Origin of the sequence: Streptomyces solicavernae (assembly GCF_029968095.1) — a bacterium.
Lineage (GTDB): Bacteria > Actinomycetota > Actinomycetes > Streptomycetales > Streptomycetaceae > Streptomyces > Streptomyces solicavernae.
The window spans coordinates 1-56,180 of the sequence record NZ_JASCIR010000015.1; the positions used below are offsets into that span (position 1 = coordinate 1).

At 71.1% G+C, this 56,180-nt stretch carries 52 protein-coding genes and 2 pseudogenes; 32 read left to right on the top strand and 22 right to left on the bottom strand.

Annotation, left to right across the window (positions count from 1 at the left end; translation table 11 throughout):
• Positions 1 to 145: 145 nt before the first annotated feature.
• A complete protein-coding gene (locus tag QIS99_RS18310) occupies positions 146 to 1,135 on the bottom strand; it encodes a TolB-like translocation protein (RefSeq protein WP_282514603.1) in 990 nt (329 codons plus the stop codon).
• Between the two features lie 116 nt (positions 1,136 to 1,251).
• Here QIS99_RS18310 and QIS99_RS18315 point away from each other — a divergent pair, with 116 nt between their 5' ends.
• The 4 genes from QIS99_RS18315 (at position 1,252) to QIS99_RS18330 (ending at position 4,217) form a co-directional block, all read left to right on the top strand.
• On the top strand, positions 1,252 to 1,935 hold the full coding sequence (locus QIS99_RS18315) for an SGNH/GDSL hydrolase family protein (protein ID WP_282514604.1): 684 nt from the start codon (positions 1,252 to 1,254) through the stop codon (positions 1,933 to 1,935).
• Between the two features lie 91 nt (positions 1,936 to 2,026).
• Positions 2,027 to 2,617 (top strand): Uma2 family endonuclease, encoded by a 591-nt coding sequence (locus tag QIS99_RS18320; protein WP_282514605.1) that lies wholly within the window; start codon positions 2,027 to 2,029, stop codon positions 2,615 to 2,617.
• Between the two features lie 5 nt (positions 2,618 to 2,622).
• The gene (locus tag QIS99_RS18325) at positions 2,623 to 3,186 is read left to right on the top strand and encodes a Uma2 family endonuclease (RefSeq protein WP_282514606.1); all 564 of its coding nucleotides are present in this window, start codon (positions 2,623 to 2,625) and stop codon (positions 3,184 to 3,186) included.
• 41 nt (positions 3,187 to 3,227) lie between these two features.
• Entirely contained in the window at positions 3,228 to 4,217 is a 990-nt protein-coding gene (locus QIS99_RS18330) for an aldo/keto reductase (RefSeq protein ID WP_282514607.1), read from the top strand.
• A 147-nt stretch (positions 4,218 to 4,364) separates the two neighbouring features.
• On the opposite strand, the gene thpR is transcribed toward QIS99_RS18330, so the two are convergent.
• The 3 genes from thpR to QIS99_RS18345 form a co-directional block, all read right to left on the bottom strand.
• The gene (gene thpR / locus QIS99_RS18335) at positions 4,365 to 4,937 is read right to left on the bottom strand and encodes an RNA 2',3'-cyclic phosphodiesterase (RefSeq protein ID WP_282514608.1); all 573 of its coding nucleotides are present in this window, start codon (positions 4,935 to 4,937) and stop codon (positions 4,365 to 4,367) included.
• 101 nt (positions 4,938 to 5,038) lie between these two features.
• Positions 5,039 to 6,388, bottom strand: a complete 1,350-nt coding sequence (locus QIS99_RS18340) for an MFS transporter (RefSeq protein WP_282514609.1) — start codon at positions 6,386 to 6,388, stop codon at positions 5,039 to 5,041.
• Between the two features lie 44 nt (positions 6,389 to 6,432).
• Complete coding sequence (locus QIS99_RS18345; RefSeq protein WP_282514610.1) at positions 6,433 to 6,873, bottom strand: MarR family winged helix-turn-helix transcriptional regulator; 441 nt, start codon at positions 6,871 to 6,873, stop codon at positions 6,433 to 6,435.
• Between the two features lie 146 nt (positions 6,874 to 7,019).
• On the opposite strand from QIS99_RS18345, the gene QIS99_RS18350 reads away from it, so the two are divergent.
• Positions 7,020 to 7,202 carry a ribbon-helix-helix protein, CopG family gene (locus QIS99_RS18350; protein WP_282514611.1) on the top strand — a complete coding sequence of 61 codons (183 nt, stop codon included), beginning with the start codon at positions 7,020 to 7,022 and terminating at the stop codon, positions 7,200 to 7,202.
• Positions 7,203 to 7,248: 46 nt separating this feature from the next.
• Positions 7,249 to 7,449, top strand: a complete 201-nt coding sequence (locus QIS99_RS18355) for a hypothetical protein (protein WP_282514612.1) — start codon at positions 7,249 to 7,251, stop codon at positions 7,447 to 7,449.
• A 30-nt stretch (positions 7,450 to 7,479) separates the two neighbouring features.
• Here the strand turns inward: QIS99_RS18355 and QIS99_RS18360 are convergent, their stop codons facing one another.
• Entirely contained in the window at positions 7,480 to 8,931 is a 1,452-nt protein-coding gene (locus QIS99_RS18360; RefSeq protein ID WP_282514613.1) for an NCS2 family permease, read from the bottom strand.
• A 227-nt stretch (positions 8,932 to 9,158) separates the two neighbouring features.
• Between QIS99_RS18360 and QIS99_RS32345 the strand changes: the two genes are divergently transcribed.
• Both QIS99_RS32345 and QIS99_RS18370 read left to right on the top strand, forming a co-directional pair.
• Complete coding sequence (locus tag QIS99_RS32345) at positions 9,159 to 9,611, top strand: DUF2530 domain-containing protein (RefSeq protein WP_282514614.1); 453 nt, start codon at positions 9,159 to 9,161, stop codon at positions 9,609 to 9,611.
• Between the two features lie 144 nt (positions 9,612 to 9,755).
• A complete protein-coding gene (locus QIS99_RS18370; RefSeq protein WP_282514615.1) occupies positions 9,756 to 12,203 on the top strand; it encodes an HAD-IC family P-type ATPase in 2,448 nt (815 codons plus the stop codon).
• 52 nt (positions 12,204 to 12,255) lie between these two features.
• Here the strand turns inward: QIS99_RS18370 and QIS99_RS18375 are convergent, their stop codons facing one another.
• Positions 12,256 to 15,366, bottom strand: a complete 3,111-nt coding sequence (locus tag QIS99_RS18375) for a sacsin N-terminal ATP-binding-like domain-containing protein (protein WP_282514616.1) — start codon at positions 15,364 to 15,366, stop codon at positions 12,256 to 12,258.
• A gap of 290 nt (positions 15,367 to 15,656) precedes the next feature.
• Between QIS99_RS18375 and QIS99_RS18380 the strand changes: the two genes are divergently transcribed.
• Positions 15,657 to 15,971 (top strand): helix-turn-helix domain-containing protein, encoded by a 315-nt coding sequence (locus QIS99_RS18380; RefSeq protein ID WP_282514617.1) that lies wholly within the window; start codon positions 15,657 to 15,659, stop codon positions 15,969 to 15,971.
• Positions 15,972 to 15,977: 6 nt separating this feature from the next.
• On the opposite strand, the gene QIS99_RS18385 is transcribed toward QIS99_RS18380, so the two are convergent.
• Together QIS99_RS18385 and QIS99_RS18390 are read right to left on the bottom strand one after the other, a co-directional pair.
• On the bottom strand, positions 15,978 to 16,190 hold the full coding sequence (locus QIS99_RS18385) for a DUF397 domain-containing protein (RefSeq protein ID WP_282514618.1): 213 nt from the start codon (positions 16,188 to 16,190) through the stop codon (positions 15,978 to 15,980).
• A complete protein-coding gene (locus QIS99_RS18390; protein ID WP_282514619.1) occupies positions 16,183 to 16,977 on the bottom strand; it encodes a helix-turn-helix domain-containing protein in 795 nt (264 codons plus the stop codon). Before QIS99_RS18390 ends, QIS99_RS18385 begins: the two co-directional genes overlap by 8 nt.
• Before the next feature lie 119 nt (positions 16,978 to 17,096).
• On the opposite strand from QIS99_RS18390, the gene QIS99_RS18395 reads away from it, so the two are divergent.
• Genes QIS99_RS18395 through QIS99_RS18405 form a run of 3 tightly spaced genes read left to right on the top strand, consistent with a single transcriptional unit; the run spans position 17,097 to position 17,886 of the window.
• Positions 17,097 to 17,306 carry a hypothetical protein gene (locus QIS99_RS18395; RefSeq protein WP_282514620.1) on the top strand — a complete coding sequence of 70 codons (210 nt, stop codon included), beginning with the start codon at positions 17,097 to 17,099 and terminating at the stop codon, positions 17,304 to 17,306.
• The gene (locus QIS99_RS18400) at positions 17,303 to 17,530 is read left to right on the top strand and encodes a hypothetical protein (protein ID WP_282514760.1); all 228 of its coding nucleotides are present in this window, start codon (positions 17,303 to 17,305) and stop codon (positions 17,528 to 17,530) included. The genes QIS99_RS18395 and QIS99_RS18400 overlap by 4 nt, the downstream gene beginning before the upstream one ends.
• Positions 17,527 to 17,886 carry a hypothetical protein gene (locus QIS99_RS18405; RefSeq protein WP_282514621.1) on the top strand — a complete coding sequence of 120 codons (360 nt, stop codon included), beginning with the start codon at positions 17,527 to 17,529 and terminating at the stop codon, positions 17,884 to 17,886. Before QIS99_RS18400 ends, QIS99_RS18405 begins: the two co-directional genes overlap by 4 nt.
• 140 nt (positions 17,887 to 18,026) lie before the next feature.
• Here QIS99_RS18405 and QIS99_RS18410 read toward each other — a convergent pair whose 3' ends face one another.
• Positions 18,027 to 18,953 (bottom strand): DUF3027 domain-containing protein, encoded by a 927-nt coding sequence (locus tag QIS99_RS18410; RefSeq protein ID WP_282514622.1) that lies wholly within the window; start codon positions 18,951 to 18,953, stop codon positions 18,027 to 18,029.
• Between the two features lie 496 nt (positions 18,954 to 19,449).
• Between QIS99_RS18410 and QIS99_RS18415 the strand changes: the two genes are divergently transcribed.
• The 4 genes from QIS99_RS18415 to QIS99_RS18430 all read left to right on the top strand — a co-directional run bounded on the left by QIS99_RS18415 (position 19,450) and on the right by QIS99_RS18430 (position 22,979).
• Positions 19,450 to 20,781 (top strand): MFS transporter, encoded by a 1,332-nt coding sequence (locus QIS99_RS18415; protein WP_282514750.1) that lies wholly within the window; start codon positions 19,450 to 19,452, stop codon positions 20,779 to 20,781.
• Between the two features lie 120 nt (positions 20,782 to 20,901).
• Positions 20,902 to 21,381, top strand: coding sequence for a DUF2771 domain-containing protein (locus QIS99_RS18420; RefSeq protein WP_282514623.1), 480 nt, complete (start codon positions 20,902 to 20,904; stop codon positions 21,379 to 21,381).
• 57 nt (positions 21,382 to 21,438) lie between these two features.
• Positions 21,439 to 22,143 carry a futalosine hydrolase gene (locus QIS99_RS18425; protein WP_282514624.1) on the top strand — a complete coding sequence of 235 codons (705 nt, stop codon included), beginning with the start codon at positions 21,439 to 21,441 and terminating at the stop codon, positions 22,141 to 22,143.
• Positions 22,140 to 22,979, top strand: coding sequence for a 1,4-dihydroxy-6-naphthoate synthase (locus QIS99_RS18430; protein ID WP_282514625.1), 840 nt, complete (start codon positions 22,140 to 22,142; stop codon positions 22,977 to 22,979). Before QIS99_RS18425 ends, QIS99_RS18430 begins: the two co-directional genes overlap by 4 nt.
• Before the next feature lie 25 nt (positions 22,980 to 23,004).
• Here QIS99_RS18430 and QIS99_RS18435 read toward each other — a convergent pair whose 3' ends face one another.
• Positions 23,005 to 23,388, bottom strand: a complete 384-nt coding sequence (locus QIS99_RS18435; protein ID WP_282514626.1) for a cold-shock protein — start codon at positions 23,386 to 23,388, stop codon at positions 23,005 to 23,007.
• A gap of 158 nt (positions 23,389 to 23,546) precedes the next feature.
• Here QIS99_RS18435 and QIS99_RS18440 point away from each other — a divergent pair, with 158 nt between their 5' ends.
• Positions 23,547 to 23,861: a hypothetical protein gene (locus QIS99_RS18440; protein ID WP_282514627.1), complete on the top strand. Its 315-nt coding sequence runs from the start codon at positions 23,547 to 23,549 to the stop codon at positions 23,859 to 23,861.
• On the opposite strand, the gene QIS99_RS18445 is transcribed toward QIS99_RS18440, so the two are convergent.
• Entirely contained in the window at positions 23,840 to 24,523 is a 684-nt protein-coding gene (locus QIS99_RS18445; protein ID WP_282514628.1) for an HAD family hydrolase, read from the bottom strand. The two genes, QIS99_RS18440 and QIS99_RS18445, sit on opposite strands and share 22 nt — an antisense overlap.
• A gap of 98 nt (positions 24,524 to 24,621) precedes the next feature.
• Between QIS99_RS18445 and QIS99_RS18450 the strand changes: the two genes are divergently transcribed.
• The 4 genes and pseudogenes from QIS99_RS18450 (at position 24,622) to QIS99_RS18465 (ending at position 28,577) form a co-directional block, all read left to right on the top strand.
• Entirely contained in the window at positions 24,622 to 25,650 is a 1,029-nt protein-coding gene (locus QIS99_RS18450; RefSeq protein ID WP_282514629.1) for a FecCD family ABC transporter permease, read from the top strand.
• 14 nt (positions 25,651 to 25,664) lie between these two features.
• Entirely contained in the window at positions 25,665 to 26,765 is a 1,101-nt protein-coding gene (locus QIS99_RS18455; protein ID WP_408909588.1) for a FecCD family ABC transporter permease, read from the top strand.
• A 2-nt stretch (positions 26,766 to 26,767) separates the two neighbouring features.
• Positions 26,768 to 27,553 (top strand): annotated as a pseudogene (locus QIS99_RS18460) (ABC transporter ATP-binding protein); the annotation flags it as partial.
• Positions 27,554 to 27,620: 67 nt separating this feature from the next.
• Positions 27,621 to 28,577 (top strand): ABC transporter substrate-binding protein, encoded by a 957-nt coding sequence (locus tag QIS99_RS18465; protein ID WP_282514632.1) that lies wholly within the window; start codon positions 27,621 to 27,623, stop codon positions 28,575 to 28,577.
• Between the two features lie 9 nt (positions 28,578 to 28,586).
• Here QIS99_RS18465 and QIS99_RS18470 read toward each other — a convergent pair whose 3' ends face one another.
• On the bottom strand, positions 28,587 to 29,867 hold the full coding sequence (locus QIS99_RS18470) for a hypothetical protein (RefSeq protein ID WP_282514633.1): 1,281 nt from the start codon (positions 29,865 to 29,867) through the stop codon (positions 28,587 to 28,589).
• Between the two features lie 112 nt (positions 29,868 to 29,979).
• Here QIS99_RS18470 and QIS99_RS18475 point away from each other — a divergent pair, with 112 nt between their 5' ends.
• Together QIS99_RS18475 and QIS99_RS18480 are read left to right on the top strand one after the other, a co-directional pair.
• Complete coding sequence (locus QIS99_RS18475) at positions 29,980 to 32,589, top strand: helicase-associated domain-containing protein (RefSeq protein ID WP_282514634.1); 2,610 nt, start codon at positions 29,980 to 29,982, stop codon at positions 32,587 to 32,589.
• 180 nt (positions 32,590 to 32,769) lie between these two features.
• The gene (locus tag QIS99_RS18480) at positions 32,770 to 34,410 is read left to right on the top strand and encodes a DNA repair helicase XPB (protein ID WP_282514635.1); all 1,641 of its coding nucleotides are present in this window, start codon (positions 32,770 to 32,772) and stop codon (positions 34,408 to 34,410) included.
• Positions 34,411 to 34,413: 3 nt separating this feature from the next.
• Here the strand turns inward: QIS99_RS18480 and QIS99_RS18485 are convergent, their stop codons facing one another.
• A complete protein-coding gene (locus tag QIS99_RS18485) occupies positions 34,414 to 35,736 on the bottom strand; it encodes a glycosyltransferase 87 family protein (RefSeq protein ID WP_282514636.1) in 1,323 nt (440 codons plus the stop codon).
• A 130-nt stretch (positions 35,737 to 35,866) separates the two neighbouring features.
• Complete coding sequence (locus tag QIS99_RS18490) at positions 35,867 to 36,058, bottom strand: hypothetical protein (protein ID WP_282514637.1); 192 nt, start codon at positions 36,056 to 36,058, stop codon at positions 35,867 to 35,869.
• 219 nt (positions 36,059 to 36,277) lie between these two features.
• On the opposite strand from QIS99_RS18490, the gene QIS99_RS18495 reads away from it, so the two are divergent.
• Entirely contained in the window at positions 36,278 to 38,362 is a 2,085-nt protein-coding gene (locus tag QIS99_RS18495) for a HelD family protein (protein ID WP_282514638.1), read from the top strand.
• A 129-nt stretch (positions 38,363 to 38,491) separates the two neighbouring features.
• On the opposite strand, the gene QIS99_RS18500 is transcribed toward QIS99_RS18495, so the two are convergent.
• The 3 genes from QIS99_RS18500 to QIS99_RS18510 all read right to left on the bottom strand — a co-directional run bounded on the left by QIS99_RS18500 (position 38,492) and on the right by QIS99_RS18510 (position 40,934).
• On the bottom strand, positions 38,492 to 39,136 hold the full coding sequence (locus QIS99_RS18500) for a dihydrofolate reductase family protein (protein WP_282514639.1): 645 nt from the start codon (positions 39,134 to 39,136) through the stop codon (positions 38,492 to 38,494).
• A gap of 110 nt (positions 39,137 to 39,246) precedes the next feature.
• Entirely contained in the window at positions 39,247 to 39,945 is a 699-nt protein-coding gene (locus QIS99_RS18505; protein WP_282514640.1) for a copper homeostasis protein CutC, read from the bottom strand.
• Positions 39,946 to 40,007: 62 nt separating this feature from the next.
• Positions 40,008 to 40,934 carry a hypothetical protein gene (locus tag QIS99_RS18510; RefSeq protein WP_282514641.1) on the bottom strand — a complete coding sequence of 309 codons (927 nt, stop codon included), beginning with the start codon at positions 40,932 to 40,934 and terminating at the stop codon, positions 40,008 to 40,010.
• Between the two features lie 182 nt (positions 40,935 to 41,116).
• On the opposite strand from QIS99_RS18510, the gene QIS99_RS18515 reads away from it, so the two are divergent.
• The 4 genes from QIS99_RS18515 (at position 41,117) to QIS99_RS18530 (ending at position 44,989) form a co-directional block, all read left to right on the top strand.
• Complete coding sequence (locus QIS99_RS18515; protein WP_282514642.1) at positions 41,117 to 43,351, top strand: heavy metal translocating P-type ATPase; 2,235 nt, start codon at positions 41,117 to 41,119, stop codon at positions 43,349 to 43,351.
• An 80-nt stretch (positions 43,352 to 43,431) separates the two neighbouring features.
• Entirely contained in the window at positions 43,432 to 44,256 is an 825-nt protein-coding gene (locus QIS99_RS18520; protein WP_349017306.1) for a helix-turn-helix domain-containing protein, read from the top strand.
• Positions 44,253 to 44,504 carry a DUF397 domain-containing protein gene (locus QIS99_RS18525; protein ID WP_282514643.1) on the top strand — a complete coding sequence of 84 codons (252 nt, stop codon included), beginning with the start codon at positions 44,253 to 44,255 and terminating at the stop codon, positions 44,502 to 44,504. Before QIS99_RS18520 ends, QIS99_RS18525 begins: the two co-directional genes overlap by 4 nt.
• Positions 44,501 to 44,989: a hypothetical protein gene (locus QIS99_RS18530; RefSeq protein WP_282514644.1), complete on the top strand. Its 489-nt coding sequence runs from the start codon at positions 44,501 to 44,503 to the stop codon at positions 44,987 to 44,989. Before QIS99_RS18525 ends, QIS99_RS18530 begins: the two co-directional genes overlap by 4 nt.
• Positions 44,990 to 45,081: 92 nt before the next feature.
• Here QIS99_RS18530 and QIS99_RS18535 read toward each other — a convergent pair whose 3' ends face one another.
• Both QIS99_RS18535 and QIS99_RS18545 read right to left on the bottom strand, forming a co-directional pair.
• Positions 45,082 to 45,435 (bottom strand): VOC family protein, encoded by a 354-nt coding sequence (locus tag QIS99_RS18535; protein WP_282514645.1) that lies wholly within the window; start codon positions 45,433 to 45,435, stop codon positions 45,082 to 45,084.
• A gap of 1,070 nt (positions 45,436 to 46,505) precedes the next feature.
• Positions 46,506 to 50,742, bottom strand: a pseudogene (locus tag QIS99_RS18545) (DUF6531 domain-containing protein); the annotation flags it as partial.
• Between the two features lie 526 nt (positions 50,743 to 51,268).
• Between QIS99_RS18545 and QIS99_RS18550 the strand changes: the two are divergent.
• From QIS99_RS18550 to QIS99_RS18560, 3 genes are all read left to right on the top strand, one after another.
• Positions 51,269 to 51,919 carry an HD domain-containing protein gene (locus tag QIS99_RS18550; RefSeq protein ID WP_282514648.1) on the top strand — a complete coding sequence of 217 codons (651 nt, stop codon included), beginning with the start codon at positions 51,269 to 51,271 and terminating at the stop codon, positions 51,917 to 51,919.
• Between the two features lie 7 nt (positions 51,920 to 51,926).
• Complete coding sequence (locus QIS99_RS18555; protein WP_282514649.1) at positions 51,927 to 52,439, top strand: GNAT family N-acetyltransferase; 513 nt, start codon at positions 51,927 to 51,929, stop codon at positions 52,437 to 52,439.
• Positions 52,440 to 52,658: 219 nt separating this feature from the next.
• On the top strand, positions 52,659 to 53,993 hold the full coding sequence (locus tag QIS99_RS18560) for a Cmx/CmrA family chloramphenicol efflux MFS transporter (protein ID WP_282514650.1): 1,335 nt from the start codon (positions 52,659 to 52,661) through the stop codon (positions 53,991 to 53,993).
• Here QIS99_RS18560 and QIS99_RS18565 read toward each other — a convergent pair.
• The 3 genes from QIS99_RS18565 to QIS99_RS18575 form a co-directional block, all read right to left on the bottom strand.
• Positions 53,950 to 54,216, bottom strand: coding sequence for a DUF4031 domain-containing protein (locus QIS99_RS18565; RefSeq protein ID WP_282514651.1), 267 nt, complete (start codon positions 54,214 to 54,216; stop codon positions 53,950 to 53,952). The genes QIS99_RS18560 and QIS99_RS18565 overlap by 44 nt on opposite strands.
• Complete coding sequence (locus QIS99_RS18570) at positions 54,213 to 54,590, bottom strand: hypothetical protein (RefSeq protein ID WP_282514652.1); 378 nt, start codon at positions 54,588 to 54,590, stop codon at positions 54,213 to 54,215. Before QIS99_RS18570 ends, QIS99_RS18565 begins: the two co-directional genes overlap by 4 nt.
• A gap of 121 nt (positions 54,591 to 54,711) precedes the next feature.
• On the bottom strand, positions 54,712 to 54,981 hold the full coding sequence (locus tag QIS99_RS18575) for a DUF1905 domain-containing protein (protein ID WP_282514752.1): 270 nt from the start codon (positions 54,979 to 54,981) through the stop codon (positions 54,712 to 54,714).
• Between the two features lie 225 nt (positions 54,982 to 55,206).
• Between QIS99_RS18575 and QIS99_RS18580 the strand changes: the two genes are divergently transcribed.
• Positions 55,207 to 56,178, top strand: a complete 972-nt coding sequence (locus QIS99_RS18580; RefSeq protein WP_282514653.1) for a hypothetical protein — start codon at positions 55,207 to 55,209, stop codon at positions 56,176 to 56,178.
• Positions 56,179 to 56,180: the final 2 nt, after the last annotated feature.

A 56,180-nucleotide genomic window follows, 5' to 3' on the forward strand; every position in this document is an offset into this window, starting at 1 on the left:
GACGGCCTGCGTGGACTACGTGATCGAGAAGCTGTAACCCGTTTTCGTACGGATACGGGCCCGGCACCTGCGCAGGTGCCGGGCCCTCGTCGCGTACGTACGGTGCCGGGGCCCCTCGTCGCGTACGTGATGACACAGGGTGACATCACCCCTTGCGGAAGAGCCGCCGCACCCCGAACACGGCGGCGATGATCACCGCGATCACGACCGCGCCGGTCCCGAGTTTCCCGTCCTCGCCGCCACCACCCTCGCCACCGTCACCCGAACTCGCGCCCTCCGAGGGCGACTTGGCCCGCCGATCGCCCTCCGCCCCCGGCACCTCGACCGGCTCCACCGCGCTGCCCCGCCCCTCCGAGCCGTACATCAGGGCCGTCCCGTCCGGGCTGTACGTCACCGACTCGCCCTGTCGCTGCAACGGCACGTCCGCCCGCTCGGGGCCGACCGGCCTGCCGTCCTTCCAGGTGTACGAGGTCGCCTCGAAGTAGCCGCGAAGGAGCAGCCGTCGGCCGTCCGGCGAGAAGGCCCCGTCGGTCGTCCACAGGTCGACGTCCGCGACCCGCCGGAACGTGTTCGTGCCCGACGCGGACAGCTCGGCCGGGCCTTCGTAGAGCCCGCCCCCGCCGTCCCGCTGCTTGTCGGCGATGTAGACCCGGCCCGTCTTCGGGTGGACCATCAGCGCCTCGGCGTCCCGCGCCCCGTCGGCGTACTTCACCACGTACTGCGTCGCCTTCACCGTCATGTCCCGCAGCCGCTTCGGCTCGGGGAAGCGGTAGATCCACACGTGGTCCCAGGTGCCGCCCAGGTTGTCCCCGATGTCGCCCACGTACACGTCGCCGTCAGGGCCGATCGACACGGCCTCCACGTCGCGCGGCGCGCCCACGCCGCTGAGGGTGACCGTGGCTACGGTCTTCCCGGTGCCGGAGTCGACCGCGTAGAGGTGGGCGCCGTCGTCGCTGTCGTTGTGCGTCCAGTAGATCCCCGGGTGCGCACGGCTCGCGGCGAGGCCGCTGGACTCGGTGATCCTGGGGTCCTCGATGGTGAAGCCCTCATGTCCCCCGTCGGCGGCAGCCGCCGGACCCGCCGCGCAGAGCAGCAGGAGCGCCGCCGCCCCGGTCACACCCACAAGTGAACGCATGTGCCCAGACTGCCAGGTGAGGCGGAGGACCCACGCGTGCATCACCTGTGCATCACGTGTGCAGCCTCACACCACGGGCCGGTGCCGCGGCCCCCCGCATCCGGAATGATGAGCGGATGCTCAGGCTCCTCTTCGTCGGTGACTCGATGACCATCGGCAGCACCGGCGAACACACCTGGCGCCACCGCATGTGGCAGCACCTGCGCGCCTCGTACGGCGGCCCGTTCCAGATCGTCGGCCCGCGCGAGACGCTCCACGACAAGACGGCCGACGCGCCCGTCTCGTACGCCTACGCGCCCGACGTCGAGCCCGCCTTCCCACGCCGCCACCTCGCCGGCTGGGGCGAGGGCTGGCTGCACATGGCCCCGCTGATCGGCGAGACGGTACGCGAGCAGCGCGCCGATCTGCTCCTCGTCTCCCTCGGCCTGATCGACCTCGGCTTCTACACCGACGCCGAGCAGACCGCGGCCAACGTCCGCGAGTTCGTCGACGAGGCCCGCGCCGCCAACCCGAAGGTGGCGCTCGCGATCCTCCCGGTCATCCCCAACGTCCGCGCCCGCACGGACCCTTCGTTCGCCGCGGAGGTCGACCACTTCAACGAACTCCTCGCGAAGACGGTCGCCGACCTCGACACCGACCGCTCCCCCCTCCTGATCGCCTCGGTCCCCGAGTCGTACGACATCGACCTCGACACGTACGACGGAACGCACCCGAACGCGAGCGGCGAGCACAAGCTGGCGGGGGCGTTCGCGGACGCGATGCATCAGGCGTGGGACCTCGGAGAGCCGTACTCCGGATAAGGGTTCGAACTCCCCGTGACTCGGTCACCGTGCGTATCGTTGTACTGCGCGGGTGCCCGTAAACGACGGGCGGCCGGGGAGGAGCGCCACGATGACCGTCGTAGAGACCGACAGGATCGAGATGGCCGAAAGCAACGACGAGCGCACTCTGGACGAGATGTTCGAGTGGCTTGAGAGGATGCCCGCCCCCGAGGGATTCAAGACCGAGATCGTCGGGGGGCACATCTTCATGTCGCCGCAGCGGGACACCCACTGGGAAATCATCTTCGACATCCTCGATCAGCTGCGGGCCAAGTACCCCCGCAAGCGCCTGAAGTCCGACGTACGCATCGACTACCCGGGGCACCTCAACGGCTTCGCCACCGACATCACCCTCCTCAAAGATGGCGCCGTCAAGAACGCCAAGGGCCAATGGCAGTGCACGGACGTCGAATTCGTGGCCGAAGTGATCAGCCGGAGCACCGGCATGAACGACTACGGTCCGAAGAAGATCGCGTACGCGGAAGCCGGAGTCCCCGTCTACTTGATCGTCGATCCCTACCAGGGCAGGTGCCTGCTCTGCACCGAACCCAAGGACGGCGAATACGCGAGCGAGCGGAAGTACACGTTCGGCGAGAGCATCCACCTGACCCATACCGTCGTCGCTCTGGCACTCGACACAAGCGACTTCCCACGAGACTGACCCCGATGACCCGGACCGGCGCCGAGCGCCTGGACGAGCTGTTCGACGTGATCGAGCAGGGCATACCAGAGGGCTACAAGGCGGAGGTCGTCGAAGGCGCCATCCACGCTGTACCGCAGCGAGACTCGCACTGGCAGATCACCCTCCTGATCTTGCGGGCGGTGGACGCCGGGTTCGGCCGGGCCACACTCGTCATGTCGGACGTACGCATCGACTTCCCCGGATTCCTGAACGGGTTCTGCCCGGACGTGGCCAAACTCCGCGACGACGCCGAGCCCGACCGAGACGGTCGCTGGCGCCACCAGGACGTCGAGTTCATCGCCGAAGTGGTCTCCCCCGGCACCGGGCTGAACGACCACGGTCCGAAGAAGGGCGCGTACGCCGCGGCCGAGGTCCCCGTCTACCTCATCGCCGACCCGTACGCAGGCCGTTGCCACATCTGCACACGCCCGAAGAACGGCGAGTACCGCACCGAGTCCAAGGCCGACTTCGGCGACAAGGTCGACCTGACGCACACCCCCCTCGGACTCACCATCGACACCGCCAAATTCCCCCGCGACCGCAAGTGACCCTTGCCTAGAGCCCACTCCACCCAGTTCGCTGTACACCCATGAAGTACACGCAGCTAGGACGCACCGGACTCAAAGTCAGCCGACTCGTCCTCGGCACCATGAACTTCGGCCCGCAGACCGACGAGCCGGAGTCGCACGCGATCATGGACGCCGCGCTCGGCGCGGGCGTCAACTTCTTCGACACCGCCAATGTGTACGGCTGGGGCGAGAACAAGGGCCGTACCGAAGAGATCATCGGCAACTGGTTCGCCAAGGGCGGCGACCGCCGCGACAAGGTCGTGCTCGCCACCAAGGTGTACGGCAACATGGCCGGCGACGGCGACCCCTGGCCCAACCACGACCGGCTCTCCGCGGTCAACATCCGCCGCGCGGTGGACGCCTCCCTCAAGCGGCTCCGGACGGACCACATCGACCTCTACCAGTTCCACCACATCGACCGCCGCACCCCGGTCGAGGAGATCTGGCAGGCCGTCGACGTACTCATCAAGCAGGGCAAGATCCTCTACGCGGGCTCCTCCAACTTCCCCGGCTGGAAGATCGCCCAGACCAACGAGGCCGCCCAGCGCCTCGCCAGTTTCGGCCTGGTCAGCGAGCAGTGCCTCTACAACCTCGCCGAACGCCGCGCCGAGATGGAGGTCATCCCGGCCGCGCAGGAGTACGGACTCGGCGTCATCCCGTGGTCTCCGCTGCACGGCGGACTCCTCGGCGGCGTCCTCAAGAAGGAGGCCACCGCAGGCCGCAGGGCGAGCGGCCGCTCCGCCGATGCGCTCGCCGACACACAGATGCGGGAGAAGGTGCAGGCCTACGAGAACCTGCTCGACAAGCACGGCCTCGAACCCGGCGAAGCCGCCCTGGCCTGGCTGCTCACCCGGCCCGGCGTGACCGGCCCGATCGTCGGCCCGCGCACCGCCGACCAGCTGGCCTCGGCGCTGCGCGCGGTCGAGCTGGAGCTGGGTGACGAGGTGCTGGCGTCCCTGGACGAGATCTTCCCGGGGCCGGGCCCGTCGCCGGAGGCCTTCGCCTGGTAGGCGCGGACGCGTGCGGCGTCGGCCGGGGGTTCCAGGGGCGCCAGGGGTGCCTCACCCCACGGCCGACGCCACCGCGACGACGACGAACATCAGCACAAGCACACCGGCCATGATCCGGTTACGGGTCTTCGGGTCCACGCTTCGAGGTTAACCGGCGCCCCCGAGCGGCCAGCGCTCGACCTCCTCGTACCGGGGCCGCTCCCCCGCGACCCCGCTGCGCGGCAGCCTGCTGTGCACGAGTACGAGGTCGGCGACCGTCCACGGCTCGGAGGCGAATGCGCCGAGCGCCGCGACGTACGGGCGCAGGTCGATCGCGGCGGCGCGGCTGCGGGCCAGGGTGAGGTGCGGGGTGTAGCGGCGGTGCCCGTCCATCGCGAGGCCGGCCTTGCGCGCGGCCGCCTCCGCCCGCTCGGCGAGCCGCCGCATCACGTCCAGCTCGCCGTCCGCCCCGGCCCACAGCGCCCGGTCGCCGAACCGGCCGCCACCGCGCAGTGCGAGCCGGAACGGGGCGGTGCGGTGGGCGGCCCGCGCGAGCCGCTCCCGCAGGTCGGGCCGGGTCTCGTCCGGTACGTCGCCGAGGAACGCCAGCGTGAAGTGCCATCCGGCCCGCTCGGTCCAGCGCAGCCCGTCGGCGCCGGGCAGCTGCCTCAACTCCCGTACTTCGGCGGCCAGTTCATCGAGGACTTCGGTCGGGGGCAGGACGGCGGCGAAGAGTCTCATCGCCACAGTCTGCACTTTGCCCCCGCCGAGGGCTCCGCCCCCAGGCCCCCTCCCCTAAGTTCTCGGCTTCGCTCGACCAGGAGGCCCCTGGCCGTGGCGCCTCAGGCGGCCGTTGCCAGCCGCTCCCGCGGGACGAAGCGGACCTGCGGGTGTCCGTGGTGCATGCCGACCTTCAGGCGGAGGCCGCCGACGCGGGCCAGGATCAGGCCGACCGTGGCCGCGGCGAGCGCGGCGATCAGGCCGCCCGCGGCGAAGCCGATGCGGGCGCCGTACGTGTCGGTGATCCAGCCGACGAGGGGCGCACCGATCGGCGTACCGCCGGTGAAGACCATCATGAACAGGGCCATGACGCGGCCCCGCATGACCGGGTCGGTGGCCATCTGGACGCTGGAGTTGGCCGTCACGTTGACCGTCAGGCCCAGCATGCCGATCGGCACGAGCAGCGCCGCGAACAGCCAGAACGCGGGCGCGAAGGACGCCACGATCTCCAGGACGCCGAAGGCGAGCGCGGCCCCGACGAGCAGCCGCAGGCGCGAGGTGGCGCGGCGGGCGGCGAGCAGCGCACCGGTGAGTGAACCGGCCGCCATCAGGGTGTTGAGCAGGCCGTACGTCCCCGCGTCGCCGCCGAAGACATCGTCGACGAAGGCGCTGAGCCAGATCGGGAAGTTGAACCCGAAGGTGCCGATGAACCCGACGAGGACGATCGGCCAGATCAGCTCCGGCCGTCCGGCCACGTACTTCAGGCCCTCCTTCAGCTGACCCTTGCCGCGCGGCGCCCGGTCGACCCTGTGCAGCTCGGTCGTACGCATCAGGGCGAGGCCCGCGAGCGGTGCGAGGAAGGAGACGCCGTTGAGCAGGAACGCCCAGCCGCTGCCGACCGCGGTGATCAGCACACCGGCGACGGCGGGCCCGACCAGGCGCGCGGACTGGAAGTTGGCGGAGTTCAGGCTGACGGCGTTGGCCAGCTGGTCCTTGCCGACCATCTCGGAGACGAAGGTCTGCCGCGCCGGGTTGTCGACGACGGTGACGAGGCCGAGCAGGAACGCGGTGAGGTAGACGTGCCAGACCTGGACGTGCCCGGTGAGGGTGAGCACACCGAGCGCGGCGCCGGTCAGGCCCATCGCGGCCTGGGTGAAGAAGAGCAGCTTCCGCTTGGGCAGCCGGTCCACGAGCACGCCGCCGTACAGGCCGAAGAGCAGCATGGGCAGGAACTGCAGCGCGGTGGTGATACCGACGGCGGTGGCGGAGCCGGTGAGGCTGAGCACCAGCCAGTCCTGGGCGATGCGCTGCATCCAGGTGCCGGTGTTGGAGACGACTTGGCCCGTGAAGAAGAGCCGGTAGTTCCGGATCTTCAGCGAGCTGAACATGCTCGGCTTACGGGAGTCGGTGCGGGCTTCGGTGTCGTGGGTGGCTGGTGCGGGGGCGGAGTCTGCTCCGGATCCCGTACTCAAAGGGGTTCGCCTCCTTGGTCCTGACGGTCATGCGGTCGGTGCGGTTATTGCAGGTGGGCGAGCTTTTCCAGTACGGGTGCGGCTGCGCGCAGCTTCTCCCACTCGTCCGCGTCGAGGCCCTCGGCCAGCTGGGCCAGCCAGGCGTTCCGCTTGCGGCGGCTCTCTTCGAGCATCGCCTCGGCGGTCTCGGTCTGGCTGACCACCTTCTGGCGGCGGTCCTCGGGGTGCGGTTCGAGCCGGACCAGACCCTTGGCTTCGAGCAGGGCCACGATGCGGGTCATCGACGGCGGCTGTACGTGCTCCTTGCGGGCGAGCTCGCCCGGGGTGGCCGAGCCGCAGCGGGCGAGGGTGCCGAGCACCGACATCTCGGTCGGGCTCAGCGACTCGTCGACCCGCTGGTGCTTCAGGCGGCGCCCGATGCGCATGATCGCGGAGCGGAGTGCGTTCACGGCGGCTACGTCGTCGCCATGGGAGAGGTCCGGCATGTTCGTTAGCATAACTCATTACCCTGACTAAAGAACAGCCGGATATCCGGACTGTCCGGGGCGGAATCGCGCGGGATCACCCGTATGAGTGAGCCCGCTGCGGAAAGTGACACACGGCGCGGCCCGGTCCGGCGACCCTGAAGGGCATGGAGACCAACGTGCTCAGCCTGCGCGTAGACGGAGAGCTGCTCGACCGGCTCCGGGGTCACGCGGCGAAAAGAGGAATGAGCGTCCAGGACTATGTGGTCCGGACGCTCATTCGGGACGACTTCGACGAGCGGTTCAAGACGGCCGTCGAGGAGACGGAGAAGTTCTACGGCGTGACGTGAGCGCCGCCGCCCGCATCCCGTGATCACCGGACTCGTTGATCACGGCATGAAAAAGATGATGACCGTCCTGCCCCTGTTGATGACCTTCAGCGCCGCGGCCGCGGGCACCGCGGCCGCGGACGAGACCCACACGGACTCGCACAACGCCCCCGTCGTCACGCTCATCCACACCGGCCAGATCGACGACCCGATGGAGGACGTCCTTGAGCACACGCTCCTCATCGGCGGCGAACACAGCTGGCAGTAGGCCGCGCCCGGACCGCGGACCAGGGCCTGGCTACGTCAGCTGCAACGCCGGCATCAGGTAGTAGAAGGCGAACACCGCGGAGACCGCGTACATCGCCACCGGCACCTCGCGGCCGCGCCCGGCGGCGACCCGCAGCACCGTGAAGGTGATGAAGCCGATGCCGATGCCGTTCGTGATCGAGTACGTGAACGGCATCATCACCATCGTCAGGAACGCCGGGATCGCGATCGTGTAGTCCTTCCAGTCGATCGCGCCGATCGAGCCGGACAGGATCAGGAAGCCCACCGCGACCAGTGCCGGGGTGGCCGCCCCGGAGGGCACCATCGTGGCGAGCGGCGTGAGGAACAGCGCGACGGCGAAGAGTCCGCCGGAGACGATGTTCGCGAATCCGGTACGGGCGCCCTCGCCGACGCCGGCCGTGGACTCCACGAAGCAGGTGGTGGCCGAGGAGGAGCTGGCGCCACCGCAGGCGACCGCGACGCCGTCGACGAACAGGACCTTGCTCATGCCCGGCATGTTGTCGTTCTCGTCCATCAGCTCGGCCTCCTCGCCGACGGCCATGATCGTGCCCATGGCGTCGAAGAAGCAGGAGAGCAGCACGGTGAAGACGAACAGCACACCGGTGAGCAGTCCGACCTTCTCGAACCCGCCGAACAGGCTGACCTGACCGACGAGCCCGAAGTCCGGCGAGGCCACCGGGTTGCCCGGCCACTTCGGCGTGGTCAGCCCCCAGTTTCCGGCGGGCACGGTGGCCACGGCGTTGATGACCATGGCGACGATCGTCATCACGACGATCGAGATCAGGATCGCGCCCGGCACCTTGCGGACGATCAGCGCGAGCGTGAGCAGCACACCGAGGACGAAGACCAGGACCGGCCAGCCGTTGAGGTGGCCGTCGGCGCCCAGCTGGAGCGGGACGGTGGTGTGCGCGGCGTCGGGCATGCGCGAGACGAAGCCCGCGTCAACGAGGCCGATCAGCATGATGAACAGGCCGATGCCGATGGCGATGCCCTTGCGCAGGCCGAGCGGCACGGCGTTCATGACCCGCTCGCGCAGTCCGGTGGCGACGAGCAGCATCACGACGAAGCCCGCGAGGACCACCATGCCCATCGCGTCCGGCCAGCTCATCCGGGGGGCGAGCTGCAGGGCGACGACGGTGTTCACGCCGAGCCCGGCGGCGAGCGCGATCGGGACGTTGCCGATGACGCCCATCAGGAGGGTGGTGAACGCGGCCGTCAGCGCGGTCGCGGTGACCAGCTGGGCGTTGTCCAGCTGGTTGCCGTACATGTCCTTCGCGCTGCCGAGGATGATCGGGTTCAGCACGATGATGTAGGCCATCGCGAAGAAGGTGGCGAAGCCGCCGCGGACCTCGCGGCCCAGGGACGACCCCCGCTCGGTGATCTTGAAGTACCGGTCGAGTGCGCTGGTGGGCGCCCCCGACTGGGACGGCTTGGGGTCGTCGACCGGGGCCGAGGGGGTCATGCGTGAACCTCAGACGTTCATGGCGGGGCTCGCCGAAGGAGTGCTGTGGGGGTGGCCGAGTCCCGTGCGTCTTTGTAGGTTCTTACGAAGAAAAGCAGTCAGACTCAGGCCGTTTCAGTATGAATACACCAGCCAGAAATCGCTATCTCCGCGCGTAGACCCATGGGGTGCCCGGGTCCCAGGAGTCCGCGCACCCCCCGCCCGTACGGGCTCGTAAGCTTGTGCACATGGCGAAGTGGACTGCGAAGCACGAGGCGCCGGAGCCCCTGGAAGGCCCCGTCGTCGCCACCATCACGGGCGGCACGATCCTCTGGTTCGTCCTCTTCCTCGTGCAGCTCCCCTTCTACGGCTGGTTCGACGACCGCGGCCAGACCTGGTGGGTGTGGACCTGCCTGGCCGGCGCGGGCCTCGGCTGCATCGGCATCTGGTACGTCCGGGGACGCGACGCGGCACTGAAGCGGCACGCGGCCGAGCGGGCGGCGGAGGCGGAGGCGCAGGCGCAGGCGCAGGCAGACGCGCAGGCGCAGGCAGACGCGCAGGCGCAGGCAGACGCGCAGGCGCAGGCAGACGCGCAGGCGCAGGCAGAAACACAGGCGCAGGCACAGCCAGCGCAGGCACAGACAGAGGCCGAGCCGAAGTCGGCCCAGCAGGGGTCCGCCTCGCCCGAGTCGGCCGCGTAGCCCCCAGGTCCCCCACCCCGCCGTACCCCCGCGGTACCCCCGTAGTACCCAGGTCGGACAGCCCCCAGGGGTCCTCCCTGACCCGTCCCTGATTCCCCCGTACTCGACGGGTGAAGGCCGCCCGTGGCCCGTACCGTCGGAACCATGACGCAGCGGGCACACATCGACACCGAGGGGCCGGACCCCGCCCGGCAGGGGGCCGCCATAGGCGCGGTGGAAGCGGAGTCCGGGCAGCCGGTGACCGCGGCCGTGGCGGCGCTCGGGCTCAGCACCGCCGAGGTCGCCGAGCGTGTCGCCCGCGGCGAGGTCAACGACGTGCCGGTGCGCTCCAGCCGCTCCGTCACCGACATCGTCCGCGCCAATGTCCTCACCCGGTTCAACCTGCTCATCGGCGTCCTCTGGGTGATCATGATGTTCGTCGCGCCCTGGCAGGACACCTTCTTCGGGTACGTGATCCTCGCCAACACCGGCATCGGCATCATCCAGGAGCTGCGCGCCAAGAAGACCCTCGACAACCTGGCCGTGATCGGCGAGACCCGGCCCACGGTCCGGCGGGACGGGCGGGCCGCCGAGATCTCCACCTCCGAGATCGTGCTCGGCGACCTCATCGAGATCGGGCCCGGCGACAAGATCGTGGTCGACGGTGCGTGCCGGGAGACCGACAGCCTGGAGGTCGACGAGTCCCTGCTCACCGGCGAGGCCGACCCGGTCGTGAAGAAGCCCGGGGACGCGATGATGTCCGGCTCGTTCGTGGTCGCGGGCGGCGGCGCGTTCACCGCCACCAAGGTCGGCCGCGAGGCGTACGCGGCACAGCTCGCGGAGGAGGCCTCCCGGTTCACGCTCGTCCACTCCGAGCTGCGCTCCGGCATCTCCACCATCCTCAAGTACGTGACCTGGCTGATGGTGCCCACCTCCATCGGCCTGGTGATCTCCCAGCTCGTCGTCAAGAACGACAACTTCAAGGAGTCCATCGCGTACACCGTCGGCGGCATCGTCCCGATGATCCCCGAGGGCCTGGTACTCCTCACCTCCATGGCCTTCGCGATCGGGGTGATCCGGCTCGGCCGCAAGCAGTGCCTCGTCCAGGAGCTGCCCGCCATCGAGGGCCTGGCGCGCGTCGACACGGTCTGCCTCGACAAGACCGGCACGCTCACCGAGGGCGGCATGGACGTCACCGAGGTCCGCCCCCTGGACGGCGCCGACGAGTCGTACGTACGCAAGGTCCTCGGCGCCCTCGGCGAGTCCGATCCGCGCCCCAACGCCTCCCTCCAGGCGATCATCGACGCCTACCCGGACAGCGAGGAGTGGCGCTGCACCGAGTCGCTGCCGTTCTCCTCGGCCCGCAAGTACAGCGGCGCCAGCTTCAGCGAGGGCAACGGCGAGACCTCCACCTGGCTGCTCGGCGCGCCCGATGTGCTGCTGCCCGCCCGGGACACGCTGCTCGACCCGATCGAGGAGCTCAACCACCAGGGCCTGCGCGTCCTCCTCCTCACCCGCAGCGGTACGGAGCTCGACTCCCCCGAAGTCGCCGCGGGCGCCCGCCCGTACGCCCTGATCGTCCTGGAGCAGCGGCTGCGCCCCGACGCCTCCGACACGCTGCGCTACTTCGAGGAGCAGGACGTCCAGGCGAAGGTGATCTCCGGGGACAACGCGATCTCCGTCGGCGCGGTCGCCGCCAAGCTGGACCTGCCCGGCGCCGAGCGCACCGTGGACGCCCGCACCCTGCCGAAGGAGCGGCCGGAGATGGCGGAGGCGCTCGACGCCAACGCGGTGTTCGGGCGGGTCACGCCGCAGCAGAAGCGGGACATGGTGGGCGCGCTGCAGTCCAAGGGGCACACGGTCGCGATGACCGGGGACGGCGTCAACGACGTGCTCGCCCTCAAGGACGCCGACATCGGGGTGTCCATGGGCTCCGGCTCCGAGGCCACCAAGGCGGTCGCGCAGATCGTGCTGCTCAACAACAGCTTCGCGACACTGCCGTCGGTGGTGGCCGAGGGCCGCCGGGTCATCGGCAACATCACGCGCGTGGCGACGCTGTTCCTCGTCAAGACCGTCTACTCGGTGCTGCTTGCTCTCCTGGTGGTCTGCACGCAGGTCGAGTACCTGTTCCTGCCCCGCCACCTGACCCTGCTGTCCACGCTGACCATCGGCGTCCCGGCGTTCTTCCTCGCGCTCGCGCCCAACAAGGAGCGCGCGAAGGCGCACTTCGTCCGGCGGGTCATGCGGTACGCGATCCCCGGCGGCATCATCGCGGCCCTCGCCACGTTCAGCACGTACCTGCTCGCCCGCGCGCACTACGCGGGGGCGGGCGCGCGCGAGGCGGAGACCAGCGCGGCGACGCTCACGCTGTTCCTGATCGCCATGTGGGTCCTGGCGATCATCGCCCGCCCGTACACCTGGTGGCGGATCTGCCTGGTGGCCGCGATGGGCACGGGGTTCCTGCTGGTCATGGTCGTGCCGTGGCTCCAGGACATGTTCAAGCTGAAGCTGGTGGGGGCGACGATGCCGTGGTCGGCGGTCGCGATCGCCGCGGCTGCGGCGGTGCTGGTGGAGTTCGCGTTCAGGTGGGTGGACCGGCGGTTTCCGGCGTAACCGGCGGTTTCCGGCGTAACCGGTGGTTTCCGGCGCAGGCCCCGTCTCGCACTCAGTCGAACCACCGATCGCGCGCCAACTCCTCCGTACGCGAGGAATCCTCAAGCAGCGCCGCCACCTCGAACCGCCGCGGCCACTGCCTCGCCGCCCACGCGAGGCCCGCCGCGACGCCCTCAAGAGTCGCGGCGTGCACGGCCCCGTCGGAGGCGCACCGCCAGTCCAGCTCGACCCCGCCGACCACCAGCTCCTCATGCTCCCGGTACGAAACCGGCGTGCCCGAACCCAGCAGCGTACGCACCGACTCGGGCACCGCACGCTCGACGCCCTCCGCCGTCACCTCCGCCCGCACGGCCTCGCTCAACCGCCGCACCTGCAGCAGCTCCGCGAGATCCGCGGCCCGCGAAGGGGCGACCGGAAGCAGCGCGAGCCCACCCGTCAGCGGCAGCAGATCCGGCGCGTCCGCGACCACCGCGTCCGCCGCGTCGACCACCGTCACGACCCCGTCGACCACCGCCCGCAGCTCCTCCGGCAGCGTCACCTGATCCGGGTCGAGCCCGGCCAACGCCCCGTACAGCGCGTGCAGTTGAGCGGCGGAGACCGCGAGGCCGGGGCCGGCGAGCCGGTCGAGGAGTTCCGCCGCGCCGCCCGGCTCGTCGAGCAGCGCCGCCACGGATGTGCGCACCCCGAGGGCCCGCAGCACCTGCTCGTCCTCGAAGCCGGACGCGTCCGCCTCCTCGTAGAGACCGGCGAGCAGCGGGTCGCCGCCCGCCGCGCGCAGCCCGGCCGGGCGCCGCCCGTCGAGCACCGGGTGCCCGCGCAGCCACCAGGCGGTGTAGGGGCGTACGGACTCGGTGGTGCCGTCGGGCAGCAGCACCCGCACCGGCTGGGTGAGCGCGTCCCGCAGCGGCGGCTGGGCGAGCAGCGCGAGCGCCTGCGGCCAGCGGCCGTCGTCGACCAGGTCGAGATCGCGTACGGCGACGAGTTCGGTGGCGACGGGCGGCACCGGCGTGTCGGGCAGCTGGTCCAGGACGTCCTCGCACCACACGTCGACCGCGTCGAGCAGCCCCGCGTCGTCCGGCTCGGCGAAGTCGCCCTCGCGGGGCTCCAGTTCGTCCGGGTCGAGGACCACATCGGTGGCGCGGACGAGCGCGAAGCCCGCGAGGACCCCGCAGGCGGCGAGCGGCTGCTCACCCCAGCGTTCGGCCAACTCCCGGTCCACGTAACCGAGTTCACCTTCCCGCATGACGGCGGCGAAGTCACTGCCGGGCAGCACCAGCTCACCGGCGGGCGCGGGCTCGCCCTCGTCGTCGGTGAGGGCGAGCGCGCCGAGCCACGGCTCGTCGCCGGGTTCGAGCCCCGCGTCCCGTACGAGCGAGAGCACCACCTCCGCCAGCTCTTCGCCGTCCAGGGCGTCTTCGTCCCAGATGTCGCCGTCGAGGGAGGCGGCGACGGCCGTGCGCACCTGCGGGGTGGTGAGGACCGCGCGGGGCGTGGCGGGCAGCGCGCCGAGCTTTTCGAGCAGCGGGTGCGCGGCGTCCGGGTGCGCGACCTTCAGGCCGAGCCGGGACAACCCCTCGGGGGTGTCGGCGCCGGGCAGCAGGATGTGCCGGGGCCCGATCGTCGTACGCCCGTCGCTGAGCGGCACCGGAAGCCCGCTGAGCCGGTCCGGGTCGACCCCGGCCAGGGATTCGTAAAGCCGCCGCCACCAGCCCGGTTCCCGCTCAAGCCCAGCGAGCCGGTCCACCGCGTCCTGCAGCGGCAGCCGCGCCACGCCGAGGGTGCGCAGCTCGACGCGGCGCTCCAGGCCCGCGGGCAGCAGCGTCGGCAGCACCTCGGCGAGGACGCGTACGGTCTCCGCCCCCGCACCCTCGACCACCTCGGCCTCGAACGGCCGCAGCACGGCGGGCCCGCTGTCCTCCTCTTCCTCGTCCGGCTGCACGGCCGGGGCGAGGAACGCGGCGCGCGGGAGCAGTTCGAGTACGGCGGCCCGCAGCGCCCCGTCGAGCACGGACGCGGACAGGGCGCCCGGCACCAGATCGATGACGCCGGTCGTCAACGGCCGCCATTCGGCGAGGAGTTGGGCGTACGCCTCGGCCGCCCGCGCCACCAGGAAGTCGGTCAGCCCGCCCGGCGCCGCGTGCCGCCGGGTGGTGTCGAGCGGGAACGAGCCGATCAGCAGCGCCGGCACCCCCAGCTGCTCGTCGCTCGGGGTCGGCGCGTGCACGACGGGTGCGGTACGGGGCCGCTGGGGCGCGCCCTCGCCGTCGACCGGCACGGCCCAGGTCACGGACCAGCGCGGCCGCGCCCGCTCCTCGACGGGCCGGTCGCGCAGCAGCTCAGGGTCGAGCCGCCCGTTGCGCTCCACGGTCCGCCAGCGGGTCGTGCCGTGCGCGGAGTCGGTGATGCGCGCGTACGGGCCGTCGTGGTCGCGGGTGAGGGTGCGTACGCCTTCCGGGGTCTCGACGGCGACCTCGGTCAGGCCGGGCAGGGCGAGCAGCAGCGCATCGTCGATCCCGTCGAGCAGCCGCTCCACCAGCGCCTCGGCGGCCGCGTCCCGCAGCGGCAGGATGACGACGGTGTCGTACGGGCCGGGCGCGGAGCCCTCCGCGGCGAACGGCAGCCGCAGCAGCGGCACATGGCCGTCCCGGCGGCGGATCTCCTCCCCGAGCTCGGGGCTGCGCGCGGCGGCCACGTCCCCGGCCTGCTCCCGCGCCTCGGCGAGGGACCAGCGCACGCCGCCGGTCCGCCCGACCACGGCCGGTTCGTCGGTGACGGCGAGTACGGCGGCGAAGCCGACCCCGAACCGCCCGACCGTCGCACTCCCGCCGCTGTCCCGCTTCGCGGAGGCCCGCAGCGTACTCAGCGACTCGACCCCGGCCGCGTCCAGCGGCGCGCCTGTGTTCGCGGCGGCCAGCACCCCGTCACGCAGCGTGAGCCGCAGCCGCCCGGGAACTTTCGCCCGTGCAGCGGCATCGGCGGCGTTCTGGGCCAGCTCCACGATCAGCCGGTCCCGGTACCCGCCGAGCGCCAGGTCCTCCTCCGCGTTGGCGTCCTCCCGGAACCGGGCGGGTGCCGCGGCCCACGCGTCGAGCACGGCCCGCCGCAGCCCCACGGTGCCGAACGGATCGGCCCCTTCGGGCGCGGGCCGGACGAATCTGCTCACGGTGGGTCCTCCTTGTCGGCGGCGGGGCGGCCGCGAGTTCGCTCTGTCGCCTGAAGGTACCGGGTGCGGGCGGGTGCCTCCTGGTGACCTCCTGAGAGGGCCGGTCAGCGGTCTTGACCGGACCGGAGTCCTGAACGGACCGAGTCTTGAACAGACCGGCGGGCCTGCCCCTAGCATCCACGTCATACGACATCTGATGCACGCCACACACACGGGCTCGCCACGCGGACCGCGCCGCGTCCCGCCGCGTCGTGCGGCTGACCGTCTTCCGTAACACCAGGGGAATTGCGATGAACCACGCCGAGTGGAAGACCCGCCGCCACCGCAAGCTCCTCGGCGAGGCGGCCGAGGGCAGCCCGGAGTACGACCGGCTGTACGAGGAGGCCGGACTGGCCCACGACCTCGGTCAGCTGGTCTACGACCGGCGCACCGCACTCGGCCTGTCGCAGACCGAACTCGCCGAGCGGTGCGGCATGCAGCAGCCGCAGATCTCCCGCATCGAAGGCGGCGGCACCGTGCCCACCATCCCCCTCCTCCGCCGGCTGGCCCGCGGCCTGGACGCCGACCTGACGATCAACCTCACGCCGCATGATGAGGCGGCCTGACCTGCCTCAAGCTCCCGCCTTGAGCGCGTCGACGAACGCGGTCCAGGCGGCGGGGGCGAAGAGGAGGGCGGGGCCGTGGGGGGATTTGGAGTCGCGGACGGGGACAGCGCTGGGGTGGGTGTCGATCACTTCGAGGCAGGTGCCTCCATCGTTCCCGCTGTACGACGACTTGCGCCACCCCTTCAAGGAGGCGGCGTCCCCTATGGCGTGTTCAGTCATGGCGTCCGTAGTCCTTTGCAGTCGACCTCAGCAGGACCTCTGATTCAAGTCGCGGCAGAGCGTCCCCCAGAGCCAGATCGTAGGCACCCTGAAGCTGCTCGACCGCGCTCGGGGCATCGATCAGCTTGCCGGTCTGCGCGCCTTCGGTGTACGCCGCCGGAGGCTGGTCCTCGAACCACATCAGAGACAGCACCCCCTGCATCAGAGAGTGCGCCCCCAGCCCGAGCGGCAGCACATGCAGACGCACCCGCTCCCTCTCGGACATCCGCACGATGTGCATGAGCTGCTCCGCCATGACGGTCGGCCCGCCTACGGGGCGCCGGATCACCGCCTCGTCAAGCAGTGCCCACACCACCGGGCGTACGGGATCGTCGAGGAGCTTCGAGCGATCCAGCCGTGTGACGACGAGCCTGTCACATTCCTCCTGGCTCCACGGCGGGAACGCGGTGCGCATCACCGCACGGACGTACCCTTCCGTCTGCAGGAACCCTGGCACCAAGGAGAGGCCGAACTCCCTGATGACGGTGGCCTGTTGCTCAAGCTTCCGAGCCACAGCGAAGTGATCCGCGATCCCCAGATCCCCCTGAGGCCGAAAGCTGCTCAGCACATCCCCCGTACCGAGCACCCGGTCCAGGCTCCGCGCGTCCTCCGCCGACGGAATCCGCCTCCCCGCCTCGATATGGGCGATATGGCTGCGTGTCATGTGCGCATCGTGGGCCACCTGCTCCTGCGTCAAGCCGAGGGCCTCGCGCCTGGCCCTCAACCACTCCCCGTACGTGCTGGTCATCCGCCAACTCCCCTTCCCCACGTGACAAATGACGGGTCACACCGCACCCCCTTCTCAAGCTACGCATGCCGACGCCAATCTGTGAGCAGTTCGCTACAGAGAGCAGAGAGGTGCAGGTCATGAGTGCAGCCGAGGACCGGATCAGGGAGGCCGAGTCGGCACGCGACGCCTTACGGGCCGCGCTCGCGGCAGTGGGCGTGAAGCTGCCCTCGCTCTGCCTCGACCAGGTGTCGTGCGCCCGAGAACACCCTTACCCCCTCATCGAGTTGGGCCGCTGCGACGTCACGACGGCGCGGAGGCTGGCGGCGGCGCTGGGGGCCGGGCGGTGAGTGGGCCTGAACCGCGGGTCGGCGGGACCGTACGGGACGAGGAGACCGGCCGGGTCGGTGAGGTGATGGGGCACCAGGGCGGCTACGTACAGCTGCGGCCGCTGCTCGGCGGGCGGGAGTGGGACGTACGGCCGGACCGGGTGCGCGCCGTGACGGCCACGGAGCTGCTGAGCGCGCGGGTCGCCGCGCTGAACTCCCTCGCGCGAAAGGCCCGTACGGCATGAACCTGCTCGCCCGGGTCCTGGCCCGCCTCCTCCCGGCCACCGGCACCCGCCGCCGCACGCCGGTCGCCGACCCGGCCCCCGCTCCCCCGCCGCGCCGCGTGATCACACCGCCGCGCCGCAGCAGCCCGTACGCGCGCGACGCCGCCGACGACAGGACCCTGTACGTCGACCCGCCACTGTGGAACACCCTCCGCCCGTACGTCCACATCCACGTCCACACCCGCGCAAAGCCGGTCCCGCCGAAGCAACGCGCCCAGGCGCACCGCCGCTGGGCCCTGGAGATGGCGCTGCGGGGGCGGGATGTGGGGCCGGAGCGGATTCACGGGGTGCGGGTGGGGCGTTGGGAGGCGGCGTGAGGGGGCGGCTCGCGGTCGCCCTTGTCCTGGTGGGGTGCGGCTCGCGGTCGCGGGTGGACCCAGAACCGCCGGGCGCCCAAGCCCCCCGTACGGCAAGCAAACCCCGCCGGGCGCCCAGCCCCCCGTACCCCAAAAAGAATCTAGCTGTGGCCCAGGTCCTCCGACCCGTCTCCCGAGGGTTCCGTCGAGACCGAGCCCTCCGGGGAGGGGCGCAGCGGCAGTGCGTCGGCGTTCATCGAGTCGAAGACGTGCGGCGCCGGGCGCGGGGGCTTCGGCATGACCGCCGCCTCGGAGTGGCCGCCGCAGCCGTACGACAGCGACACCACGTGGCCGTCGGCCGGGCTGAACTCGTTGGCGCAGACGCCGAAGGCCTGCCGCAGGGAGCCGGCCAGCGGCATCAGGAAGGCGCAGCTGACGCACGTGGCGGGCGCGGCCTGGGCCATCTGCGTCTTCGCGCCGTGCGACTCCTCCCAGCGGTCGGCCGCGACGTGCAGCCCGTACCGGGAGAGGACGCGCGCCCTGCGCATGCCCAGTTCCTCGGCGACCGCGGCGATGGAGCCGCGGGACGGGGCGAGCGGCAGGTTGGCCGGCGGGCCGGCGGTGACCTCCGCGTCCTCCGCCTCGACCAGGTCGGCCATCTCATCGGAGACCGGCGAGTTGGGCGCCGGCTCGTCCTCGCCGGAGTAGCCCGCCTCCAGGCGCAGGTCGTCCGCGTCGGTGGGAAGCAGGTCGCCGGGGCCGAGGTCGCCGGGGCGCAGCCGCTCGCTCCACGGCACCCACTCGGGGGCGAGGAGCGCGTCGGGCCCGGGCAGCAGCACCGTCTCGTCGAGCGTGACGACCTTCGCGCGGGAGGCGCGGGCGACGGTGACGGCCCAGCGCCAGCCGCGGTACCCCATCTCCTCGCACTCGAAGAAGTGGGTGACGACCCGGTCCCCCTCGGAGACCACCTGGACGTGCTCGCCGACGACACCGGGCGCCGCGGCCTCCTCGGCGGCCGTCCTGGCGAGGCCGACCGCCTCGGCGCACAGGCGGTCGGGGGTGCGGCTTCGCGTTGTCGCTGCGCTCACAGGTATCGCTTCTCTCCTACGCCGTCTCACGGGTGCGCCCTCCATTCGGTACGGGGCGGACGGAGCGGACCAGGGGGCCGCGTCGACGTCCGCGCCCGGCCACTCCCGGGCGCGCCTACGTCATCCATTCTGCGGGATGACGAAGAGGCGCGCGGCCAAGAACAACCGCCGCAGGCGCGCTACGCACGCTACCCCCTCGAAGCGCCCGAGCCCACATGGCATCCGCTCCGAGGAGATCTCCGAATGGTCTCGGAGCCGGTCCGACAAGGCTTCGCCGAGGTGTACGGAACTCGTCCGGCAGGTCTTCGCCGCTATCGGAACGTCCGCCTTGGGGCACTATGACGGAGTGGCCCCTCCATCAGGATCACGCCCTTCAGGCTCAGGCCCGGCAGGCTCACGCCCTTCAGGCTCAGGCCCGGCAGACTCACGCCCCGCCGACCGTGGCTCCCCGGGCTCAGGGCCCGACCGCTCGCGGTCGGCGGGCGGAGCGAGCCCGCTGCGCAGGGTGGGCCGCACGGTCGGCCGTGCCCTGCACCTGCCGTTCACGGGCCCCGCGAAGGGCATCAGGAAGGCGACGCACGCGCAGGGCGCTGGCGAGTCGGGCCTCGGCAAGCTGATCGAGCTGCACGGCGTGAACGGCGCGGGCGACGTGATGATCACGGTGGCGCTCGCCTCGACGGTGTTCTTCTCCGTGCCGACGGACGAGGCGCGCGGCCGGGTCGCCCTGTACCTGGCGATCACCATGGCCCCGTTCACTCTGCTCGCCCCGGTCGTCGGCCCGCTCCTCGACCGGCTGCCGCACGGCCGGCGCGCGGCGATGGCCGGTTCGATGCTGGCGCGGGTGCTGCTCGCGCTGACCCTGTCGGGCGCGGTGGCGACCGGTTCGATCGAGCTGTATCCGGCGGCGCTTGGCGTCCTTGTCTCCTCGAAGGCGTACGGGGTGGTGCGCAGCGCCGTCGTACCGCGTCTGCTGCCACCGGCGTTCTCGCTGGTCAAGGCCAACTCCCGGGTGACGCTCGGCGGGCTGCTCGCCACGGGGGTCGCGGCGCCGATCGCGGCGGGGCTGCACCAGATCGGGCCGCAGTGGCCGCTGTACGGGGCGTGCGCGGTGTTCCTGTTCGGGTCGTTCCTGTCGTTCCGGCTGCCGCACAAGGTCGACTCGGCGCGCGGTGAGTCGCGCGCGCTGCTCGCGGCGGACGAGGAGCATCTGCACCTCCCGCACGGCAAGAAGCCCGGCCTGCGCACGGTCGGCCCGGCCGTGACGCACGGGCTCGCCGCGAACGCCTCGCTGCGCTGCCTCTCCGGGTTCCTGATCTTCTTCCTGGCGTTCCTGCTGCGCGAGGAGCCGCTGGCCGGGCAGAGCGCCGCCGTGTCCCTCGCCATGGTGGCGGTCGCGGCGGGCACGGGCAACGCGCTCGGTACGGCGGTGGGCGCCGCGCTGCGCAAGCGGCCGCCGGAGCTGATCGTCGTGACGGTCGTCGGGTTCGTCCTGTTCGTCGCGATCGCCGCGTCCGTGTTCTACGGGGCACCGCTCATCGCCGCGCTCGGCGCGGTGGCGGGCCTCGGCCAGGCCCTGGCGAAGCTGTCCCTGGACGCGCTGATCCAGCGGGACGTGCCGGAGCTGGTGCGCACCTCGGCGTTCGCCCGCTCGGAGACCTTGCTGCAGATGGCGTGGGTGATCGGCGGCGGCATCGGCATCTCGCTGCCCCTGGAGGGCGGCCTCGGCCTGGGCGTCGGCGCGTGCATCGTGGCACTCGGCTGGCTGACGACGGTACGGGGACTGCTCGCGGCGGCCCACCGGGGCGGGGCGGCACCCCGGGTGAGGTGAAGTGACGGCACAGGGTGACATCGGTTCGCGCAGGGGTCTGCCTGCGGGGACGGGGTGGGCGTACGGCACGCCGGACCCCGCGTGGCGGGACCGGTGGGGGCGCCAGATAGCCTTTCGCGTATGACCTCCCTGCGTATGACGGCCAAGGGCCGCCGCACCGCTGCCGCCCTCGGCGCCGTGTCCGCCGGACTCCTCGTCCTCTCGGCCTGCGAAAAGCCGACGCCGCTCGCGACCGTGACGGTCAACGGCACGTCCGTGCACTCCGAGGCCGCCTGCTACAGCGACAGCAAGGCGATCAGCGAGAGCGAGATCAAGTCCTGCATGCAGAAGGAAGCCGAGGAGACCCTCACGGTCGGCATGAACGACAAGGTCCGCTTCGGCGTCGACCCGGAGGTCGCCGAGCACGGCTGGACCCTGTTCATCGGCGGCCAGCCGGCCGAGCCGGAGCCGTTCAAGAAGACCTACCGGTCCGTGCCGGGCAGCGTCTTCTTCTCCTCCGGCCAGGGCGGCCCGGCCCTGAAGAAGGCGCAGGTCTCGATCGTGGAGACCGACGGCAACGAGCTGCGCGGCATCTGGCACTTCGAGCTCAAGAAGGGGTGAGCGGGAGTTCCTGAGTCAGGGGTTCCCGAGCCCCCGACCCCGACCCCGCCCCGGACCTTGACCCCGCCCCGGATCCTGACCCCGCCCCGGATCCTGATCGCCACAGCCGTTCCCGCCGAGCGGGACGCTGTGGCGCGGGCCGTGTCCGCGGCCCCGCCCGAGCACCGTTCGGCGTACGACTGTGTCGCCGTCGGCGTGGGTCCGGCCGCGGCCGCCGCGGGCACCGCCACCGCGCTCACCACGGCCGCACTCCGCGGTGAGCCGTACCACCTGGTGGTGTCCGCCGGGATCGGCGGCGGGTTCCAGCCGGAGGCCCCGGTCGGCTCGCTCGTGATCGCCGATGCGCTGGTCGCCGCCGACCTGGGCGCCGAGACCGGCGAGGGCTTCCTGTCCGTCACCGACCTCGGTTTCGGTACGTCCGAGCACACCCCGCCCCCCGCACGCGCACGGGACGCGGCCGCCGTCACCGGCGCCCGTACCGGAACCGTCCTCACCGTCTCCACCGTGACCGGCACCGCGCGCCGCGCCGCCGAGCTGCGGGAGCGGCACCCGGAGGCCGTGGCCGAGGCGATGGAGGGCTTCGGGGTCGCCGAGGCCGCCGCCGCGCACGGCGTCCCGGTCCTCGAAGTGCGCGCCGTGTCCAACCCGGTGGGCCCCCGCGACCGTGCCGCCTGGCGCATCGGCGACGCCCTCGCCGCGCTCACCGCCGCCTTCGGCGCCCTCGTCCCCGTACTGGTCCTACCGCTGGAGGAGTCGCCGTGAGCCTGCGCATCGCGTACTCGCCCTGCCCCAACGACACGTTCGTCTTCCACGCCTGGGCGCACGGGCTGGTGCCGGGCGCGCCCGCGCTGGACGTCACGTTCGCCGACATCGACGTCACCAACGCCATGGCCGAGCGCGGCGAGTTCGACATCCTGAAGGTGTCGTACGCGGTGCTGCCGTACATCCTCGACGAGTACGCGCTGCTGCCCTGCGGCGGGGCGCTCGGCCGGGGCTGCGGGCCGCTCGTGCTCACCCGGGAGCCGGGCGCGGACCTCGCGGGGAAGACGGTGGCGGTGCCGAGCGAGCGGTCGACGGCGTATCTGCTGTTCCGGCTGTGGGCCGCGGACACGCTGCGGGACGGCGCCCCGAACATCGTCGTGCTGCCGTTCCACGAGATCATGCCGGCCGTGCGCGACGGCAAGGTCGACGCGGGCCTGGTCATCCACGAGGCCCGCTTCACGTACCAGGAGTACGGGCTGCACCGCCTCGCCGACATGGGCGAGCACTGGGAGCGGACCACCGGTCTGCCGATCCCGCTGGGCGCGATCGTCGCGAAGCGCTCGCTCGGCGCGGACACCCTGAACTCCCTTGCCGAGGCCGCCCGTTCCTCGGTGCGGATGGCCTGGGACGACCCGGCGGCCTCCCGCGACTACGTCCTCGCGCACGCGCAGGAGATGGACCCGAAGGTCGCGGACCAGCACATCGGCCTGTACGTCAACGAGTTCACGGCCGACCTCGGCGAGAACGGGTACGCGGCCGTGCGCGGGCTGCTCACGCGTGCGGCGGCCGAGGGGCTTGTGCCGCCCCTCGGCCGGGATGCGCTGCGGTTTCCCTGAGATCTACGGTTCTATACGTCCAGCTCTATACGTCCAGCTGGTCGGCTACCGCGCGCAGCATGCCCGCGATCTTCGCTCCGTGCGCCTTGTCGGGGTAGCGGCCGCGCTCCAGCTGCTGCGAGACGGTCTCCAGGAGCGTCGTCAGGTCCTGCACGATCGACGCCAGTTCGTCGGGCTTGCGGCGCTGGGCCGCGGCGACCGAGGGCGCCGGGTCGAGGAGCATCACCGACAGCGCCTGGTCGCCGCGCTGGCCTGCGACGACGCCGAACTCCACGCGCTGTCCTGGCTTGAGCGCGTCGACTCCGGCGGGCAGCACGGACGAGTGAACGAAGACGTCACCGCCGTCGTCACGGGAGAGAAAGCCGAAGCCCTTCTCGCTGTTGAACCACTTGACCTTGCCGGTAGGCACGTCTGTCCGTCCTCGTCTGTTCTCGTACGCGCGTCGCACGCGGCCCTGGATAGCAGTCTGGCGGGCCGCTCGACCCGCCGGTACCAAGGCTAATGGTCCAGTGGCCGGTGACAAGACTGCTTTCTCGGTCTCGTCCGGCAGGGAACTACCCTGGCCGGGTGAGTGACACACCTTCTGGCACAGCTTCTGGCACGGCTTCTGGCGCAGCTTCCGGCACGGCTTCCGGCGCAGCTCCCGGCGCGGGCGACCGCCTCGTCCGGTTCGGCGCGATCGTCTTCTTCGTCGGGGCGGTGGCCACCCTGGTCACCGTGGCCCCGCTGTTCCTGGGCACGGAGCCGTTCCCGACCGCCGCGTACCTCGTGAGCATGCTGATGGGCGTGGGCTTCGCGATCGCCGCCGCGGGTGTGCTGCGGACGATCGCCGTCCAGCGCCGTCAGGCCCGCGAGACCCGTCAGGTCCGCTCGGCGCGGTAGGACGCCAGCCACTCCGGGAAGTCCGTGAGGTCGCCGAGCACGATGTCGGCGCCCTCGGCGTGCAGCTCGTCCGGCGCGCAGGGCCCGGTCGGCACGGCCACGGAGAGCGCCCCTGCGGTACGGGCTCCGCGTACGTCGCCGGTGTGGTCGCCCACGTACACCGTGGCGCCGTGCTCGCGCAGCGCCTCCGCCTTGGCCTCCGCCCACAGCCAGCCGATCACCGCGTCCGGCGCGATGCCGAGGTGGTCGAGGTGCAGCTTGGCGTTGGGCTCGTGCTTGGCGGTGACGACGATCGCGCGGCCGCCCTGGGCCTGTACGGCGGCCACGGCCTCGCGGGCGCCGGGCATCGCGAGGGTCGGGGCGATGGCGTGTGTGGGGTAGATCTCACGGTAGCGGTCGGCCATCTCCGGTATCCGCTCCTCCGGGAACCAGTGCGCGAGCTCCTGGTCGAGGGGCGGTCCGAGCCGCGTGACGGCGAGGTCGGCGTCGATGAACGTGCCCGTCTCCGCGGAGAGCGCCTCGTAGGCGGCCCTGATCCCGGGGCGGGAGTCGATCAGGGTCATGTCGAGGTCGAAGCCGACGGTGAGCTGGGCCGGGTGCGGCGCGGACTGCGGCGCGGACCGCGGGGCGGGGGTGTTCTGCTGCGATGCCATGTCGGCCATTGTGCCGATCCTGGCCGAAAGCCTGCCCCTTACACTTAGCCAAGCCTAATCTCAGTCGCAGTCCATCTCCCTCTCCATCTCCGTCCTCAAAGGGTCACATGGCCGCCGTACCTCCCGCCTCCGCGCGACGCAAGCCGGTGGCCCGACGTATCGCCCTGACCGGCGCGGCGGTCGTGGCCCTCGCGGTCGCCGTGCTGCTCTCACTCGCCGTCGGCGCCCGCCCCATCGCCCCCACCGCCGTCCTCGACGCGCTGCTGCACGGCGGCCAGAGCGACGCCGCCCAGGTGGTCCGCGAACTGCGGGTGCCGCGCACGCTGATCGGCCTGATGGTCGGCGCGGCCCTGGCGATCGCCGGGACCGCGCTGCAGGGCATCACCCGCAACCCCATCGCCGACCCCGGCATCCTCGGCGTCAGCCAGGGCGCGTCCGCCGCGGTCGTCCTCGCGATCGCCTTCGCCGGGGTGCACGACCTGACGGGGTACGTGTGGTTCGCGTTCGCGGGCGCCGGGATCGCCTCCGTCGCCGTGTACGCCATCGCCGCGCGCGGGCGCGGCGGCGCGACGCCCGTGAAGCTCGCGCTCGGCGGCGCCGCGATCAACGCGCTGCTCGTCTCCGTCACGATGGCCGTCCTCACCACGAAGGCCGCCGCGCTGGACGAGTTCCGCTTCTGGCAGGTCGGCTCGGTGGCGGGCCGGGCCCCCGAAGTGGTCGCGCAGACCTGGCCGTTCCTGCTCGTCGGCGTGGTCCTGGTGGTGTCCGTGGCGCGCGGCCTGGACGCGCTCGCGCTCGGCGAGGACGTGGCGAAGGGCCTCGGGCAGAACGTCGCGACGGTACGGGTCGTCGGCGGCCTCGGCGCGACCGTCCTCACCGGCGTCGGGGTCGCGGCGGCCGGCCCGATCGCGTTCATCGGCCTGGCCGTCCCGCACATCGCCCGCGCGCTCGTCGGCGGCGACCACCGCTGGGTACTGCCGATGGCCGCGCTGACCGGCCCGGTCATGCTGCTCGTCTCCGACACGGTCGGCCGCGTGATCTTCCCGCCGAGCGAGGTCCCGGCGGGCGTGATGACGGCGCTGATCGGAGTGCCGTTCCTGGTGACGCTGGTACGACGGAAGGCGGTGGCCGCGTGAGTACGCGTACTGCTGTGGGCGGGGATTCCACGACCGTGCCCACCCCGACCCCCGAGCGCCGGCGCCCGGCCGGGTACTCCGTACTGCGGACAGGCCGGGCCTCGTTCCTCGTGCACAGGCGTGCGGTGACCGTCGCAGCCGTCCTGACCCTGCTCCTCGCGGCCGCGACCCTCGCCTACCTCTGCGTAGGAGAAAGCTTCGTACCCCCCGGCGAAGCCCTGAAGGTCGTCCTCGGCCGGCCCTCCCCCGACGAGCTGGTCGTCGGCACCCTGCGCCTGCCCCGCATGGTCGTCGGACTCCTCGTGGGGGCCGCGTTCGGGATCGCGGGCGCGCTGGTCCAGACCGTCGCCCGCAACCCGCTCGCCAGCCCCGACATCATCGGCATCAGCCAGGGCGCGAGCGCCCTCACCGTCGGCGCGCTCACCTTCGGCGTCACCTCGTACGCCGTGCTGCCGTACGTGTCGATCGCGGGCGGGCTCGTGGCGGCCGCGCTCGTGTACGTCTTCGCCTGGCGCGGCGGGCTGCAGGCCACCCGGTTCGTGCTGATCGGCATCGGCTTCGCGATCGCGCTGCGCTCCATCACCACGCTGTTCATGACGAAGGGCGACTACCTCGTCGCGCAGCAGGCGCAGATCTGGATGACCGGCTCCCTCAACGGCCGCTCCTGGCCGGAGGCCCAGCTGCTCGGCTCCACGCTGCTGATCCTGCTGCCCGCCATCGCGTGGGCGGCCCGCGCGCAGCGCACCGTCAGCATGGACGACGACACGGCGACCGCGCTCGGCGTGCGGCTCGGGCGCGTCCGGCTCGGGCTCGTGCTGGTCGGTGTCGTCCTCGCGTCCGTGGCGACCGGGACCGCCGGGCCGGTCGACTTCGTGGCGCTGCTCGCCCCGCAGATCGCCCGCCGGATGACCCGGACCGCGCAGATCCCGCTGGTGTGCAGCGCGTTGACCGGCGCGGTGGTCGTGGTCCTCGCGGACCTGCTCGCGCGCCGCCTCTTCTCGCCGACCGAGCTGCCGGTGGGAGTGCTGACGGCGGCGGTGGGGGCCCCGTACCTGATCTGGTTGATCGGGAAAAGACACAGCATTCGCAGCCGTACCGTCGGAGGGAAGTCGTAGTCGTGACCCGGCTCCAAGCGCGCGAGTTGACGCTCGCCTACGAGGAACGCACCGTCGTGCACGGCCTCGACCTGGACATACCCGACGGCCAGGTCACCGTGATCGTCGGGCCGAACGCCTGCGGCAAGTCGACGACGCTGCGGGCGCTCGGACGGCTGCTCAAGCCGAGGGCGGGTTCGGTGCTGCTCGACGGCACGGCGCTCGCGAAGCTGCCGACGAAGCGGATCGCCCAGCAGATCGGGCTGTTGCCGCAGTCGCCGGTGGCGCCCGAGGCGATCACCGTCGCGGACCTGGTGGCGCGCGGCCGGCAGCCGCACCAGCACTGGTGGCAGCAGTGGTCCGACGAGGACGAGCGGGCCGTCACGGAGGCCATGTCCCGTACGGATGTGGCGGAGCTGGCGGAGCGGCCCGTGGACGAGCTGTCGGGCGGTCAGCGGCAGCGGGTGTGGATCGCGATGGCGCTCGCGCAGGAGACGGAGCTGCTGCTGCTCGACGAGCCGACGACGTTCCTGGACATCTCCCACCAGGTGGAAGTCCTGGATCTCGTACGGCAGTTGAACCATGACCGGGGGCGGACGGTCGTCGTCGTCCTGCACGACCTGAACCAGGCGGCGCGGTACGCGGATCATCTCGTGGCGATGCGGGCGGGGGAGGTGGTGGCCTCCGGCGCGCCGTCGAAGGTGGTCACCGCTGAGCTCGTACGCGAGGTGTTCGGCCTCGACTGCGTCGTGGTACCGGACCCCGTGACCGGGTCGCCGTTGGTCGTGCCGGGTGCGCCGTGGGGGGCTTGATCTTTCCCCGCCCCACCTCGCCCCGCACCCGGTCCACCACCGCCACCCACAAGAAAGGCACCCCATGAGACCCCGCACCCTCACCGCAGCCGCCGTCCTCGCCCTCACTCTCACCGCCTGCGGGTCGGGAGGCGCCGCGGACCCGGCAGGTGACAGCGGCGGCAGCCGCGGCACGCACACCGTCAAGACCGCCATGGGCGACGTGAAAGTCCCGGACGCCCCGAAGCGCGTCGTCGTCCTCGACACCGCCGAACTGGACTCCGCGATCACCCTCGGCGTGAAGCCGGTCGGCGCCACGCACGCCGACGTCGAGTCGGGCTTCCTCAGCTACCTGCCGAAGGCGAAGGTCAAGGGCATCAAGGACGTCGGCGCGATGATGACGCCGAACGTCGAGGCCATCGCCGAGCTGAAGCCCGACCTGATCCTGACCAGCAAGATCCGGCACGAGAAGCTCTACCCGCAGCTCAGCCGGATCGCCCCGACCGTCATGACGGAGAACACCGGCTACCCCTGGAAGGACAACTTCCGGCTGCACGCCGACGCGCTCGGCAAGAAGGAAGAGGCGAAGAAGGTCGTCGAGGCGTACGACGACCACGCCGCCGACGTGACCAAGGCCCTCGGCGGCCGGGCGAAGGCCGAGGCCACGAAGGTCAACGTGGTCCGCTTCGTCGAGGGCGCCAACATCCGCATCTACGGCAGGAAGAACTACATCGCGACGATCCTGAAGGACGTCCACCTCGGGCGGCCCGCCGTCGTGGACAAGGCCAAGGACGGGTTCTCGTACGACGTGAGCCCCGAGCGGATCGACGCCGCCGACGCCGACGTCATCTTCCACTCCACCTACGGCGACCCGGAGAAGGCCAAGGAGACGCAGACCACGGGCGGTTCGCTGTGGCAGGGCATGAAGGCCGTCAAGAACGGCAAGGTCTTCGCGGTCGACGACCAGCTGTGGATCCAGGGCATCGGCTACACCGCCGCGAACAAGATCCTCGACGAGCTGCGGGCCGACCTGACGAAGTAACTCCCGGCGTTACTCGGGCCGTTGCCGCTGCGACCGCCACACCAGGAACAGCGCGGAGGCGACGGCCGCGAGGCGCACCACCCACGGCCAGGTTTCGCCGAGCGCGTCCACCGTGGCGCCCGCCGGCACCTCCTCGCCCCAGCGCCGGTCGAACCGGCCCCACAGCCACACCACCCCCGCCGCCGCCGCGGCGCCGGGGATGCCGAGCGCCGCGAACTTGGCCTCGCGCTGGGTGAGCCGGCGCGAGGTGTAGGCGACGGCCCAGCCGGCGCCGAGCGCGATCCAGTTGCCGAGCACGGCGCCGGCGACGAGGGACGCGGCGGCGAGCAGCAGCAGCGGGTTGCTGAGCGCCGGCGCGCCCCGGGCGGCCCGGGCGCGGCGCAGGAACGGCAGCCGGCGGCCGCCGCCCGACTCCTCGCCCTCGTCGCCCGCCGCTTCGCCCTCGCTCCGCTTCTGGCGCTCGCCCTCGCCCTCGCCGGAGGGCCCGTCGGACTTGTCGGAGTCGTCGAAGGCGTCGGAGGCGTCCTCGGGGCGTGGCGGGCGCAGTATCTCGGGGATCTCCACACCGCCGACGAACCCCGGTACGGAGTCGGTGAAGCCGTGAGGGCCGTTCTCGATGCGCCACCAGTCGGGCGTGGAACCGCTCGGCCCCATCTCGTCCTCGCCCGCGAGGTGCGGCGGCGTGCTGACCGTCGGCGGCGGTTCGGCGGGCGGCGCGGGGTCCTTCGTCAGGCGGTCCTTCGTCAGGCGCGGCCGGAGCGGGTTGCGGAACCGGGGCTCGCGGCCCCGCTGCTCGTCGGTGCGCTGCTCGGGCACGAACAGGGAGGGGCGGAGGCGGGACTTGGGCGCGCTCCCCCGGTCGGCCTCGACGGCGGACTCCGGAACAGCCGGTCCGGCCTCGGCGGCGCGCTTCTCCCATGCTTCCGCCTCGGCGGCGCGCTTCTCCCGTACTTCCGCCTCGTCCGCGCGCTTCTCCCGTACTTCCGCCTCGTCCGCGCGCTTCGCCGGTACGTCGGCGGGGGCGCCGTGGTCGTCAGGGTCCCGCGACGACCCCGCCTCCCGCCCCACGACCTCCTCCGGCGTGCCGAGGCGGTCCAGGATGCGGCGGACCCCGGCCGGGCTGTCGCCGGGGGTCTTGCCGCCGGACACGGTGGCGCGGCGGCGGTCGATCTCGGCGCGCAGCTCGGCGACCAGGCGCATCCGGGTCTTCGACGGCAGCTGGCGCTGCTGGGCGAGGTCGCCGACCCTGCTCAGGTAGTCAAAAACGAGCTGGTCGCTCTCGATCGCCACGAGCTCTCCCTGCGGTAAGTACCTGCCGCGGCGCGCGCGTTGTGGTGCCCGGCCGTCCGACCGTACCGCGCGTGCGGCTGCCATGTCGGTGGCACCTACTACCGTGTGACGGATGACGACCGAGAGCACGGCAGGCACGGCGGCCCCCCGCACACTCGCCGAAGAGCTGAGGCAGCGCGACGACGCGTCGCTCGCCACCCTGCTGCGGGCCCGCCCGGACCTGCTGTCCCCCGTGCCGAACGACCTGACGCAGCTGGCCACGCGCGCGGGCACCAGGGCGTCGGTGGTGCGCGCCCTCGGCCGGCTCGACACGTTCGCGCTGCAGGCCGCCGAGGCCCTTGCGGTGGCGCCGGAGCCCGCGTCGTACGAGGCGCTGCGCGCCCTGCTCGCCGGGGACGACGGGGACGCGGCGGTGGACGGCGCGCTGCCCGGCGCGGTCGCCACGCTGCGCGCCCAGGCGCTGGTGTGGGGCGGGGACGAGCGGCTTCGCCTGGTGCGCACGGCCCGCGAGCTCCTTGCGCCCTCGCCGCAGCACCCGTCGCCGACGGGACTCGGGCCGGCCGTCGCCGAGGCCACGTCGGGCATGTCGCCGGGCCGCGTGCAGCAGCTCATCGAAGCGGCGGGCCTGACGTCGACGCACGACGCGGTGTCCGCGGTCTCGGCCCTGACCGAGCTGTTCACGGACCGTACGCGGATGTCGGCGCTGCTCGACGACGCCCCGGTCGACGCCCTGGACGTCCTCGGCCGGCTCACCTGGGGCCCGCCGTACGGGCAGGTCACGGCGGACCCGGCGGCGCATCTGCGCTGGCTGCTCGACCGCGGCCTGCTCGTGCCGACCTCGCCCGGCACGGTCGTACTCCCGCGCGAGGTGGCCCTGCACCTGCGCGGCGGCCGCGCCCACCGCACGACGCACCCGCTGCCGCCGGAGGTCCCGCCCGCTGCGGAGCACCGGCCGCGGGTGGTGGACGCGACGGCGGCCGGGCAGGCGCTGGCGGCGGTCGCGACGGTCGAGGAGCTGCTGAAGGAGTGGCACGAGGGCGGGCCCGCGGTGCTGCGCGCGGGCGGCCTGAGCGTGCGCGACCTGAAGCGCACGGCGGTCGCCCTCGACGCCCCGGAGCCGACGGCCGCGTTCTGGGTGGAACTGGCGTACGCGGCGGGCCTGTTGGCGTCCGACGGCGGCTTCGAGGGCGCCTCGTCCCCGTACGGCGAAGGGGATGCGGGCCCCCGCCGCGCGGAGGAGCGGTACGCGGCGACGCCCGCGTACGACGACTGGCTGGAGCTCCCGGCCGCCGAGCGCTGGGCCCGCCTGGCGGTGGCCTGGCTGGCGGCGACGCGCACGCCGGGCCTGGTCGGCGGCCGCGACGGCAAGGACCGGGTGCTGTCGGCGCTCGGCCCGCACCTGGACCGCTCGGGGGCGCCGGAGGTGCGGCGCCGCGTCCTCGACCTGCTCGCCGGACTGCCTCAGGGCGCCGCGGCCGACCCGGAGGCGGTCCTGGCCCGGCTGCGCTGGGAGCGCCCGCTGCGGGTCGGCGCGACGTCGGACCCGAGCGGCGACGACCTGCGCACCCGCCTGGCCCGCTGGACCCTCGACGAGGCGGAACTCCTCGGCGTGACGGGCCGCGGGGCGCTGTCGGCGACGGGGCGGGCGCTGCTGTCGGACACGCCGCACCGTGCCCGCGAAGGGCACAGGACCCACGACGGACACACGGCCCTCGACGGACACTCGGCCCTCGAAGGGCACTCGACTCGCGAAGGACACACGGCCCGCGAAGGGCACCCGGCCTTCGAACGGACGCTGGCCGCCCTCCTCGCCCCGCTCCTCCCCGAACCCCTCGACCATGTCCTCCTCCAGGCGGACCTGACGGCCGTGGCGCCCGGCCCCCTGGAGCGGCCCCTCGCGGAGACCCTCGGCGTGCTCGCGGACGTGGAGTCAAAGGGCGGGGCGACGGTCTACCGCTTCACGCCCGGCTCGGTCCGCCGCGCCCTGGACGCGGGCCGCACGGCCACCGACCTGCACACGTTCCTTCAGACCCACTCCCGTACGCCGGTGCCGCAGCCCCTCTCGTATCTGATCGACGATGTGGCGCGCCGGCACGGCCACTTGAGGATCGGCGCGGCCTCGGCGTACGTCCGCTGCGACGACGACTCGGTGCTCGGCGAGATCCTCGCCGACAAGCGCGCCGCCGCCCTGCGCCTGCGCCGCCTCGCGCCGACGGTCCTGGCCGCGCAGGCCGACCCGGCGGCGCTGCTCGACGGCCTGCGGTCGATGGGCTTCGCCCCGTCCGCGGAGACCCCCGAGGGCGACGTCCTGATCGCCCCCGCCCACGCCCACCGCACGCCGCCCCGCACGGCGCCCGCCCCGGTGCCGGAGGGCCCGCCGCTGCCGGACGACACGCTGCTCGGCGCCGCGGTCCGCGCGATCCGCGCCGGCGACATGGCGTCGACGGCCCCGAAGCGCCCGGCGCCCACGCCCACTTCGGCCCCCGGCGAACTCCCCCGCACCACGTCGGCCGAGACCCTCGCCACGATGCAGGCCGCGGTGCTGACGGGCGACGCGCTGTGGATCGGCTACGTCAACGCGGAGGGCACGGCCAGCCAGCGCGTCATCGCTCCGGTCCGCGTGGAGGGCGGCTTCGTCACGGCCTACGACCACACGGCGGACGAGGTCCGCACGTACCCGTTGCACCGGGTGACGGGGGTGGCGGAACTGGGCGAGGACTGAGGCCCGCGCCGCGACCTCATTCGGCGTCCACCACGAAGCGACCGAACTCGCCTGACCGGTCGGCGTGGGCCCCCGTGTGAGGCCCACGCCACACCGCCCGCTCCCGTAATGCGGCACACTGGACGTTTGGCCTCTCCCGTCCCGTCACGAGGCCTGCCGTAGAACGGAAAGGGTGCGCGCGTGGCTGGTCCCCTCATCGTCCAATCTGACAAGACCCTCCTGCTTGAGGTCGACCACGAGCTGGCCGACGCCTGTCGGCGGGCCATCGCGCCGTTCGCCGAGCTGGAGCGGGCGCCCGAGCACATCCACACGTACCGGCTCACCCCGCTCGGGCTGTGGAACGCGCGGGCGGCCGGGCACGATGCCGAGCAGGTCGTCGACGCGCTCGTCGAGTACAGCCGGTACCCGGTGCCGCACGCGCTGCTCGTCGACATCGCCGAGACGATAGACCGGTACGGACGGCTCACCCTCAGCAAGCACCCCGCGCACGGCCTCGTTCTGAGCAGCACCGACCGGCCGGTCCTGGAGGAGGTGCTGAAGTCGAAGCGGGTCACTCCGCTCGTCGGGGCGCGGATCGATCCGGACACCGTCGTCGTGCATCCGTCCGAGCGCGGGCAGATCAAGCAGACGCTGCTCAAGCTGGGCTGGCCGGCCGAGGACCTCGCCGGGTACGTGGACGGCGAGGCCCACACCATCGACCTCGCCGAGGACGGCTGGGCGCTGCGCCCGTACCAGAAGCAGGCCGTGGAGAACTTCTGGCACGGCGGCAGCGGGGTCGTCGTACTGCCGTGTGGCGCCGGTAAGACGCTCGTCGGCGCGGGGGCCATGGCGCAGGCCAAGGCGACCACGCTGATCCTCGTCACCAACACCGTGTCCGCCCGCCAGTGGAAGCACGAGCTGGTCAGGCGGACGAGCCTCACCGAGGACGAGATCGGCGAGTACTCCGGTACGAAGAAGGAGATCCGGCCCGTCACGATCGCGACGTACCAGGTCCTCACGACGAAGCGGAAGGGCGTCTACCCGCACCTGGAGCTCTTCGACTCACGGGACTGGGGCCTGGTCGTCTACGACGAGGTGCACCTGCTGCCCGCGCCGGTCTTCAAGTTCACCGCCGACCTCCAGGCCCGCCGCCGCCTCGGCCTCACCGCGACGCTCGTACGGGAGGACGGGCGCGAGTCCGACGTGTTCTCGCTGATCGGGCCGAAGCGGTTCGACGCCCCGTGGAAGGAGATCGAGGCGCAGGGGTACATCGCCCCGGCGGACTGCGTCGAGGTCCGGGTGAACCTGACGGAGTCCGAGCGGCTGGCGTACGCCACCGCCGAGGCGGAGGAGAAGTACCGGTTCTGTGCCACCACGGCCACGAAGCGGAAGGTGACGGAAGCGCTCGTCCGGAAGCATCAGGGTGAGCAGACGCTCGTCATCGGGCAGTACATCGACCAGCTCGACGAGCTCGGCGCGCACCTCGACGCCCCTGTCATCAAGGGCGAGACCACGAACGCGGTGCGGGAGAAGCTGTTCGACCAGTTCCGGGAGGGCGAGATCTCCGTGCTCGTCGTGTCCAAGGTCGCGAACTTCTCCATCGACCTGCCCGAGGCGACGGTCGCGATCCAGGTGTCCGGGACGTTCGGCTCGCGCCAGGAGGAGGCGCAGCGGCTCGGCCGGGTGCTGCGGCCGAAGGCCGACGGTCACGAGGCCCGCTTCTACTCCGTCGTCGCCCGCGACACCATCGACCAGGACTTCGCCGCGCACCGGCAGCGGTTCCTGGCGGAGCAGGGGTATGCGTATCGGATCGCTGATGCGGATGATTTTCTGGCGGGGTGAGGCTTACGTAGCCCGTTTGTGCGCCGTCGGCCGGGGCTCGCTCGATCGCCCTGCGGGCTCGTCCTCAAACGCCGGACGGGCTGGAAGTGGGTCCCCCTGATTCGCCGGACGGGCTGAATTCGGGTCCCCCCGATCCGCCGGACGGGCTGGATTTGCCCGCTGCGTCGGCACCGTGACCCGCCTCCGCCCCGTCCACACCGCCACACACCCCAGCAGAGCCAGCCCCAGCAGCGGGTACGGCGAGGCGAGTGGCTGTTGCCACCACGGGTACTGGAGGTCCAGCTCGCCGTCGTGCGGCAGGAGCCAATGCGTACGGGCGGTGAACAGGGCCGTCACCACCACCGCCAGGTACACACGGCGTTCGGCGAGCAGCAGCGCGGCCAGCGGGACGCACCACACCCAGTGGTGGGACCAGCTGATCGGCGAGATGAGCAGCGCCGTGAACGCGGCGGTGAGCAGGCCCCACTGGCTGTGGCCGTGGTGGTGGGCGCGGCGGGCCAGCCACAGGCCGAGGGCCGCGACGAGCAGGGCGGGCACCGCCCACAGCAGACCCGGCTCCTCGATGCGCAGGACGCGGGCGAGGAGCCCCTGCAGGGACTGGTTGTCGACGATCCACACCTTGCCGACCCGGCCGGTCTCGAACATCCGCCGGGTCCAGAACTCGACGCTGGCGCCGGGCAGTACGAGCACGCCGAGCAGCACCGTGCCGACGAACGAGGCGGTCGCGGTGGCCGCCGTCCGGATGCGTCCGACGAGCAGCAGATAGACGACGAAGAAGCCGGGTGTGAGCTTGATGCCCGCCGCGATGCCGAGCGCGAAACCCTTGCCGACGGCGCCCTCGGGACGGCTGAGGTCCCACAGGACGAGGCAGACCAGGGCGAGGTTGATCTGCCCGAACAGCAGGGTCTGGAAGACGGGTTCGAGCCAGAGGGCGAGCCCGGTCGCGGCGAGCGGCAGCCAGGGGCGGGCGCGGCTCCCGGACAGCCCGGTGAAGCGGAACGACAGGTGGACGAGGAGCGCGAGCAGCGCCACGTTCCCGGCGACGAAGGCGATCTTGAGCAGCGGTATGGGCAGCCAGGTCGTGGGGACGAAGAGGATCGCGGCGAACGGCGGGTAGGTCGCCGGGAGGTTCCACTCGGTGACCGTGAACCCGTAGAGGTCGGTGCCGCCGACGACGGCCGCGCCCTCCGCCCGGTACACGAGGGTGTCGGCCATCGGGATGCGCAGGGTCACACAGAGCGCGGCGAAGGCCGCGAGGGAGACCAGCAGCAGCACGCCGGAGGCGATGACGCGGGGTGAGCGCGAGGTCACAGTCCGGTGAATCACGGGCGTGACCCTACCTGTCCGTTACGGCGTCTTTACATCGGGGCGATCAACGGCACCGTACGGCCGGATGGCGGCAGGGTTCAAGGGTGATATCGGACAGGGAAGTTGAGGAAGTTGAGGAAGTTGAGCGTCACCGTCTGCGGACGCCGGTCTCCTCTCCGTACTCACCGAGGACCGTGACGTTGAGCGTGGTGCTCGCGAAGACCTTGGCGGCGCGCAGGGCGTTGCCGAGGGGGTGGCTGTGCCGGGTGCCCGTCGCGGCGGTGGCGCCGCGGGCCGGGGAGGGCCGGCCTGCTGCTGGGGTGAAGGTTGCGCTGCTCATACCTCCATTGTCCGACTGGCGTGTTCGTCCTCCGCGAGGCCTGGTTAAAGCGTTCGCCCCGGTGGCAGCCCCTGACCTAGACTCGCCGCTTCCCCCGCCTCCCTCGCGGAGAGCTGCTGCCCGGACGGAAACCGGTCGGCTTTCCTCACGTACGCGCCCCGTACGCACCCCGTACGCGCCCCGTACGCGCCCGCATCTGCTCCGCCGGAGGCCGAACCCGTGACCCCCACCCCCGAACGCGATCCGCTCGCGCGCGAGCGCGACCACCTCACCGCGTCCCGGGCCGCGCTGCGCGCCATGCGGGCCGACGTCGAGGCCCTGGACATCGCCGACGTGACCGCGAACTGGGTCAACGCGGCCGTCCTGCAGGGCCAGATCGACGACCGCATCAAGGCGCTCGCCGACCTCGCGCACACCCCGCTGTTCTTCGGCCGGCTCGACTTCCTGCACGCGGCGGGCGCCGAGTCCGCAGAGTCCCCAGAGTCCGCCGAGTCCGCAGAGGGCGGGGAGGGGCCGAGCTTCTACATCGGGCGGCGGCACGTGCACGACGCCGACGGGGACCCGATGGTGATCGACTGGCGTGCGCCGGTCTCGCAGGCGTTCTACCGGGCCTCGAAGAAGGACCCGATGGACGTGGCGCTGCGCCGCCGCTTCGGGTACACGGGCGGGGAGCTGACCGCGTACGAGGACGAGCACCTGTCCGACCCGCAAGAGGCCGCGCAGGTCAGCGCGCTGCTGCAGCGGGAGATCGAGCGGCCGCGCGTGGGCCCGATGCGGGACATCGTCGCGACGATCCAGCCCGAGCAGGACGAGATCGTACGCAGCGGCCTCGGCGGCACGGTCTGTGTGCAGGGCGGCCCCGGCACCGGCAAGACGGCGGTGGGCCTGCACCGGGTCGCGTATCTGCTGTATGCGCACCGCGAGCGCCTGGCCCGCACCGGCACCCTCGTCATCGGCCCGAACGACTCGTTCCTGCACTACATCGAGCAAGTGCTGCCCGCGCTCGGCGAGTTGGAGGTCAGGCAGGCCACGGTCGCGGATCTGGTCGCGCATGTGGAGGTGCGGGCGGCGGACGACCCGGCGGCGGCGCTCGTGAAGGGCGACGCGCGGATGGCCGGGGTGCTGCGGCGGGCGGTGCGCGCGCAGGTGAGCCTGCCGACGGAGCCGGTGGTGGTGGTGCGGGGGTCGCGGCGCTGGCGCGTTCCGGCGTACGAACTGGAGGAGATCGTCCGGGAGTTGCTGGACCGGGACATCCGCTACGGCGCCGCCCGGGACGCGCTGCCGCAGCGGATCGCGCACGCGGTGCTCGTACGGATGGAGCAGGCGGGTGAGGCTCCGGACGACCGGGTGCAGGACGCGGTGGCGCGGAACGCGGCGGTGAAGGCGGCCGTGAAGGCGGTGTGGCCGCCGGTGGACCCGGCGAAGCTGGTGCTGAGGCTCCTCTCGGACGCCGAGTTCCTGGCCGAGCACGCGGACGGCGTCCTGGACGCGGACGAGCAGAAGGCGGTTCTGTGGGCGAAGCCCGCCCGCTCGGTGAAGTCCGCGAAGTGGTCGGCGGCGGACGCGGTGCTGATCGACGAGGCGCAGGACCTGGTGTCCCGTACGCACTCTCTCGGCCATGTGGTCCTGGACGAGGCGCAGGACCTCTCCCCCATGCAGTACCGCGCGGTGGGCCGGCGCTGCAGCACCGGATCGGCGACGGTCCTCGGCGATCTGGCGCAGGGCACCACGCCCTGGGCGACGCGGAGTTGGGGCGAGGCTCTGGCGCATCTGGGCAAGGGCGGCGCGGTGGTGGAGGAGCTGACGGCGGGCTTCCGGGTGCCGCGCGAGGTCATCGCGTACGCGTCCCGTCTCCTCCCGGACATCGCGCCGGGGCTCGCGGCGGTGGGGTCGGTACGGGAGTCGCCGGGGTCGCTGTCGGTGCGGCGGGTGGACGGGGGCGGCGATGTGGCGGGGGCGGTGGTGCGGGCCTGCGTGGAGTCGCTTGCGCACGAGGGCTCGATCGGCCTGATCGCGGCGGACGCGCGCGTCCCGGTCCTGGCGGAAGCGCTGCGCACGGCCGGCGTCCCGTACCTCGACCCGGGTACGGAGACCTCCGCGGAGGCGCGCCTGACCCTGGTCCCGGCGTCGCTCGCGAAGGGTCTGGAGTACGACTACGTGGTCCTGGACGAGCCCTCGGCGGTGGTGGACGGCGAGCCCGACGAGCGCACGGGCCTGCGCCGCCTGTACGTGGCGCTGACCCGTGCGGTGTCGGGGCTCGTGGTGGTCCACGGGGCGGAGCTGCCGGGGCAGTTGGCCGCCTGAGGGGGAGTTGCTTCCGCCAGAACGGAGGGGGAGTTACTTCCGCCGGACCAGGGAGAGTCACTTCCTCCGGACCAGGGAGAGTTACTTCCTCCGGATCAGGGAGAGTTACTTCCTCCGGATCAGGGAGAGTCACTTCCTCCAGAACAGGTGGTGCGTGACGCCGCTCGGGCTGGGCACAACCTCCAGGTGGTAGCGGTCCCGGAGCTCGTCCGGGGACTCCCACAGCCGGACGCCGGAGCCGAGCTTGTGTGGCCAGACCGCCACGTGCAGGGTGTCGACGAGCCCCGCGTCGAGGAACAGCCGGATGGTGGTGGCCCCGCCGCCCAGCCGGACGTCCTTGCCCTGGGCCGCCGCGCGGGCCTTCTCCAGTACGACCGCGGGCTCGTCGTCGACGAAGTGGAACGTGGTGTCGGACAGCGTGAACGAGGGCCGCAGGTGGTGGGTCAGCACGAACACCGGGGTGTGGAACGGCGGTTCGTCGCCCCACCAGCCCTGCCAGTCGTGGTTCTCCCAGGGCCCGTGCTGCGGCCCGAACTTGCCGCGTCCCATGATCTCGGCGCCGATGTTGTGCGCGAAGTCCCGCGTGAAGTAGTCGTCGAGGCCGCGGGTGCCGCCGGGGTCGGTGCGGTTCGGCCAGCTCGCGGTGGCGCCGGCCCAGGTGAACATCTCGCCGGGGTCGGCGTGCCCGAACGGCCGCTCCAGGCTCTGGCCCTCACCGGCGCCGTAGCCGTCGCTGGAGACGGTGAAGTTCTGGACCTTCAGGAGCTGTTCCACTGCGGTGCCTCCGGGGGCGAGGGGGTCGGTGGTTGCGGTTGCGGTTGCGGTTGCGGCAGTAGTGACTGCCGACTGTCCCGAAAGTCATCTCTCCCCCGGGGGCGTCTTTCCTAGCCGTCCACCACCGCCCGCCAGAAGGCCACCGCCTCCGCCGACACCGGCGCGCCCCACCCCTGAGGCCGCGCCGCGCCCCCGATGTGGAACGCGTCGATCCCCACCGCCCGCAACTGCGGAACATGGCCGAGCTCCAGCCCGCCGCCCACGAGGATCTGCTGCCGGTACCCGGGCTCCCCGGCCCGCGCCGCCTCCGCGAGCAGCACCGGCAGTCCGTCCGTCACGCCGGTCGCCGCGCCCGCGGTGAGGTACGTGTCGAGGCCCGGCAGGTCCGCGAGCTGCTTGCGCAGCGCGTCCCGGTCGGCGGCCCGGTCGATGGCGCGGTGGAACGTCCACGGCGCCCCGTCCAGGGCCCCCACGATCTCCTCGACGGCGCGGAGGTCGGGCCCGCCCGTCTCGTCGAGGAACCCGAGCACGAACTCGTCCGCCCCCTCGGCCCGCAGCGCCCGCGCGTCCCGTACGAGCGCGGCCACGGCATCGGCGTCCCCCGCGGCGAAGCCGTCCGAGGCGCGCAGCATGACGCGCAGCGAGACGTCGACGGCGGCGCGGATGTCGGCGAAGGCGGCGACGCCCGGTGTGAGGCCGTCCGCCGCCATGTCCGTGACCAGCTCAAGGCGGTCCGCACCTCCGGCCTGGGCGGCGACCGCGTCCCGGGCGTCGAGCGCGATCACCTCCAGGACTGCACGCTTGCTCATGGGGCCTCGTCTCTCCTGGGCACGGCTACAGGTCCGGATACAGGTCTAGTCCAATATCAAGCCTAATGGCTGTGCCCGTCTTCCGTCCCATGGTCGTCGGGTTCGGCGTCCGGCGCATCGGCGGGCGCACCCGCCCCGCCCGTCCGTACGGTGAAGTCCGCCGTACGCACCTTCCCGTCGTGCTTGAAGTCCAGGAACAGCCGGTACGAACCCTCGCTCGGCACCTCCGCCGTGAACGGCACGACCGGCCCCGGCCCGCCCTCCCCCGGGTGGACGTGCAGATACGCGAGGTCGCCGGAGCGCAGCGCGACGAGGTGCCCGTACGCCCCCAGGTAGGGCTCCAGGTCGGTCACCGGCTCGCCGTCCTTCGTGACGCGCAGCTTCAGCTCGCTCGCGCGGCCGGGGGTGAGTCCGCCGTCCAGAGTGACCTCGTACCCGCCGGGCAGCGTCGCGCGCGCGGCGGGCGCGGGCAGCGGCGCGGGCTCGTACTTCCCGGACACCGCCAGGTCCGCGCCGAGCGTGCGCCCCTCGCCGCCCTTCGGCCTGAAGTCGGCGAAGACCCGGTACCCGCCGGCCTTCGGCAGGTCGACCGGGGTGGACCAGGTGCCGTCGGCGGCGCGGGTGGGATGCAGATGCCGGTACGTGTCGAGCTCGCGCGAGGCGACGATCAGGTGGAGCTCCTTGCCGTGCTCGCGGTCGTACGCGGTGACCTCGCGGCCGCTGCCGTCCTCGACGGTGAAGCGGAGCCGGGCCTTCTCCCCGGCGGCGAGGCGCGGCGTCTCCAGGTCGAGGCTGTACCCGCCCTGCGAGACCTGGAGGCCGCCGGGGGGCTCGGGGGCGGGGGCGCTCTCCTCGTGACCGCCGCCGTGCCCGCCCTCCTCCGTCGCCTCCTTCACCACCGGGTCCGCGGCACCGCCCACCGCGTACGCGGTGCCGAACGTGGCGCCGACCGCCGTGACGAAGGCCGTGATCCTGACTGCGGTGTTCATGGCTGACTCCCTGCGTCGCCCCTGGTTTCCGATACGCATGAGAGTACCCCCAGGGGGTATCAAGTCAAGCGGAGAAAGAGCCTTGCGCTCGCCACCCCCCAGGGGTATACATGGAACCGTTCGCACATACCCCCCAGGGGTACATACGCCTCACGCAGCCTCACACAGGAAGGGCGGCAGCCATGACCACCACCACCGCGACGGAGGTCGAACTCGCCATCGGCGGCATGACCTGCGCCTCCTGCGCCGCGCGGATCGAGAAGAAGCTGAACCGCATGCCGGGCGTCGAGGCGACCGTCAACTACGCCACCGAGAAGGCCAAGGTCACGTACGCCGGGGACACAGCCGTCACCGACCTGATCGCCACGGTCGAGGCCACCGGGTACACGGCCCAGGAACCCGCGCCCGCACGGACCGAGGAACCGGCCGAGACCCAGGGAGACGACGAACTCCGGCCCCTGCGGCAGCGGCTGACGACCGCCGTCCTGCTCGCCGTCCCGGTGATCGCGATGGCGATGGTCCCGGCCCTGCAGTTCGAGTACTGGCAGTGGCTGTCCCTGACGCTCGCGGCCCCCGTCGTCACGTACGCGGCCTGGCCCTTCCACAAGGCGGCCTGGACCAACGCGAAGCACGGCGCGGCCACCATGGACACGCTGATCTCGGTCGGTACGTCGGCGGCCTTCGCGTGGTCGCTGTGGGCGCTGTTCTTCGGTACGGCGGGGACGCCCGGCATGACGCACCCCTTCGAGCTGACCATCGCCCGCAGCGACGGCGCCGGGAACATCTACCTGGAGGCGGCCGCCGGGGTCACCGCGTTCATCCTGGCGGGCCGGTTCTTCGAGGCACGCTCCAAGCGGAAGGCGGGCGCGGCCCTCAAGGCGCTGCTCGAACTCGGCGCGAAGGAGGTCACGGTCGTACGCGAAGGGCGCGAACTCCTCGTGCCCGTCGGCGAGTTGAAGGTCGGCGAGCACTTCCTGGTCCGCCCCGGCGAGAAGATCGCCACCGACGGCACGGTGACCGAGGGCTCGTCCGCCGTGGACGCCTCCATGCTGACCGGCGAGTCCGTGCCGGTCGAGGTCGGCGTCGGGGACGGGGTCACCGGCGCCACGCTGAACGCCGGCGGCCGCCTGGTCGTCGAGGCCACCCGGATCGGCGCGGACACACAGCTCGCCCGGATGGCGCAGCTGGTCGAGGACGCGCAGAACGGCAAGGCGGCGGCGCAGCGCCTGGCCGACCGGATCTCCGCGGTCTTCGTCCCGGTCGTGATCGCCCTGGCCGTGGCCACCCTCGGCTTCTGGCTCGGCAACGGCGCGGGCCTGACCGCCGCGTTCACGGCCGCCGTCGCCGTACTGATCATCGCCTGCCCGTGCGCCCTCGGCCTCGCCACGCCGACCGCGCTCATGGTGGGTACGGGGCGCGGCGCCCAGCTCGGCATCCTCATCAAGGGCCCGGAGGTGCTGGAGTCCACCCGCCGCGTCGACACGGTCGTCCTGGACAAGACGGGCACGGTGACGACGGGCCGTATGACGCTCCTCGCCACGCACACCGCGACCGGCGTCACGGAAGCCGAAGTCCTGCGCCTGGCGGGCGCGTTGGAGCACGCCTCCGAGCACCCGATCGCCCAGGCGGTCGCGTCCGGCGCGGCCGCTCAGGTCGGTGCGCTGCCCGCCCCCGAGGACTTCGCGAACGTCGCGGGCCTCGGCGTCCAGGGCATCGTCGAGGGCCACGCGGTCCTGGTCGGCCGCGAGCAGCTGCTGAAGGACTGGTCCATCGGCCTGCCCTCCTCGCTGGCCCGCGCGAAGGCGGAAGCGGAGGCAGCCGGCCGTACGGCGATCGCGGTGGCCTGGGACGGGGAGGCGCGGGCGGTCCTGGAGGTCGCCGACGCGGTCAAGGAGACCAGCCCGGAGGCGATCCGCCGCCTGCGCGCACTCGGCCTCACCCCGATCCTCCTCACCGGCGACAACCGCGCGGTCGCGGAGTCGGTGGCGGCTCAGGTCGGCGTGGACCGGGTGATCGCCGAGGTCATGCCGGAGGACAAGGTCGACGTCGTCAGGAAGCTCCAGGCCGAAGGCCGGTCCGTGGCGATGGTCGGCGACGGCGTCAACGACGCGGCCGCCCTCGCCCAGGCCGACCTGGGCCTCGCGATGGGCACGGGCACCGACGCGGCGATCGAGGCGGGCGATCTGACGCTGGTACGCGGTGACTTGAGGTCGGCGGCGGACGCGATCCGCCTGTCGCGCAAGACACTGGGCACGATCAAGTCCAACCTCTTCTGGGCCTTCGCGTACAACGTGGCGGCGCTGCCGCTGGCCGCGGCGGGGCTGTTGAACCCGATGATCGCGGGCGCGGCGATGGCGTTCTCGTCGGTCTTCGTGGTCGGCAACAGCCTGCGGCTGCGGCGTTTCAAGGCCAGTTGATTCAAGGCACGTGATTTCAAGGCCAGTTGAAGTGACGCGTTCACGGGGCGAAGGTCGCGGAGCGTGACTACGCTGGCACGGTGAGCCCCAAGAGCCGCGCGCACAAGAACCCTTCCGCGCTGAAGATGGTGGGACGCCTCCTCGCGCTGTTCCGCCAGACCGCCGGACTGACCCAGGCGGAACTGGCGGAACGCCTGGCCATCGCCGAGTCGACGATCGCCTCGATCGAACAGGGCAGACGGCCGCTGCTGCCCGACCTGGCGGAGAGGCTGGACGAACTCCTCCAGACGAAGGGGGTGTTGGCAATCGCCGTGGACAACATGCCGGAGATCGATCAGTTTCCGCTGTGGGCGGAGAAGTACATCGATCAGGAGCAGCGGGCGATTTCGCTGTGCAAGTACGACGCCTTGGTCATCCCCGGCCTGCTCCAGACCCCCGACTACGCTCGCGCGTTGCTGCAACAGCGGGTGCCCGCGTACGACGAGGACGAGATCGCGGCGAAGGTGGCCGGACGCATCGAACGGCAAGGCATCTTCCAGCGCAAGGACCCGCCTACGGGAAGCTTCGTGATCTGGGAACCTGCGCTACGCATGGCCTTCGTCGAACCAGCCGTACGTGCCGTGCAGTTGAGGCACCTGCGCGCGATGGCGGATCTGCCTGGCGTGACCATTCAGGTTCTGCCGTTGGACGCGGAGGAGAACGCGGGCACCGCAGGCTCCTTCACCCTGCTGGAGACGGCCGACCACCAACACCTCGCCTACATGGAAACGCAGCGGGGAAGCCAGTGGGTCTCCGATCCGGACGAGGTGTCCACCCTGGCGCGCAAGTATGCGATGCTGCGATCACAGGCCCTGTCCCCCAAGGCGACGAAGGGTCTGCTGGACCACTTGCTGGGAGAGGCATGAGCACCGCACTGGACTGGTTCAAGTCGAGCTACAGCAGCAGCGAAGGCGGCGACTGCCTCGAAGTCGCCTACGACTGGCGCAAGTCCAGCTACAGCAGCGACGAGGGTGGCGACTGCGTGGAGGTAGCCCCCCACCCCACCGCCATCCACATCCGCGACTCCAAGAACCCCGAGGGGCCGATCCTCACGGTGCCCCCGGCCGCCTGGTCCGCCTTCGCGAACGAGGCGGCAGGCCGCACGACCCCGTGACCCGACCGGTTGTCACGTACGACGAGCTCCGCCAACTCGTGGATGGATACGAGGGGTTGGCTGACGAACGCGGGCTGCTCGTGCGGGCGGACATCGCGGACCTGGAGATCAACGTCCGCGTGATCGACGCGACCCCGCTGCGCGGGCGGATCATGGTCGAGACCGCCTTCCAGATCCAGTCCCAGGACGACTCGGCGGTCCCGCTCGTGGGCGGCCGGGCACACCACCCCGGCATCGGCGTGTGCCGTACCGCCGACCTGCTCGTCGTCGCCAAGGACGACCTGGACGGGCAGGCAGACGACTTCGCGATGTTCGGCCCGAACGTGACTGCCGCCATCGAGGTGTGCTCCACCGAGGACGGCCACAGCATCGAGCCCCGCGCCTACTCCCGCATGGGCGTCCCTACGTACGCGCACATCGCCCCCCGGGGCCGGCACCGTCACCCTTCACTCCGCAGCGCGCCGCACCACCTACAAGTTCGGTGACGCCGTGCAGCTGGGCCCGTGGACGATCGACACGTCCAAGTTCCCCACATACTGAGCCCACCGCCCAGCCACCGGCGTACCGACTGCCTGACTCACGCGCTCCGCTGCCCCAGAATGCAGAACTCGTTGCCCTCGGGGTCGGCCAGGACGACCCACGGCTGCTCGCCCTGACCGATGTCGACGCGGCGGGCCCCGTGGGCGAGAAGACGGTCCACCTCGGCGGCCTGGTCCTCCGGCCGGAAGTCGAGGTGCAGGCGGCTCTTGGCCTTCTTGGCCTCGTTGAGGCGGACGAAGTCCAGGCCCGGTGTGACGTCCGGCGCCGGGCGGATCTCGAACTCGTCGTCGTCGGAGTAGACCTCGACCCAGCCAAGGGCCTCCGCCCACCACCGGCCAAGCCCCGCCGGGTCCTCCGCGTGCACGATCACCTGTTCCCAGTTCAAGGTCATCCGGCGATCCTAGAACGACTACAACTCCCCCGCGCCGACTCCGGCCAACTCGTACCTGGCTCCGGTCGCGTGCCGCCCCGCGTACAACCGTACGACCACCTCCGGCAAGCTGGCGAGAGCCCATTCCGAACGCTCCGCGATATCCCGCTCGTTGACCTCCGGCGAGAACACCGCCTCCTGGGGATCAGATGAGGGAGCAAGCCGCGCCAAGGAATTAAAAAAACCGCAATGTGGTGCGGAAGGGCCAGAATATTCAGGAAAGGACGATCGACCAAACCGCTCCCTCCGTCACGCCCGTTCCGGAGTCCGGGCCGACGACGTAAACGGATGCGCGACCCGAATGTTCCTGATAGTGCCTCATCGACCCCGGCCCTGTAGTTCCGACTTCCTCCAGGGCCCCTCCCCGAGATTCGATGGCCGCACTGAGCGAATCGAAACACAATTCCTGGGAGAAATTTCCGTAGACCTGCCGAATGGGCAGAGGAATCATCTCGTCGAGATCTCTCGACAGTCGATGGGTTTGCAGAGATACAGTTACCGACTCCCAGCATCCGTCACGCCTGGTGAAACCGACCTCGATCAGACCATAATCACGCCTCATCCTCGACTTCCGGACATCGTCCAGAAAGTTAGCCCCTAGGACTTCTTCCCATCCGTCAGGTGAGGCATGGAGAGGAACCCCGAGAATCTCCCTGGACACCGCGGCGGTCGCATAAAAGTCAACATCGGCCACCATCAGGGCCTCACCTGTTCAACTTCTCTAGGTTCTTGATAATGAAGTGCATCTCTGCGGCCCTGTTTGACGTCATCCCGAACTCGCCGTTGTTCATACTATCTCTCGCCGACGTAGCCTTTTTAATTATATCCTCCCTGAGGGTTTGATTCGAATATATCTCATCCAGGACTTTCTGAACTTCACGGTCGCTGGCAGTTCCATGCTTAAGCCTAATTGGCTCGGCGCCGATACCTCCCTCACCGTCAGGGAAAATCCTTACTTCATTCTTATTGATGTGAATGTGCGCTCCCTTATTCCCCCAGTCTTGGTAAGCGACAGAAGCGTGAATATTGTACGGCGCAAGACCGAGCGGGTCACTCCAAGTCTGCGGGGAGTTCACATATGCATTCGGGTTCGGCGCGGGCCCCAGGCCGAGCGGGTCAGGCGACAGATAACGGGCTGCCTCAGGAGCGTAGTGGCGAAAATAGTTGTAATGCATCCCCGTCTCGGGGTCGAAATATTGACCCGGGAAGCGGAGTGGCGTGTAGCCGGTTGCTCCCTTGTTCCAGGCTGTGGTTCCCCAAAGGGTGCCCCTGGCACGCCAGGCGATCTCTCCCGACACATCGAGCAGTTCCGTGGGCGTACCAACCAGGTCGGTGACTATCGCGTAGAAACGGTCATCGACCTCTCTGCCCGAGAGTTGCTTCCGTTCCGTCTGGGCCAGCGGGCGACGGCCCTCGTAGTCCCACGTGAGCGCGACCGACTCCGGCCTTCCTGGCGTATGACTCATCTGCTCGCACAGCGTCGTACCGTCCCAGACGAAGTCGACCTGCTCCGCGACGGTTTCTCCGTTCGGCGCGAGCCGCTGTTTTGATACTCGGCGCCCCAGCGCGTCGTATGAGTAGCGCCATGTCGTGCCATCCGGAGTGATCACCGATGTGAGGCGGTCCTCCGCATCCCACATGTAGCGCCACGTGTCCGGTTTACGGGACAGGCGGGGCTTCTGACGCATGACTGTTCGGCCGGCAGTGTCGTGTTCGTAGCGCACGGCGCCCGCCGTGCGTATACGCGTGCCTGCATACGCGCGGGAGCCCACAGCCTCCTGGCCAGGCATCACGCTCGGCCAGAATGCCTCTGTTTGGTTACCGGCCTCATCGTATGCGTATGTCTCGCTCCAGTCCGCCGCGTGTACGGCGGTAACGCGGCCCGCCACGTCCAGGTCGAATCGGCGGGAGCCGTTGAGCTGGTCGTCGATGTCAATGAGGTTGCCGTCGGGGCGGTACGTGTAACTCCGATTCTGGACCATTTGGTCCGACGGATTGAAGATTTCCTGTTTCGTCAGACGGCCCATGAGGTCGTACCCGCTAGTGAGGGAAATTCCGTGGCGCAGGGTCCGGCTCAGTTCCCGTCCCATCCCGTCACGTGAACGAGATCGTCCGGCCAGACGTCCTCAGCTCCGTGGGGTTGCCCGCCGCGTCATACTGCCACGAACTCTTCACCCCCGAAGGGGTCTTACGGTCCACCCGGCGGCCGAGTGCGTCGTACGTGAACGTCATTGTGCGGCCGTTGACCGTCTCCGACACCAGACGCCCCGCAGCGTCCCGCTCCAACTCCAGTACCGCGTCTGCGTTCACCGCCCGCACCAGGCCACCCGCCGCGTCGTACTCGTATGTCGTGATCGCTCCCGCCGCGTCCTTGTAAATCGTCCTCCCCAGGATGTCCCGCTGGAAGCGAATAACCTCGCTCATCGCGGTTGTACGGGAGAGCACTTGGCCCGCCGCGTCGTGCGCGTACGTCAGGACGCGATCGTCGAAGTCCGTCTCGGAGACCAAGCGCCCGGCTGCGTCGAACTCGTAACTCCACGTCAGACCCTGCGGGTTGACAACTCTGCGGAGACGGAGCTCGCCGTCGTGCTCGAACTCGTAGCGGGCGCCATCCGGACCTATCCGGGCGGACAGCAGGTCGAAGTGCGTGTACTCGAAGTGCGAGACCGCACCCAACGCATCGGTATGACTCAGACAGTTGCCCTCACCGTCGTACGTCCACGACTCCGACGAACCGTCCGCACCCGTACGACGGGAAAGGTTGCCCTCGACCGTCCACTCCAAGCGCGTCACCGTACCCAACGGGTCCATCACCGTGAGCGGCCGGCCGAACAAGTCCCGTTCGTAGCGGGTCACCGCACCCAGCGGGTTCCCGACCTCCAGGTGCAGGCCGGCAGCATCACAGCGCACCCGGGTCGTTGCCCCAAGCGCGTCGACGACCGCGGTGCAACGGCCTCGGTCGTCATAGAGGAATCGAGTGGTGGCACCGCTGGCATCGGTGACCGACGTGCGGTTGCCGAAGTCGTCGTACTCCTGGACTGTGACCGTGCCATCCGGAAGTTCGGTGGAGACGGGCAGTCCGAGATCGTTGTACGCAAAGCTCATCCGTGAGCCGTCCGGCAACTCCTGGGCGAGAAGGTTGCCGTCGTCGTCCCAGGTGTAGGTGATGGTGCGGCCCAAAGGATCGGTGTGGGTCAGTAGCCGGTCACGATTGTCGAAGGTCTGCTGGGTGGTGTGGCCCAACGGATTGGTTTCGGCGACGATCTGTCGGCGCTCGTTGAGTTGGTAGAGCGTGGTGTGCCCGAGGGCGTCCGTCCACCGGGTCGTGCGGTTCGCGGTGTCGTACACGAACGTCCCGGACAGGTAGCCCTCAGGACCGATGGTCTGGACGACGCGCCCCTGGTCGTCGTGGACGTAGCGGTACGTGGAGTCGTTGCGGTCGGTCCAGGCGGTGATCCGGCCCTGGGGGTCGTACTCGAACCGCAGCGGCTGGTCTGAGGAGTTGGTCACCTCGGTGAGATCACCGGAATCCAGGTCGTATCCGTAGGCCATGACGCGGACCGCGCCGTCGGGGCCGGTGCGCAGGGACAGCTGGGTGATACGGCCCAGGTCGCGGTCGGCGGTGAGCTGGACGTCGTACCCGCCGCTGTGAGTGATGGACAGGGGCAGGCCGGTGCCGTCACGATGGATGTCGATCTGGTTGCCGTGCGGGTCCTCGATCGTCGTGAGCCATAGCTGCCAGCCCTCGCCGCGGGGGCGGGAGAAGTACTTCGTCCACCCGGAGCGCGGGTCGGTGGCGGAGAACTCCATGTCGTGGGCGCCGAAGTCACTGATCCGCCGCAGCGGGATGCGCGGGCCGTCCACCGGCAGGATCTCGGGCTGCTGGGGATTGGGCAGCTGGTCGTAGACCAGCAGAGTGCCGTCCTCCCGAGCCCAGACGGCCTTGTTACGGACGTCGACCTCAAGGCGCTCGTCCAGGGTGGACGCCCAGGAACGGCCGAACCAGGTGCCGAAGGTGTAGTCCGACAGGTGGGTGCGCTTGAGGACCAGGGGCAAAATTCCAGGGAGGGTGAGGTCCGTCTGTTCCAGCAGCATCTGGCCACTGGCGACATCGATCGGGTCTTCCTTGCAGGTCCGATTCGGCGCTTCGACGCTGTGGTGTCGTGGGTCGTTGAGGGCTTTGTTGAGGAGGTCCGGCTTACTGCCGGCCGCACCGCCTTTGCCTCCCGGCCCCTTCGACGGCGAGTTGGGGCCACCCTTGCCGTCCTGGTCGCCCATGATCTTGCGGAGGGCTTCCTCGTTGGCCTTCTCGTTCTCCTTGTGCCGCTGGGAGGTGTCGCGCATGTTCTTCGGCACGAGTTCGCTGTTGTGCCGGATGACCGCGACCAGGGCCTTCCGCATCCCCTTCACACCACCGTCGACCACGCCGTCGAAGCCCTGGGTGAACGGGTCCCTGCCCTTGGTGCGGTTGTTGGCACCGTCAGCACGGTTCAGGGAACCGTTGAGACGGGTCATCGACGTCTCGCCGAGCCGGCCCAGGTCCCCGGCGGCCTTCTCGTACTCGACGTGGTCGATACGCATCCGGCCCACACCGCCCCCGCCACCGGGCCTCCCTCCTCCCGGCCCGTCGGCGGAGTTCAGGTTCATCCCCGCAGCACCCTTGCCGTCACCGCCGGCGTCCCCCGTACCGGGGCTGAAAGCCTCCGTGGTCAGCTCCAGGACCGCGTCGGCGACCATGTCCTCCAGCTTCGCGGCGACCGGCTCGGTCACCATCGCGATGACCTGCTCGACGATCTGCTCCGCGGCCTCCTTGATGATCCGCCGTATCGCCTCACGCATCGCCGTGATCTGCGCAGCACCCAGAAACGCGGACAAGCCACCAGTAGCGACGATCAGGCTGATCGCAAGACCCGCGGACGCCGCCATGGCCCCGAGTTCGAGCTCGGCCTTGACCTTCATGCCATAGATCAAGTCCGCGACGACATCCAACGCATCCGCGAACATCCGGGCAACTTCAGGCAGTTGCTCCAGATGCGAGGACTTCACCTTGCCCCAGTGCTCCTGCATGGCATCCACCGCCCAGCCCTCGCTGGACGACAGCAGACGACTCACCGCCCCCTGCGCCTCGCCCGCGTGGTCATCGAAGGCATCCGCGAGCTCACGCATCGCGTCGGCCATCTCGCGGTAGTCGTCCTCATCCACGTTCGGCCAGTTGATCCCGACAAAATCGAGAAGCGTGTCCACCCAGCCGGGCAGGACGTAGCCCATCCCCGTATCCCTTCCCCCGTACGCCAGTTACAGCTTCGCGCCTGCGTACCCAAAAACACTTGTGCGAATCTGCACCGTAACCGACGGCACTGACAGTCACGCTGGAGCCCGCCGTCAGGCCAACAGGTAGGGCGTGAGCACGCCCACGGATGCGTCCTGGGCTGACCACCCCGCCCCGTTGCGCTTGCTTCGTTTATTGCGAAGCATGAGCCACACAGCGTCGATGGGGCCGAGGCGGCGACGCAGGCATTGCGTCAGGTGAAGCGGCACCTCTCCGCCCACGCGAGCGAGGACGTCGTACGGCCGACGTCGTACGAGCGCGCTGGTCGGCCGAACGGCGAGCTGCCGCTGCGCGCGGGCGGTGGAACTCCTCGCCAGGGTACTGGCGCGCTCGCGTCCAATACCGCGCCCGGGTCTCGGGGCGGAGGTGTGGGACAGGGCCGTCGGCCCCGTGAGGGGTGGTCGTACCGTCCGCAGACGCCCTCGGGTGACCGGCCGCGGGCGGGTGGGCCTAGGCTCGACGCCTATGACCGACGACGACGCCCTCAGCCTCCAGCAGCGCTGGTCCGCCACCCTGATTGCCGTGCGGGGCGAGGGGCGCGGGCCCGATCCCGCGCCGTACGGCCTGAACCTCGTCGGGCGGTGGGGCGAGCCGCAGCGCAAGTACCACACCCTCACGCACCTCGCGGCGGTCCTCGACCACATCGACGTCCTCGCCGGGCACGCCGAGAACGCGGACCTGGTCCGGCTCGCCGCCTGGTTCCACGACGCGGTGTATCTGCCGGACCGGTCCGAGAACGAGGAACGCTCGGCCCGGCTCGCCGAACGCGCCCTGCCCGAGGCGGGATTGGAGGCCGACGCGACCGCCGAGGTGGCCCGGCTCGTCCGGCTCACCGTCACGCACGACCCCGCCGAGGGCGACCGCAACGGCGAGGTGCTGTGCGACGCGGACCTGGCGATCCTGGGCGCCGAGCCCGACGCGTACGCCACCTACGCCGCCGCCGTGCGCGAGGAGTACGCGTTTGTACCGGACGAGGCGTTCCGCGACGCGCGCGCGGCCGTCCTGCGCCAACTCCTCGACCTGCCACGGCTGTTCCGCACCCCGCACGGCCGCGCCGCCTGGGAGGATCCGGCCCGCCGGAATCTCATTGTCGAGCTGGAGCTGCTGACGGCATGATCGGGCCATGCCCCGGAACCCCAGCGCACCTTCGCTCGTCACGCTGCTCCCCGTGACCCCCTCCGCCGCCGCGAACCTCGCCCTCGGCGGCACCGGCGGCTTCGACTGGGTCGAGGGCGGCCCCGAGGAGGGCACCCGCATCGGCGCGGGCCTCGTCGCCAAGGCCGAGGGGGAGGGCACGTACGTACCGGGCTGGGGCATGTACGTCATCGCGCGCGCGAGCGACGGCCGCGCGGTCGGCGCGATGGGCTTCCACAGCGCGCCCGCCGCGGGCCGCGTCGAGATCGGGTACGACGTGGTCGCCCCCGCCCGCGGCAACGGCTACGCGACCGCCGCCCTGCGCGCCCTCACCGCCTGGGCCCTCGCCGAACCCGGCGTGACCACGGTGTACGCCCGCACCACCCCCGGCAACGCCGCCTCCCAGCGCGTACTCGAAGCCGCCGGGTACACGCTCACGGCGCGGGGGCCGGAGGAGCTGACGTACGAGCGGGAGCGAGTGACGTTGGTCCGGCGGGAGTGACGCTCGTCCGTACGGGAGTGACGCTCGTCCGCACAGGAGTGACGTTCGCCCGTACGGGAGTGACGTTCGCCCGTACGGGAATAGCGCACCTCGCGGTCACTGTTCGCAACGGATATGCCCGACCCCGTGACCGCCCCCGGTTCCTCCGCCCCCGCTCCCGCTCCCTCTCCCTCGCCCCGGAGTGCGAAGCCCGGCTCTCCCCGGAGCGCGAAGCCCCGCATGCCCATCGCCGTGCACACGCTCGGGCTCGCCGTCTTCGCGCTCGGCACCAGCGAGTTCATGCTCTCCGGGCTGCTCCCGGAGATCGCCCGCGACATGGACGTCTCCATCCCGAGCGCGGGCCTGCTGATATCCGCCTTCGCGATCGGCATGGTGGTCGGCGCGCCCGTGCTCGCCGCCGCCACACTGCGGCTGCCCCGGCGCGCCACCCTCGTCTCGCTGATCACCGTGTTCGGCCTCGGCCAGGTCGCGGGCGCGCTCGCCCCGTCGTACGAGATCCTCTTCGCCTCCCGGGTCGTGAGCGCCCTGGCCTGCGCCGGGTTCTGGGCGGTCGGCGCGGGCGTCGCCATCGCCATGGTGGACAAGGGGGCGCGGGCCCGGGCGATGGCCGTGATGATCGGCGGCCTGTCCATCGCCAACGTCCTCGGGGTGCCCGCGGGCGCGTTCCTCGGCGAGCACTTCGGCTGGCGGTCGGCGTTCTGGGCGGTGGGCGCGGCCTCCGCGGTCGCGCTGGTCGGCGTCGCCACGCTGATCCCGCGCATTCCGGTGCCGGAGCAGAAGCCGCAGCTCCGCCGCGAGCTGGTGATCTACCGGGACCCGCAGGTGTGGGTGCAGATCGCGCTGATCACCCTCGCGGGCGGCGGCGTGTTCTGCGCGTTCAGCTATCTCGCGCCGCTGCTCACCGACGTGACCGGGCTCGCCTCCGGCTGGGTGCCGACGGTGCTCGGGCTGTTCGGGGTCGGTGCGCTGGTCGGTACGACGGTCGGCGGCCGGATCGCGGACGCGCACCTCTTCGGCGTGCTGTTCAGCGGCATCGTCGCCTCGACGGTCTTCCTCGTCGTCCTCGGCCTGTTCGCTTCCTCGGCGGTCGTGGCGGTCGCGGTGGCGTTCCTGATCGGCTTCTCCGCGTTCTACACGGCGCCGGCGCTCAACGCCCGGATGTTCAACGTCGCCGGCGCCGCCCCGACCCTCGGCGCGGCCACCGCCACGGCGGCCTTCAACCTCGGCAACACGAGTGGCCCCTGGCTCGGCGGCCTCGTCATCGACGCGGGCCTCGGCTATACGTCGCCGGCCTGGGCGGGGGCGGGGATGACGCTGCTCGGGCTTGCGGCGGTGGGTCTGGCGCTGCGGATGCAGAGGGGCCGTTCGCTCACGGTCGCGACCGGCGGCGCCCCCACCCCCGCCGTGCCCCCGACCACCGAGCACTCCGCTTCCGCTTCCGCTTCCGTCTCCTCTTCCGCTTCCGCTTCCGCTTCCGCTTCCGCTTCCGCTTCCGCTTCCGGCGATACGCCTACCGAGCGCTCCGCTTCCGCCGCCGCAGCCCCGCCCGCGTAAGCAGCCGTACGACCTCCCGGCTCGACACCTCGACCGCACCGGCCCGCACCGCGTCCTCGTAGCGGTGCGCCGGTACGTCGTAGTGGTCGCGCTCGAACGCCCGCCTCGGACAGCCCACCTTCTCCGCGAACGCGTGCAACTCGTCGTACGACACATCGCTGACCATGTGCGACCACATACGGCCGTGCCCGGGCCAGGTGGGCGGGTCGATGTAGACGGTCACCGGCCCACCGAGCCGAGGGAGCCGACCGCCGCGACGACCACGCCCGCCTTGGCGCACACCCAGTGCGGGTCGGCGCCCAGCTCGGGCTCGACGTCCAGGGCGTGCGGCTCTCCCGTGCCGCACACGACGCACAGCGGCCAGCGGCCGTACTTGTCCAGGAGCGAGTCCTGGACGTCCTGCGCTATCAGGCCCGCCACGAACTCCACACCCTCCGGCCACTGGCCGACCCACCAGCGGCGGTGGGACACGGCGTCCTCGACGAGCGAGACGACGTCGGCCTCGGCCACTTCGCCTGCCACGAGGTCGGCCAGGACGAGCGCGCGAGCCGCGTGCAGCGCCTGCTCCAGGTGACTGGTGGGGTCCGGGGCGTTCATGCGTCCATTGTGCGCCCACGTCCCCACCAGAGGTCCAGCGGCTCCTGGCTGTCTTGTCGGCGCCTGCGCCTTGCCTGCGCCTTGCCTGCGCCTTGCCTGCCTCGTACTCCTCGTGTGTCCCTTACGCCTCGATCCGCTCAAGCAGTCGTACGGTCACCTCGTCGCCCTCCTCCTTCCCGATGGCCTTCCTGACCTCCGCCTTGACCGGCAGCTTGTGCCGGCCGTCGCCGAGGGCCATGAAGGAGCTGCGGAACGGGTGCCCGTCGACGGTGCCGCGGACCTTGACCAGGCCATGCGTACCGAAGAACTCGGCCGACTCGGGCCAGATGACGTAGGTCCAGCCGCCGCGCTCCGGGCTCTTCTCCAGGGTCGCGGTGAATTCCTTGTCGATCACGCCTACTGCCCTCCCGTCAAAGGGTCCTTGGTTCGGTGGACCTCCCGACCGGCCAAAACTCATCGCCGCCCTTCGAAAACCGCCTCTCACCACACGGGCAGAAGGTTCGTCAAGCGACCCCACACTCATGAGTGATCTTCCCCAACTCGGCTTCCGTTCCTGCCTGTTGGGCCGCTTACGCTCCACTCGAACGTCCTTGCTCCACCCTTCGAACGGAACCGCATGGTCACCTCCTCCCACGAGGCAATGCACCGCATCTTCCAGCACGATCCCGGGCTCTTCAGCCGCGTCTCCCAGTTCCTCGGGGCCGACATCCCCAGACCGGTCGGGGCGACCGCGCTCCCGACCGACCTCACCGAGGACAGCCCGGTCGAGCGCCGCGTAGACACACTGCTGCGCTTCGACACCGCCGAGCAGGGACCCTTCCTCCTCGCCGTGGAGGCGCAGGGCAAGAAGGATCCGGCGAAGCCCGCGAGCTGGGCGTACTACGCGTCGTACCTCTGGACCAAGTACCGGCTGCCGACGGCACTCCTGGTCGTCTGCCAGGACCTGACCACCGCGAAGTGGGCCCGGCAGCCGATGACCTGCGGTCCGGCGCGGATCCCCACCCTGACCCTGCAGCCCCTGGTCGCGGGGCCGCACAACATGCCGATGATCACCGACCCGGACGAGGCCCGCGAAGACCTCGTCCTGGCCAGCCTGGCGGCCATTACGCACGCCGCGGATCCGGGGGTCGATGCGATACTTAAGGCGCTGTCCGCAGCGCTGAAGGACGCCCCCGATGACGTCGCGAACCCGATCGTCGAATTCACCGCCCAAGGCCTGGGCAACCGCCCGGCCAAGCACTTCTGGAGGAACCTGGTGGCCGTGGACCTCTCCTTTTACAGGTCGTACCTCGCAGAAGAAGTCCGGGAAGAAGTGCGCGACGCAGTCCGGGAAGAAGTGCGCGACGCAGTCCGGGAAGAAGTCCGGGAAGAAGTCCGGGTAGAAGTCCGGGAAGAAGTCCGGGTAGAGGAACTGAACGAAGGCCGGGCCCAGGCCCTGCTCCAGGTTCTGGAAGACCGCGGATTGGACGTATCCGACGACGTCCGCGAACGCATCACCACCTGCCACGACGGGGATCAGCTCAGCGAGTGGCTGACCCGTGCCCTCACTGCACAACAAGCCGCGGACATCTTCGACGCCCAGGCGTAGGC

Bases quoted from the DNA above. Each gene is read 5' to 3' on its own strand.
- QIS99_RS18310 (WP_282514603.1), bottom strand. From the start codon at position 1,135: ATGCGTTCACTTGTGGGTGTGACCGGGGCGGCGGCGCTCCTGCTGCTC.
- QIS99_RS18315 (WP_282514604.1), top strand. From the start codon at position 1,252: ATGCTCAGGCTCCTCTTCGTCGGTGACTCGATGACCATCGGCAGCACC.
- QIS99_RS18320 (WP_282514605.1), top strand. From the start codon at position 2,027: ATGACCGTCGTAGAGACCGACAGGATCGAGATGGCCGAAAGCAACGAC.
- QIS99_RS18325 (WP_282514606.1), top strand. From the start codon at position 2,623: ATGACCCGGACCGGCGCCGAGCGCCTGGACGAGCTGTTCGACGTGATC.
- QIS99_RS18330 (WP_282514607.1), top strand. From the start codon at position 3,228: ATGAAGTACACGCAGCTAGGACGCACCGGACTCAAAGTCAGCCGACTC.
- thpR (WP_282514608.1), bottom strand. From the start codon at position 4,937: ATGAGACTCTTCGCCGCCGTCCTGCCCCCGACCGAAGTCCTCGATGAA.
- QIS99_RS18345 (WP_282514610.1), bottom strand. From the start codon at position 6,873: ATGCCGGACCTCTCCCATGGCGACGACGTAGCCGCCGTGAACGCACTC.
- QIS99_RS18350 (WP_282514611.1), top strand. From the start codon at position 7,020: ATGGAGACCAACGTGCTCAGCCTGCGCGTAGACGGAGAGCTGCTCGAC.
- QIS99_RS18355 (WP_282514612.1), top strand. From the start codon at position 7,249: ATGAAAAAGATGATGACCGTCCTGCCCCTGTTGATGACCTTCAGCGCC.
- QIS99_RS18360 (WP_282514613.1), bottom strand. From the start codon at position 8,931: ATGACCCCCTCGGCCCCGGTCGACGACCCCAAGCCGTCCCAGTCGGGG.
- QIS99_RS32345 (WP_282514614.1), top strand. From the start codon at position 9,159: ATGGCGAAGTGGACTGCGAAGCACGAGGCGCCGGAGCCCCTGGAAGGC.
- QIS99_RS18370 (WP_282514615.1), top strand. From the start codon at position 9,756: ATGACGCAGCGGGCACACATCGACACCGAGGGGCCGGACCCCGCCCGG.
- QIS99_RS18380 (WP_282514617.1), top strand. From the start codon at position 15,657: ATGAACCACGCCGAGTGGAAGACCCGCCGCCACCGCAAGCTCCTCGGC.
- QIS99_RS18385 (WP_282514618.1), bottom strand. From the start codon at position 16,190: ATGACTGAACACGCCATAGGGGACGCCGCCTCCTTGAAGGGGTGGCGC.
- QIS99_RS18390 (WP_282514619.1), bottom strand. From the start codon at position 16,977: ATGACCAGCACGTACGGGGAGTGGTTGAGGGCCAGGCGCGAGGCCCTC.
- QIS99_RS18395 (WP_282514620.1), top strand. From the start codon at position 17,097: ATGAGTGCAGCCGAGGACCGGATCAGGGAGGCCGAGTCGGCACGCGAC.
- QIS99_RS18405 (WP_282514621.1), top strand. From the start codon at position 17,527: ATGAACCTGCTCGCCCGGGTCCTGGCCCGCCTCCTCCCGGCCACCGGC.
- QIS99_RS18420 (WP_282514623.1), top strand. From the start codon at position 20,902: ATGACCTCCCTGCGTATGACGGCCAAGGGCCGCCGCACCGCTGCCGCC.
- QIS99_RS18445 (WP_282514628.1), bottom strand. From the start codon at position 24,523: ATGGCCGACATGGCATCGCAGCAGAACACCCCCGCCCCGCGGTCCGCG.
- QIS99_RS18450 (WP_282514629.1), top strand. From the start codon at position 24,622: ATGGCCGCCGTACCTCCCGCCTCCGCGCGACGCAAGCCGGTGGCCCGA.
- QIS99_RS18465 (WP_282514632.1), top strand. From the start codon at position 27,621: ATGAGACCCCGCACCCTCACCGCAGCCGCCGTCCTCGCCCTCACTCTC.
- QIS99_RS18475 (WP_282514634.1), top strand. From the start codon at position 29,980: ATGACGACCGAGAGCACGGCAGGCACGGCGGCCCCCCGCACACTCGCC.
- QIS99_RS18490 (WP_282514637.1), bottom strand. From the start codon at position 36,058: ATGAGCAGCGCAACCTTCACCCCAGCAGCAGGCCGGCCCTCCCCGGCC.
- QIS99_RS18505 (WP_282514640.1), bottom strand. From the start codon at position 39,945: ATGAGCAAGCGTGCAGTCCTGGAGGTGATCGCGCTCGACGCCCGGGAC.
- QIS99_RS18510 (WP_282514641.1), bottom strand. From the start codon at position 40,934: ATGAACACCGCAGTCAGGATCACGGCCTTCGTCACGGCGGTCGGCGCC.
- QIS99_RS18515 (WP_282514642.1), top strand. From the start codon at position 41,117: ATGACCACCACCACCGCGACGGAGGTCGAACTCGCCATCGGCGGCATG.
- QIS99_RS18525 (WP_282514643.1), top strand. From the start codon at position 44,253: ATGAGCACCGCACTGGACTGGTTCAAGTCGAGCTACAGCAGCAGCGAA.
- QIS99_RS18535 (WP_282514645.1), bottom strand. From the start codon at position 45,435: ATGACCTTGAACTGGGAACAGGTGATCGTGCACGCGGAGGACCCGGCG.
- QIS99_RS18550 (WP_282514648.1), top strand. From the start codon at position 51,269: ATGACCGACGACGACGCCCTCAGCCTCCAGCAGCGCTGGTCCGCCACC.
- QIS99_RS18555 (WP_282514649.1), top strand. From the start codon at position 51,927: ATGCCCCGGAACCCCAGCGCACCTTCGCTCGTCACGCTGCTCCCCGTG.
- QIS99_RS18560 (WP_282514650.1), top strand. From the start codon at position 52,659: ATGCCCATCGCCGTGCACACGCTCGGGCTCGCCGTCTTCGCGCTCGGC.
- QIS99_RS18570 (WP_282514652.1), bottom strand. From the start codon at position 54,590: ATGAACGCCCCGGACCCCACCAGTCACCTGGAGCAGGCGCTGCACGCG.
- QIS99_RS18580 (WP_282514653.1), top strand. From the start codon at position 55,207: ATGGTCACCTCCTCCCACGAGGCAATGCACCGCATCTTCCAGCACGAT.